Genomic DNA, 56,221 nt, shown 5'->3' on the forward strand with positions numbered 1-56,221 from the left:
GCCTAATTCACTTGACGAAGCGCAGGTTGAAGCTGACAGTCTGTTATAACTTGGAAAACTGCACGATTCTTTCCTTCAGACTTACCTTGATACATCAACTCGTCAGCATCTTGCAAGCTCACGATGTGGGTAAACTCAGGATAGTAAGCACAGCCCAAACTGATACTCAAATGAATTGCTTGTCCGCCCAGTATAACAGGCTGATCGTAAACGGCTTTACAAAGCATATTGGCAAAATTGAGCGCTTCTCGCTCTGACAGAGAAGACGTAACAAGTGCGAACTCTTCTCCTCCAATTCTCGCCAATGTCATTCGGTCATCAGTCATCGACTTAGCGGCTTCTGCGATGGCAACTATTGTTCGGTCTCCAGCAAGGTGGCCATATCGATCATTGATTGATTTAAAATCATCAATATCAAACACCATCACCGTTAAGTTTCGCTTCAAATGATTCAGTAGCGCCAATTGCTCAATCAGGTGTCTACGGTTGTATAGCTTTGTGAGAGAATCCGTCAACGTCATCTCCAGCAATTGCTGATTGGCAATCGTTAATTGCCTTGTCCGAAGAGCAACCATACGTTTGAGAGCAAAAATATGATAAAGCGTTGCGACCGCCATAATGAAAATAGCAATAGGGAAAAGATAAAGTGGATAAACCGTTTTCACCACACTCCAACGGGTGAGGATCCGCTCACGATCCGTATCGATGACTTTTTCAAACGCTCGTGATACCTCTAAAATGGAAGTTGCACTGTGCATTCCTGCTGCAATCCGAAGATCTTTACTATATAAGCTAATTGTCGGGACAAACATACCCGCTCCCGGCGTGGTTGCCATATAAAAGTTAGCAACTTGCAGGTCTGCAACGAAGTACAGCACCTTTTTATCGACGGCGGCTTGTATCATCGAATCATTGTTAATGTATTCTGCGATAGGTGCATTCGGGTAATTCGTCTGAACAAACTCAGACTCGTAACTTCCTTTAACAACGCCAATTGGCAGCGTCATTTCGCCAATTAAAACACTCCTGATATCAACCGAAAGTACATCTTTATTTACGTACAATTTGGTTTGGACAGGCATTATGACTGCGCCAAAGTCCATATACTTCGCTCTTTCGGGCGAGTAGACAAGTCCTCCGTGAAAGTCAGCCTTACCCTCTTTTACGGCTTGTAAAGAAGCATCCCAATCCAAAAGGAGAAACTGAACGTCGATTTGGTTGTTCGCCGCGTACTCTTTCCAAAAGTCGATTAAAATACCTTTAGGTTCACCATCTGGGCTAAGATAAGAGAACGGCTTCCACGCTTTGGAGTTAGCAACAATTAAAGAATGAGACTCTGATTTGTGCGCATGCGCCATCGGACAAATGGACAGCCACAGTAGTAATAAAGAAGCACACGCTTTTTTACATTTGCAACCATAAGTACCATAACTCGTCGATGACATACCTACTTCTCACCAGTCTTTTTAAACCATAATCTCGGCTGTTTGATTAGACTAAAGATATAGTAGAGTTGCATAATACAGGAAGTGACGCTTATTGATATGAATCTAACTTAGTAAGTTTTAGTACTTAATTGGTACTTTCAACGCTTGGTTCGTTGAAGCAGTTGAAGCAGTACATGATAAATTAGGAAAACTTATCTGGTACTAAAAAATTGAATATCATCAGTTTTGCAAACACCTAGTACCAATAAAAAAGCCCTATTCAAAATCCACCTTGGGGAGAACTTTGAATAGGGCTCTTTGCCTCTATGCTTCATTTTACGGCTGAAGCTACCTTTACCTTTTTTCGCTTTAACGACTCGTGTTTGGAACAGCTGACTGGTAACAACCGCTTTTAACGCGTTGTCTTTGATTTCACCTCTGCCGAAGTCGGTCTCATGTTGTGAGCCACTCGGTTGAGGACTGATTTTACGCTTTGCCATAAATCCTCCTTAATGGTCGAACCAGATTGGACAATAATTATATAAATAAGTCAAATTTATAGATTTAGTTGAATTTTATGCTAAAAAACTTCACATCACCGTCATTTATTTGAAATTTAATCAAAAACATGCTGGTTAAATAGTGACTAAATACAAATATTTGTCCATAAAGCACTAATATATGTTGACTCTTCGTGGAATTAACCTAGACTCAAACACGGCTAGAAAGAAAGTTCTTTGTTTTCACATTTCGTTGGATTACTTGTAACCCGTCGTCCTGTGGTACGCAATAGCAATTTATTTTTCCACGCTATAAGCGCCGTTGAGGCGAAAGATTACATTATTTAGATATTTAGGAAATAGACATGTCTAACACAGCTACTGGCACAGTTAAGTGGTTCAACGAAACTAAAGGCTTCGGTTTCATTCAACAAGAAAACGGTCCTGACGTATTTGCTCACTTCTCTGCAATCACTGGTGACGGCTTCCGTACTCTAGTTGAAGGCCAGAAAGTAGAATTTGTTATCTCTCAAGGTCAAAAAGGCCCTCAAGCAGAGCAAATCAAAGTACTTTAATTCTTAAAGAATTTGATACGATAGCCAGCTTTTAAAGCTGGCTATTTTTTTGCCTAAAACTTATTTTGCCAACAAAACGATATAAATCTATGGCTCTTAAACCAACCATTTACAAATTTCGTATAGCCATTTCCGATATGAATAATGACTATTACGATTCTAAAAATCTAACTATCGCCCTTCACCCTTCTGAAAAGCCGCAACGAATGTTGGCTCGCATTCTAGCTTACTGTTTAAATGCTCAAATCAATCTAGAGTTTACAAAAGGACTCTCTACGATTGAAGAGCCTGATTTATGGCATGTTGGCGATGATCAAAGCATTACTCACTGGATTGAAATTGGCGAACCAGAACCAGACAGAATTAAGAAAGCTTCTCGCCTCGCAAAGCATGTAAAAGTTTACACTTATAACACCAAAGCGGCTGTCTGGTGGGACAAAATGTCAGGAAAGTTCTCAATGCTTCCCGTCAACGTAGAGAGCTTTGACTATGACGCTATCGACTTGATTTGTCAGCACCTTGACCGAGGTACTAGCCTTTCTGTTATGATTACTGGCAGCTCAATTTTTGTTGATATCAATGATCAACATATCGAAGTAACGGTGAAGGAACTAAAAAACCATGACGTCTCTTAGTGAACTGAGTCAAGAGATGGGATTTGAAGAAATCCTCTTTGTTAAAGAACATAAAGCAGCAAAGCGACGTTGGTTAAAAGAACAGTCACAACTATTTACAAAAGTTTGTGAGAACAAACCCACAACAGCACCTACTCTTCACCTGCTTGGCCTTTTGACCAAATCACATATTGAAGCAAGTGCTAACTACGAGCAACATGCTCACTCTACCCAGCGTATGCAGCAAGTTCTGACTGACTCCTTGGGTAATGAGCTCGCGGATAAGTTTACTAACCAATCTGCTGAAGACCTAATCTTAGTCACCCACCTTTGGTTATACACGCAAGGCTATTTAAATATGGATTTCAGCTTGGCGCACGATCATGCCGAGCAGACTCAAAATACATTGCAGCATGAGCTTGTCATAAAACGCATGGACGTTGATGCATTCATAACCGAACTCATGCAAAGTTTTTATCAAGGTAAAGAAGCCCGTCCGGCTTCAGCAAGTGGCTTTTGGGGTTGGTTTAAACGCCTATTTTCCGCATAAAATACATGGTTTTATCCATTTCAAACAACTGATAGACTTCACGTTCAGTGCAACAAGCATCATGATTGCATTCTTAAAGGACAATTACCCAATGAACATCAAGGGATCATTATGAAGTTTATCCGTTGGATTTTAGGCAAGGTTATCTTATTGCTGAACGTGGTGTTCTCACCTCGTGGTATTAAGCGCACCGCAGAAGAACAGCAACGTATTGATAAAAAAGCGAAACAATACGCACTTTACCAATTTGAAGCCTGCCCTTTTTGCGTAAAGGTCCGCCGTGCAATGAAGCGTCAATCGGTGAACATTGAGCTACGTGATGCAAAAAATAACCCGACTCATCGAGCTGAACTAGAGCAAGGTGGTGGGCGAGTTAAAGTCCCTTGTCTTCGTATCGAAAAAGATGGCGAGACACAGTGGTTATACGAGTCATCTGACATCGTCGCTTACGTTGAAAAAGAATTTGCCTAAGTTCCCCCTATGAACATTGGCGGATGTAAAAGAGGCACCTAACGGTGCCTCTTTTCTATTTTTTCTAGCTAGATGTTGCCGTGCGAGCTTTCCTTATTCAGTCTTCTTGCTCAACTCCGAACTTAAACTCCACTAAGCAAATAACGGGTATGCAAGAACAACACAACGAAGATTACCGCCCAACGTCTGCGTTATTCATCCACGATCAATGTTAGCTCTACGCGCCGATTGCAAGCTTTACCACTCGCTGTCGCATTGCTGCACTTCGGTACATACTCTCCGAAGCCTCTAGAAAACACTCGTTGACGTGGAATACTCGTCGCCAATAGTTGTTTTTCTACTTCACGAGCTCGCTTTTCAGATAGCGTGTCGTTGAAACTTTCAGCTCCCGTACTATCCGCATGACCATCAATCACGACATCAACATCAGTTCTTCCCGCCAGATAGTGACCAATGTTTCGAATCCAGTCTTGAGATTGAGCAGATAACCTTGCTGAGCCCGTTTGAAAATGCACTTGCTCTTTCAAACGTATCATCAGGTGGCCACCACTGAGCGTCTCGTGAGGAATGTTATGCCTGCTCAGGAACATTTCCAGAGAGGTCACGTTTTGCGACCTTTTTACTGACGCCCTCGCCGTTTGATATGAACGAGAGGAAGAAGCCACATTGGATACGCTCGGGTATCCCCACTCTGGGTGTCTCAGATCAGTGTTTGATTTAGGAGCTGTATCTAAAATGTTCCCACCTGGGACCATATCTTGATCGAGGCTGCTGCACCCGGCCAGAATGCCACAAACAATTAAAAACCAATGCTTCATACCATTACCAACGTAGAAAAACTCTTGTTCATTGTGTCGACAAAACACGCCGAATCTTTAGCGCTTTTGTTCACCGATTGGTTTGTCTATGCAGCGTTCATGCCACTGGAGTCAATGCAAAATCATCTCTCAAATAAAACGCAACACTAAAATACCCTACCCTTGCAGCCCATACGTCAGGCAAAGTCTGTTACCAATGGTCTCACTTTATTGTTATTTAATGGTTTTAGTCACTATCGTTAACCGATAAACTAACGCAAATTTCTCATTTAGAGCACTACTATGTTAAAAACCATATCGAAAGGCTTTGCTGTTGTTGTTGCCGTAATGGCTTTGTCGGCATGCGATAGCGGCAAGAGTCAGCCTCAGCAAGGCAAACAATACGAAGTTTTGCCAGTATCCCTTGAAGAATATGATTTAGCTCCCCTGACTGAAGCATTCTCTTTAACTTGTGGCCACTGCCGCTCAATGGAAGAGTTTGTCCCTCAAATTGAATCATTGACCGATCAAAGCGTTGAAAAAATGCATGTAACGTTCAATGAAAGTGCACAAGTGAGCGCCATCATCTTCTATACTGCCGTAATGCAGCTTGAATCAACACCAGATAAAGCGTTTATGGCAGATCTTTTTACTGCTGTGCAAATGGGTGCCGATGCAACGGCTGAGGAACGCCAAATCGCTGTTGAGAAAGCCTTTGAGTCTCGCAAACTTATCAGCCCTTACCATTTAGATGAAGCACAACAAAAAACGCTGTTTGAGTACATCACTAAGGTAGAAGCGATCACGACTCGCGGCCAAATTAACTCCGTTCCAGCCTTTATCGTAAACGGAAAATATCAAGTGATTACTGGTGGTCATGATAGCGTTGAAGCCATGGCAGAAACCATCAACTTTTTGCTAAAACAACCTAAATAGACAAGGAGATTACGTGTCTAAATTTTTGTTTCCTCTTATTATTTTTATTTTGGCGGGCTTTTTCATTTACCGTACTTGGACAAACCATAAAGTAGCAGATGAAAACTTTGCCAAAGGCCAAGCATTCTTACTAGAAAATGCGAAAAAAGAAGGCGTCATCACAACAGAAAGTGGCCTTCAATACATGGTTCTTGAAAAAGGCGAAGGTGAGGTTCACCCAACGGCAACAAGTAAAGTAAAAGTACACTACCACGGCACCTTGATTGATGGCACGGTATTCGATAGCTCTGTTAATCGTGGTGAGCCGATTTCATTTGGTCTTAACCAAGTCATTAAAGGCTGGCAAGAGGGTCTACAATACATGGTAGAAGGTGAGAAAATCCGCCTTTTCGTACCAAGCACGCTTGGCTATGGTAAGAGTGGCTCTGGCCCAATTCCACCAGCAAGTGTTTTGATCTTTGATGTTGAACTGCTAGAAATTCAATAAATCTAGAAAGCTTTATCTTAAAGCCAAAGTATCAAAACCAAAAACGCCGCGAACCACGCGGCGTTTTCTGTTTTAAGAGAGGTTAAAAACCAATATAGTGATCCGAAAGCAATGCAATGAACAACGCCAAAAGATGATAGATAGAGAATTTAAACGTCTCCATCGCGGTATTTGGCTCTGGTGCATATTTTAGCTTCCATGCATGGTACATAAAGCCAACATTGAGTAGTAGCGAGGCAAAAAGATACACCACGCCGACCATACCAACCAAAACCGGTAGAACACAAACCAAAGTCAATAGCACCGTATACAACAGAATAGAAGTTTTGGTGTACTCAATACCGTGTGTCACTGGCAGCATGGGAATATCTACCTTGCGGTAATCCTCGACACGATGAATAGCGAGCGCCCAAAAATGTGGTGGCGTCCAGATAAAAATGATCATCACGAGCAGCCAAGCATTCGCATGTAATTGCCCTGTTACAGCAGTCCAACCGAGAAGAGGCGGCATCGCACCGGCAATCCCTGCAATGACGATATTTTGGGGCGTAGCACGTTTGAGGTACATTGTGTATACCATCGCATAGCCGAGCAAACTCATCAAAGTCAACCATGCCGTCAGCGGGTTGACCATCGCATATAGAAGTACAAACCCTAAGACACCTAAAACTGTAGCGAAGGCTATCACCGATGATGGTTTAGTCTCACCCGATGGCAATGGTCGTTTGTGTGTACGTGCCATTCTCGCATCAATTCGGCGGTCAATTAGATGATTAAACGCTGCCGCAGACCCTGCCATCAGACCAATCCCCGTTAGGCCAACTACCGCCTGCAACCAGGGGAAATCATCAACCGGGGCTAAGCTCATCCCTACTACTGCCGTCACCAACATTAACGCCACCACTTTAGGTTTCGTTAACTTCAAATAAACGGAACTTAGTCGCTTTCGCCCATTTAACGACAGCGCGATTTCTTTACTCATAGCGAACTCCTTTCGCGGTGTAATTCCAAGCCGTTTTACCCTGCCACAAGTAAAACTGGCTAACACAAACGAGACTCAACATAACAGCGGCACCAAGGTTGTGCGCCACCGCGACATAGATAGGAAGTTGAAATACTACGTTGCTTACACCCAGCATAATTTGGCACACCAGAGTGAATAACAACCACCCTCCGATTCTCTGTGAATGATGAGAATCTTGCCTCATAAGCCCAATACTATAAGCCAATACCACGGTGGCGGTAACAATAGCGCCTATACGATGAGTGACGTGTATAGTCATTCTTGCCGGATACTCCAAGACACCAAATTCATAATTCTCGAATCCAGTTTGCCAGAAAGAAAACGCTTCTTTCCATGAGAGATGGCTCATCCAGTCTCCCTCACAAATCGGCAGTGTGGTACACATCAGCGCAGCATAATTTGACGAAGTCCATCCTCCAAGGAGCACTTGCACCAAAACAACCAGAAAAACCAACAATGAAAAGCCTCTCAGAGAGCTAGAAGATGGAGAGAAATAGAGATTGTTTTGCGCTTTTAATTGGCAGTAAAAAATCGCCTGTAACGCCAATAAAACAAAACCACCGAGCAAGTGAAGCATCACGATGACGGGCATTAATTTAAGAGTAACTGTCCACATTCCCAAAAGTGCCTGCCCAATCACCAGTACGCTTAGCAACATCGGAATGGTTGAATTTACACGCTCAGACCTTACTGATATCGCTGCCATCGCAAAAATGACTAAACCTAACGTTCCTGCAAAATAGCGATGAATCATCTCAAGCCATGCTTTCTCATGCTCTACTGCCCGCTCGGGGAAGTTCAGGTTAGCACGTATGACGTCTTCTTCTTGATGCGGCACAGAAAAGTGCCCATAACAACCAGGCCAATCCGGGCAACCTAACCCTGCATCTGAAAGGCGAGTATATGCCCCTAACATGATCACCACGAGAGTTAGCAGCAAACTGAATCTAACCAACTGAATTAATTTCATATGCACTTCCTCTAACCGACTCGTGACAGTTTTAAGAGCTTGCGTAAGTCCGCCAACATACCTTTATTCAATAGGACTAAGTCCTCATTTGGTTTCGGCGAGTAAGACATCACTAGCTGCCCAAGAGGATCAACGATCAACATTTGCCCAGGTTTCACTTTTGCGGTAACCAATTCATTCATTTGCATCGCTAACATCGATACTTCTATGGGATCTGAATGCTCAGTCTGCCAAACGACTGGCACTACCCGCTCTTGATACTTACCTAAAGCAACATGGCTTTGCTGAAGCAGGTAAAGCTGCTGTTTACACTCTTCAGTGCATTCGTTAGGCAATACATAAGCGAGTTGCCAAGCATGGTCTTTGAGAGGTGACTCTTGACCAAGTTGCTCTAACGTCGTGTATGGTTCGACTAACTCGCCTCTATTGGTCACTCCGCTTTGATACCACCCTTGTGTGAGAATGACTTTTGCAATGACAGCGGGAAACGCGAACGTACAAACCAGCGCAATCAACATTAGTCGTCCTTTGGTTACTTTAGATGTCATGCTTCACCTCCATGTGACGCAACTTTTTTTGCCAACGAACAAAAACAATTAAAGTCAGTAATAAGAAAACACCTGCCATCGAAAACCATTGAATCGAATAGCCAAAATGTTTGGCACTATTGAGTGGCAATGGATTCCAAGGAAAGTCATAGGGCCAACGAGTTAAATTGTCTGGCTGCAAGACTGCGGGCATAAGTTCAATATTCAGTAGCTGATTCAATTGCGCGATGTTTAGGTTTTGCACGCGAATAACATCGCCAACTTCCGGCATTAACTCTGAGCTCAGTGGATTAGTAGATTTTCGGTACAGGCGTCCTGTGATGAAAGTCGAATTATCGAGTTTGGTGACCGTTGGTAACACTGAGCGTTCTGCTCTTCCCTCGACAAAACCAAGCTCCAATAACGCATAGGCACTAGGCTCATCGCTCGTCAATACAATCTGAAATGCTAAATATCCCACACTGCCTTGATGCGTTTGGTTATCTAACAAAATTACGGGAAACGCCTGAGGAACAACATTAACTTCCACTTTTTTCCCGAGGATACTTTCCTCTCGCCAGTCGTTGTCTTCAAGAACGACGCTTAGTGCTTGGTACGCACTATCCGCACGCGCGAGAATGGCTTGTTCCAATGCTTGTTTTTCTTGCCCTCTCTCAAACTGCCAAAAACCCAGTTTGACCAAAAGAGAAAACACAACCACAGTTAAACCAACTGCAACCCAAAACCGTTTCGATAGCCATAATTGTCTTGATAACAACAATGATGAAACCGGAGGTGCCATGTCCACCGTATTTCTATTCAAACTGACGCTTGTCCTTTTGCTGCTTTTCATTATCTTCAACCTCGCAAAAGCGCTTATCGAAATGGTTCGTGAAGACCCAGATAATCCTGAAAAAAGAGACAAACCCATGAGTCATTACTTAGGCCGTCGAGTCATGTTCTCCGCTTTGGTGGTCATCCTTCTGCTTATTGCGCTCAGCTCGGGTTGGCTAGCACCAAACCCTCGCCCTTATTAGTCGAACCAAGAGTTCACACTGCGCCTAAAGTACGTAAACAAACACAAACAGACATAACCAAACCACATCCACGAAATGCCAATACCAGCTGCCCGCTTGAAAGGCAAAATGGTTCTTTGGCGAAAAGTGATCTTTAGCGATTCTGAACAGCAGCACGATCAAGAAGATAGTCCCAAGACAAACGTGTAAACCGTGGAACCCCGTCAACATGAAGAACGTGTTACCGTAAATACCGGACTGCAACGTGAGCCCTATGTCTTGATAAGCATGAACATACTCAACCGCTTGGTAATATAGGAAAAAGCCAGCAAGTACGATGGTTATCTCTAACCAAACAATCAGTGCCGTTCTTTTGTCTTGCTCAAGGCTTATATGCGCCATATGTAGCGTAATAGACGACAATAGCAGCAAGATAGTATTGGTAAGGGGTATGCCCTGCCACGGCATAGCTTGTGTTGTTTCTCCCCCCGGTGTCAGTGTGAGTGGCCACATCGCTTCGAAGGTTGGCCACAGGACTTCGTTGGTCATGAAGTTATTATCTGCCCCACCTAACCAAGGCACAGAAATCATTCTGGCGTAAAACAAGGCACCAAAAAAGGCACCAAAAAACATCACTTCAGAAAAGATAAACCAGCTCATTCCTTGGCGAAAAGAACGAGTAATTTGCGAGCTGTATTTTCCACTCAGTGATTCAGTAATCACATTACTAAACCAACCAGCCAACATGTAAAGCAAGAACAAGAAGCCCACCGCTAGCACAATGCCACCAATGGTTCCCACTGCACCGTCACTTTGTGTCCCCTGGACGGTCATGCCTGCGCCAACAGCAACCAAAAACAGAGCAAATGCACCGATGATCGGCCAGCTACTTTGAGCGGGAACATAATATGTTCCTGGCTTGTTACTCATAATTTCTCTCCTTACTGACCAACCTTGGTCTGTATCTCTCTCCCTGAGTGGCTAAGAGCCTGTAGGAGGGGGAAGTTTATAGAGTGTGTAAGACAGCGTTAACGTGTGTATAGACTCCGGCAAGTCCGGTTCGATATAAAAAATCAACGGCATTTGAGCTTGCTGTTTACCATCCAGAGGCTGCTGGTTAAAGCAAAAACACTCAATCTTATTGAAGTAAGCAGCTCCAGTCCCGGGAGAAACAGAAGGAACGGCTTGCCCCACCAACTTCTGCCCGCTTTCATTAAATGCAAGGTATTCGGTTTGTACGACTTCACCTGGGTGAACATCCATCGAAATCACTTTGGGTCTAAACTCCCAAGGCATATCTGGGCTGACATGCGCCATAAACTCCACGCGAACAGTTCTGCTCATGTCCGGTTGCATACCTGTCGGTTGAATGGCGGCTACTTCACTTGTCTTTCCATTGATTCCCAGTGCGTCGCACATCACGTCATAAAGTGGGACCAGTGCATAGCCGAAGCCAAACATTAACAGGGTCGCCAAAAATAACTTCACTGTGAGCTTCTTGTTTGATGGATTCGGTTTCATGTCACTCACCCCACTTGCTAGTCAATCTTAGGCGGTGTAGTAAACGTATGATGTGGCGCAGGGCTTGGCACTGTCCACTCTAAGCCTTCCGCACGTTCCCATGGTTTTGCAGAAGCCTTCTCCCCGCCACGAATACACTTGATCACCAACCATAAGAAGATCAGTTGTGACAACCCAAATGCAAACCCACCAATTGATACTATTTGATTAACATCAGCAAACTGAATGGCGTAATCCGGTATGCGTCTTGGCATGCCCGCTAAGCCTAGGAAGTGCATTGGGAAAAACAGGACATTGACGGAAATAATTGAGCACCAGAAATGCCATAAACTCAGCTTGTGGTCGTACATATTGCCCGTCCACTTAGGTAGCCAGTAGTATGCCGCTGCCATGATCGAGAATACCGCACCAGATACCAACACATAATGGAAATGGGCAACCACGAAGTAAGTGTCATGATATTGGAAATCCGCCGGCACAATCGCCAACATCAGTCCCGAGAAGCCGCCAATAGTAAACAGCACAATAAAGGCAATGGCAAACAACATTGGCGTTTCAAAGGTCAGAGCTCCACGCCACATGGTGGCAACCCAGTTAAAGACTTTAACCCCCGTTGGTACCGCAATCAGCATAGTGCAATACATGAAGAAGAGCTCAGCAAAAACTGGCATCCCCGTGGTAAACATGTGGTGCGCCCACACAAGGAAAGATAACAATGCAATGCTGCACGTCGCGTAAACCATCGAATGATAACCAAACAGCTTCTTACCACTGAAAGCAGGCAGAATGGCGGAGATGATTCCAAACGACGGTAAAATCATGATGTACACTTCTGGGTGACCAAAGAACCAAAAGATGTGTTGGAACATTACCGGGTCACCACCACCAGCTGCGTCAAAGAAGCTAGTCCCGAAATATTTGTCAGTAAGAACCATGGTCACCGCACCCGCTAGTACCGGCATAACCGCGATCAACAAGAAAGCGGTGATTAGCCAAGTCCAAACAAACATTGGTAACTTGAACCAAGTCATTCCCGGAGCTCGCATATTTACGATCGTCACGATAACGTTGATCGCGCCCATAATGGAACTGATACCCATGATATGAACAGAGAATACAAACAGCGCAGTGCTATCCGGGCCATAAGTCGTGGACAGCGGAGCATAAAACGTCCAACCAAAATCAGGACCGCCGCCAGGTAAAAACAACGAGCTCAACAAAATAAGAAATGCAAAAGGTAAGATCCAAAAGCTCAAGTTGTTCATGCGCGGCAGCGCCATATCTGGAGCGCCGATCATCATCGGGATCATCCAGTTAGCAAGACCAGTAAATGCTGGCATCACCGCACCAAATACCATCACTAAACCGTGTACCGTGGTCATTTGATTAAAAAACTGCGGATCGACTAGCTGTAGCCCTGGCTGGAACAGTTCGGCACGAATGATCATTGCCATCGCACCACCTGTTAGAAACATCGCAAAGCTAAACCAAAGGTAGAGGGTGCCTATGTCTTTATGGCTTGTAGAATACAACCAACGAGTGATGCCCTGGGGTGCATGATGCTCGTGACCATCATCGATCGCAATGGTACTGCTCGCACTGGCTTCTGCTGGCGCAGACTTCACTGCCTTATCTATTGGCTTACTCATATTTCCTCCTTAGCACTGCCTTGTGCCTTAAAGGCATTCACATCGGATGCTTGCACTGTATCGCCAGTATCGTTGCCCCATGCATTTCGTTGATATGTGATAACCGCGCCAATTTCTTTGTCACTTAACTGATTAGAAAAAGCCTGCATTGCGGTGCCCGGGCGACCGTTGACAATAATATCTATGTGCTCTGTAACATCTCCGGTTGCAATAGAACTGCCTTTAATCGCGGGAAATGCACCCGGAATCCCCTCACCATTTGCCTGATGACACACAGCGCAACGCGCCGTGTATATCGATTCGCCTTGCGACATCAATTCGTCCATAGATAAGTCTTGAGAGAGCGCTTCTTGTGCCGCCGCTTTTTGAAGCGCGAGTTCTTCCTTCTTACTCGCTAGCCATTCATCGAACTTTTCTTCTTCCATCGCATGCACCACCACCGGCATAAATCCGTGTGCACGACCACATAGCTCCGCACACTGACCGCGATATACGCCTGGCTCATCAATTCTTGTCCATGCTTCATTGATAAAACCTGGAATGGTGTCTTTCTTGACGGCAAAGTCTGGTACCCACCAAGAGTGAATGACATCATCAGAAGTCATCAAAAAACGCACTTTGCGATTCACAGGCAACACCAAAGGGTTGTCTACTTCCAGTAAGTAATGTGCGCCTTTAGCTTCGATTCCATCAATTTGTTTTTGGCTGGTGGCAAGCAAACTAAAAAACTCAACATCTTCGCCAAAATAGCTGTAATGCCATTTCCATTGCGAGCCTGTGATCTTGACCGTGATATCCGATTGGCTTGTGTCTTCCATTGCGACTAAAGTTTTCGTTGCGGGAATCGCCATAGCGACAAGAATGATGATGGGTATGACCGTCCAAATAATTTCCACTTTTGTACTTTCATGGAAATGTGCGGCAACTGCTCCTTTTGACTTGCGATGACGGAAGATGGAATAGAACATCACACCAAAAACAATCAAAGCAATTACACAGCAGATATAGAAAATCAGCATATGTAATTCATACACTTGCCCACTTATCTCTGTGACCCCTTTTGTCATGTTGTAGTCATTTTCCTTTGACCAACCAAAAGAGGAAAATGTGATTAAAATCACATTCAGTGATAAGGCTAGAGTAGTCGTTAATCTTTTCAAAAGATCTCTCCTCTGCTCAGCCGCTACGCCTACGCGAGCTTCCTTGCGTCCCGATGCAAATATCGAACAACTTTACGAAAAATCACAAAAACTACGATTTCGACACGGTTTGTTATATTTATGTTAAAAGGCTAGTTATAGTTCCAAGGTTCTTCAAGAAATTAAATATGATTAAATTTTGTTCTGATAAGAAAAATTAATTCGGTTTATCGATTGCCCTCTTTGAAATGTAATTGAGAACCATTTACATTGATTTAAAAGAAAACATTGAGATACTTACCAAACGAAGTGTCCAAGAAAGTAGGCTCCACCTACTAAGGAATGACTGATATGACAGCACTAATTACTCAATGGCTAGAACGAGACCCTGATCCTAAGACTCGTGAAGAGCTACAACACCTCGTCGATACGAACAATGAACAAGAACTTACTGATCGCTTTGGCTCACGCCTTGCCTTTGGTACTGCAGGCTTACGTGGCAAAGTGGGCGCAGGTCCAAACCGAATGAACCGCTTGGTGATTCAAGAGACCGCCACTGGTTTAGGGAACTATTTGCTTGAGCAAGTCAAAGATGCCGCGAGTCGTGGTGTCGTTATTGGCTACGACGGTCGTCCCGATTCAAAACAATTCGCGCATGATACCGCATCCGTACTGACGGCCCTTGGTATCAAGGTTTACCTAACGTATGACGTTTCAGCAACCCCAATTGTTGCGTTTGGTGTCCGTACATTGAATGCTGCGGCCGCTGTTGTTGTTACTGCCAGCCACAATCCACCAGAATACAATGGCTTCAAAGTATATTGGGAAAATGGCGCACAGATTATTCCTCCACACGACTCTGGAATCGCAGCGAAAATTGATGACGCAACAACGAAGCCATTACCTTTAATGTCTCTCGATGATGCAAAACAGCACGGTTTGTTAGTTTGGTTGGAAGACGACTACTACCAAACTTACCGTAAGACAATGAATGAAAACGCGCTGCTTACTCCTGACAACAACACCGATATTTCTATCGCTTACACTGCGATGCATGGCGTTGGCGCGAATATGGCGGAAACGCTACTTGCCGACGCAGGCTTCCAAAAAGTGGCAAGTGTTAAGGAACAGCGCGAACCTGATGGAAGCTTCCCAACCGTCAACTTCCCAAACCCTGAAGAAGCCGGTGCAATGGACATGGTGATGGCATTAGGTAAGTCCGTAGATGCCGATATCGCTTGCGCGAACGATCCAGATGCAGACCGTTTTGCCGTGGCAGTTAAACGCCCAGATGGCGAGTATCAGATGTTAACCGGCGACCAAGTGGGTTCACTGTTTGGCGATTACTTGCTGGAACAGCAACCTAACGCTTTGGTTGGCAACACCATCGTATCCTCAAGAATGCTGAGCAGCATCGCTAAGGCACATGGCGCACAATACTATCAAACATTAACTGGCTTTAAATGGCTTACTAACGTTGCCATGGAACAAGAGACAGAAACCAACCCATTCTTGTTTGCTTATGAGGAAGCGCTCGGTTATACCGTGGGTAACAAGGTGTGGGATAAAGATGGTTTATCTGCAATCGTCGCGTTTTCACAGCTAACAGGCAAGCTTAAAGCGCAAGGCAAAACACTGTGGGATAAACTGGAAGAGCTGTACCGCGAGCACGGTTTCTACTTCAACGCACAACGCAGCATCGCTCTCGACCCGAACTCTCCACCAATCGGCGACAAACTCCGAGCCAATCCACCAACAGAGATTGCTGGTAAAAAAGTTGCAGTAACCGAAGATCTTAAAACATCGGTTCGCATGTTTGACGACGGCTCTGAAGAATCCATTGACTTACCAGCAAGTGACGTATTGATTTATCACCTAGAAGATCAATCACGCGTGATTGTTCGTCCTTCTGGTACTGAGCCAAAACTAAAATGTTACTACGAAGTCATCAACCTCTTCCCTGCGGATATGAGCTATGAACAAGCACAGCAAGCAGCAGAAGCGAAGATGAACGAACTTATCGACGCGCACCAGCAAAGTTTGTAAGTCAAAGAGAAACATAGATATTTGATACAACAAGAGGCGCAAATTCGCGCCTCTTTTTTGATTTTCACTAGAACAAGTCAAGCTAACCCGTGCTTTCCCTAGCCTACAATTTCCTTTTGTAGAAAGTACTTGTGGATGCCCTCTGCAGGATAGCCTGAGTACTGCCCCACTTTCTCAAAACCCAATTTGAGATAGAACTCAAGAGCTTGAAAGCTGTAGGTATCCAAATAAACATGGGTAACCCCATGAGGCTTTACTTTTTGTTCTAGCATCGACATTAATTGGCTACCGAGACCAGAGGTTCGACTTTCAGCGTCTACCCACAAAAACTCAACAAACACCGTATTTTTAAACATTTCGCCAGTCAAGCCACCCATGATCTTGCCATTCTCATCTTTTGCGAAACAGCCTACAGCATGCACTTCCCCTTCAGGTAAATGCAGTCGGTTATAAGATCGAATACCTTCACGAACAAAATCAAGGTCTGTTTGATCTGGATTTAAACAAAATTCAAGCTTCATATATCCTATCCTTAGGAAACACCAATATCCTAAAACAAAAAGCCAGCAATTGCTGGCTTTCTGATGGAATATGATAACTTTACAAGGCGAAACTACTCAGCATCCACAACGCCAGAATAACAAACACTAACCCCATTAGTTTATGCTGATACGTGCGGAATTTTTCGTTCTCGAGCAGCCCTTTGCCCAATGTGCCTGCTAACCCAACAAGTAATAAATTGAATGACAAGCCAAGAACGTTCAACAATAACCCTAGCGCTAGCATCTGCTCACCGGAAGATGCCGTGATATTGCTTGAGACAAACTGCGGCAAAAACATTACAAAAAAGACCAAGGCTTTAGGGTTAAGCAAATTACTCATCAAAGCACGCTGATAATAAGTTGATGCCATTTTGTTTTGACCATCAAGCTCTGGAGCCGAAGATGCCTCAGCTCGTAAGCAGTCCCAACCCATTTTTAGCAAGTAAGCGCCACCTAATAGATGAAGGACTTTAAGGGCTATTGGGCTCATGGCAATCAGGGTAGATACGCCCATTGCAGCAAGCAAAGTAAGAATAACACCAGACGTCGCATTGCCTAAGCTAGCAAAAAAACCGACCTTCTTACCGTAACTCATACTAGAGCTCGCTATCAGCAACATATCGGGCCCTGGTAACAGCAACAAAGCCACTACTGCGGTGAGATAAACAGGAAGTACAGATAAATCAATCATGATGAAACCGCTTTTCTACAACAAGGCGGCGAATGTTATACCAACAAAATAACATCATCCAGCCCAAAATAGCCAAGATAAATCAAAAAATAAAAATCATAGTTTGCCCAGTTGAAAAATAGCAATCAATTCGCCTGTTTATCAAAATCGAATAGCAATTTTGTACAAAAATAAGCACGATGGATCCGTTACACTTCTAAAATGATTTTCTTGAGCAGACCGGATAAAGATGAAAGAAAAGAATAAGGAAATCGCTACCTTCAAGATAGCTCAAGAGCTCGGCGGTTTAGAACTTCTCGATGCAAAGTATGAGAAGCAGAATTTTTCACGCCATAGCCACGAAGGTTACACTATTGGTGTCATCGAAAAAGGGGCACAACAATTTTTTAGGACGGGCGGGAACCATATCGCGCCACAGGACAGCATCATCCTTGTTAATGCAGATGAAGTACACAACGGGCATTCAGCCTCGGAAGGCGGCTGGGAATACAAAGCAATGTACCCCGTACCTCAGCAGTTTCAAACTTTAGGACAAGAGCTTGGCTCACCAAATGTAGCTCTGCCCTATTTCCCTCAACCTGTGGTTTACGATCCTGAGCTGGCTAGTCAGTTACGACTGGTATTTGAAACACTAGAAAAATCAGACAACCGTTTATTGAGAGAAACTTTGGTTTACGGCACGTTGATCAAGCTAGCCAGTAAACACAGCACTCATCGGGCACCACTGAAAGAATCAACCAGAGCTCAGCGACAAGTGCAGCTCGTCAGAGAATTTTTGGAAGACTTTCCACAAACGGACGTCTCACTAGAAGAACTCGCGAAACTGTCTGGATTAAGCCCTTTTCATCTGCTGAGAGAGTTTCAAAAGCAATTTGGCTTTCCGCCTCATGCCTATCAAATTCAGCAACGTTTACGTATGGCGAAGAAGCTACTAAAAATGGGACAAAAAATTTCAGACGTGGCACAAGAATGTGGCTTCCATGATCAGAGCCATCTGCATCGACACTTTAAAAAAGCCATGGGCGTCACTCCCGGCCAATACGTCCGTCACAGCTAAAGCAGCAATATTGTACAAGGCGTTATGCGACTACCGAGCTATCTTGGTAATCTGATTTAGGAATAAATAAGAAGAAACTATGGACCACACTTTGCCGTTACAAAAAGAATCAAAAGCCACGCTATTTTGGCAAGGTACACTTGCGATGATGCCTTTGAGTATCGCAGTGCTCCCTTGGGGCTTACTCGCAGGCTCATTCGCAATTGATACTGGGCTTCACCCTTTGGAAGGACAAGCACTATCCGCCATTTTGTTCGCAGGTTCTGCACAGCTCGTCGCGATGGGAATGATTAAAACGGGAGCAGGTCTAGTGACCATGTTACTGACAACGTTTTTTATCACCTCTCGACACTTCCTATACAGTGTATCGATGCGCAGTAAAATTGCACCGCTCCCTCTAAAATGGCGATTATCACTCGGCTTCTTACTTACTGACGAGCTGTTTGCGATTGTAGGCCACCATTCCGATAAACAATTTAATCGCTGGTATGCACTTGGGGCTGGTCTGAGTTTTTACCTGTTTTGGAATGTCGCGACATTGACGGGCATTATTGCGGGAAGTCTAATCCCTGAACTGAACGAAATGGGTTTGGAATTTGCTGTGGCCGCAACTTTTATCGCGATAGTAGTACCCACCATTAAAAATGCAGCGGTGCTCGCGAGTGTTATTGTGGCTTTGGTGAGCTCAGTTGCCCTAACCTATTATCAAATTGAGGGAAGTTTGATGATTTCAAGCATTTTAGCCATGCTTACTGGTTACTTTGTGGAACAAGTAAAGGAGAAACGCTAATGATCATGTTGGCTATTTTACTGATGACGGTACTTGTTTTCACCAGCCGCTACTTGTTTTTAGAACCCAAGCTACCATTGCGATTAGGGACGCGCACTCAAAAAGTACTCAATTACGCTAGCCCCGCAGTACTGACTGCGATCTGGGCACCTATCGTTTTCATTCCAGATGGGGAGCTCAGCGTCAATGTGCAAAACCCATTTTTACTGGCTGCCATACTGGCTGCTTTAATCGCGTATTTTACTAAAAATGTTCTTTTAACGACGGTTATCAGTATGGTGGTATTTCTCGTTCTACGAATTTGGCTTTAATCCGCCAACCACTCAATCTCCAACAAGGTGACATCGCCACACTTTAATCGACCAAGGAAGATGTCACCTTCATGTACCTCACCAACGCCCTTTGGTGTACCGGTCATCACTACATCGCCATCTTGAAGTGTTGTGTAACTGGTTAATTCATCCAGGATAGTTAGCGGCGGATAGAGCATTTGGTTAACGTGACCTTTTTGTACACGAACACAGTTGATTAAGAGCTCAAGGTTAAGATCATTGATATCAATGTTATCCAAAGAGACAAACCGACTAAACACAGCAGAGCCATCAAATGCCTTAGCTCGCTCCCACGGCAACCCCTGATTTTTAAGCGAGGATTGCAAACCACGCTTGGTCAGATCCAATCCCAAACCAACCGCTGAATAACGTCCATCCTTGATCAAAAAGCAGATTTCAGCCTCATAATGAAGGGGCTCTTGATGGAATGAACGCAGAGTTGTTGATACGGAAGTTGCGGGTTTATTAAATACCACCATTTGCTCAGGCATTGCATTATTAAGCTCATGAATATGTTCAACGTAATTTCGTCCAACACAAAGCACTTTACCCACTTCTACTTTCTTTTCTTCAACTTGAATAACACTCATCATTCTTCCCTGCAAAACAAAAATCCCATCATAATCTAACCTATTGACTTAACGACACTAAATAGCAACCTCTAGTGTAAAAAATAAGACATTCACCCCGTTTTGAGTTTTGTATCATCTAATTGAAACAGCAAAGTATTTGTAAAACAAATAGACAAAAAAGCCAGCACGAGGCTGGCTTTAGATCAATGAGCTGAATAATAGTTCTCGCTAAATCCTATTATAGGTAGTAACGAGCACCTAACGCCCATTTGTCATCAGTTTCACGACCATTGTCGTCATTTAGGTCAAACTGGTAACCCGCGTAACCAACAAATTTAGGCGTGAAGTTGTATTCTGCTTGTAGTGCCATTTCTTCACGAGCAGTTTCTGTTTTAGAGCTCTTAAACTCTTTACCTTCCACCATCTCATAGTTAACACTCAAGTTTAGGCTGTTTGCTAGAGCGTATGCGATGATCGCTTCGTACGCATCACTTTCTTCTAAACGGTCGCCTTTTGCACTGAAGTTCATGTTTTCGTTTGAACCATAAACCGCAGCAAGGAATAGGCCTTGGCCGTACGCACCGTAAGATGCTGATACAACGTGTGATTCCGCCGTGTGCTTACCTGCATATGCAGGGTGCTGGAAATCGCCGCCATTGTAAGAGTAACCGATTTTAGCGCCCATGATTGAGTAAGAAAGCGCAGCTTGCACACGGTCATCGTATTTAGCACCGCCAGTTATAACTCCAGCATCGTTGCGCGTGTAATCATCGTTTGCACCCTGCCAACCAAGACCAAAGTTGATCACACCCGCTTCACCCAGCTCGATGGCATTACGGTAAGAAAGCATTTTATCCGCACGGCCAGTGCCAAGGTTTCCATGATCGTCATAGATGAAGTCGTTGGCAAACGCGATTGGCATATCTGCAATACCTGCGACATCGTAGTAAGGTGACCATTGCGTACCACCTACTGCACGACCATAAACCTCATGTGTTATACCTAAGTAACCTAGACGAGTTTTAAACGACTCTTCACCACCGTCTAAGTAGTTTAGCGCCCATTCACCACGTGCGTCTGCGGTGAAGCCATTACCCAAATCCTGTGTCGCAGAGATATTGATACGAGGAGAGTTAGTACCCACATCCGTGTCACCTTGCTCTGATCCATTTAAATTAACAGAAACGTGGCCGCCCATGGAAAATGTTGTGCCATCGTTATTATATAGTTCCACTGCAACTGCTTGAGTACCGAAGGTTGCTGCCGCGATTGCCGCTGCTAATAATTTTTTATTCATTTCTAAATCCATTACTTATTAGTTGGTTAGTCAGTTTTAGACCCGGCTTTGGTTCACTTTCGTAAAAACGAAATGATGAACAAAGAGAGGAATACAAAGGCTATCCGAGGCATCGTTTCCACCAGATTACTTTTACCTTTGTGTAACAACTGCCGACACTTTATTTGATTAGTTCCTGACAACCGAGTGAAAAGATCTCAGACAAAACCTAAAAAGCAATCGTTTACTTAGTCTTTAAGAAATCGAGAAATAAAAACCTTACAATAAGAAATGCTTTAGAGAGAGTTAGCTCACAAATAGCTGATGATTCGCTATTTTTAGGCCAAACTTCCCTGCCAAATTGAAATGTTTACTTACATTTAGGGTCAAGAAGCAATTCAGGAACTTTTTGAAAAAAACACAGACTTTAACGGAGAGGAAAAAACCTCAAAAAAGATAAACCTTTCTTTTTATAAGTGGTATGAGAAGGGGAACTTATTCTTTCCAGCAATAAAAGTGCAATCAAATCATAACTTAACAGAAATCTATCTTTCATTTTCAGCCTTTACCTTAGCGTCATCAACACATCGGGCAAGAAAGCCCATCGATTACAACTAGGGTAATAAGAAAATGAAAAAGGCAGCACTAACTACTGCAATTCTTACAGCATTGGTATCAGCACCATCATTCGCAGCAACTGTATACAAAAACGACGGTACTGAATTAAAAGTTGGCGGCCGCGTTGAGTTTCGTGGTGACTTCATCGGTTCAGACGGTGCTGAAGTTGAAGGTTCTATGGAAGATAAAAGCCGTGCTCGTCTTAACCTAAAAGGTAAAACAGACATCGGCAACGGCCTTTCTGCTTTCGGTGTTTACGAAGCCGAACAAAAAACGGGCAAGAGTGAATTCAAAAACCGCTACATGTATGCAGGCGTCGACTCTGATATCGGTGCTTTCTCTGTAGGTCGTCAAGACATGGCTGCAGTCATCATCTCTGACATGACGGATATCACTGAATTCTCTGGTGTTCAGCAAGTTATTGATTCGTCTTCTGATAAGCAAGACAGCGTTTTCGCATACCGTGGTGCGTTTGATGCACTACAACTTCAAGCAACCTACCAAGCAAACTCTAGCGATAACGAAGATAAATACGGCATCTCTGGAATGTACTCACTACCAATGGGCCTCGACTTTGGTCTTGCATACTCTGGTGGCGATGTAGATAAAGATAACTCTGAAGATCAAATTCTAGGTGGTATCGCTTACTCGATGGACAACCTTTACCTAGCAGGTACTTATTCTCAAGGTTCCCTGACTGACTCTGAAGACTTTACGGCTTACGAGCTAGTCGCAAGCTACAAAGTAGCAAGCAAAGTGACACTTGCAGCTCTATACACAGCTCAAGAGAATGATCCAGACAACGGTTCAAAGTACGACACCGTTGAAGGTATCGAGCTTGTTGGTTACTACAAACTAAACAGCAACTTCCGTACTTACCTGTCTTACTACATCAACCAACTTGATGAAGCAAAAGATGCAACAACAGGTCTAGTAACAGAAGGCGAAGATACACTGCGCCTAGGCGTACGTTACGATTTCTAATTCACTCTTGTCCTAAGAGCGAGTCCACTTGGCCAGCACCTTTGCTGGCCATTTTTTATTTAACCCAACACAACTCGATAAGTTTTCACACTATCGAAGCATCGCTCAGCAATGAAAAACGAGCGTAACGACGCCTACTTCTGCCCTCTTTTAATGCGATTGATCACTAAGTTAGTGCATTTCATCTAATCGACAACATAGAAAAACCAAAAAACCATTTAAAATCAAATATATAAAAGTTGGCACGTGTTCTGCAATATTATTTATGCAAATGCATGGCAGCGTTTGTGCTTCTCGTTCTTTGTACCTGTTATAACAGGCACGTCCTTTGAATTGGTAATGTCGCCTCCCTCTGGGAGGCATTTTTTTATTGGCGCGAAAAACAATAGGACGTATGATCCCGCCACCTCTATCAAACTGGAATTTTTCAATTGAATCATCATCCTGTTCAAGGTGCGTCCTGGATGCTAACAGCTGGCTTGGCATTCGCCATAGTGAACAGCTTCGCCCAAATTGCTAGCATCAACTTTGGTGTCTCCTCCACCACATTTGCGTTATTCCAATATGCAATCGCCTTATTTGTTATTCTGCCCTACCTACGTACACTTGGGATTAGACGTTCTTTAAGAACCCAACACTTTGGCTGGCATGCATTCCGCATTTTTCTCTCTGTTATCGGGATTCAACTTTGGTTATGGGCTCTCGCTTACCCAGTTCCAATTTGGCAAGGTATTGCACTTCTCATGACCTCCCCGTTATTTGCCACAGTTGGTTCTGGCTTGTTACTCAAAGAGAAAGTAGGTACTGCACGCTGGTTAGCGACATTGACGGGGTTTGTTGGTGCCATGATCATTCTTGAGCCTTGGGCAGACTCATTTACATGGGCGACCCTGCTCCCTGTTGGCGCCGCATTTTTCTGGGCAGCGTATTCATTAATGGTAAAAAAAATGTCGGTAAACGATCCGCCATCAACCATGGTTGTCTATTTATTGCTGCTGATAACACCATTTAATATCTTGTTAGCGATACCGACGTTTACTATGCCAGATACGTGGACGATATGGGGTGTGCTTTTAGCCGCAGGTGCACTTACAGCACTCGCTCAATGGGCTATCGTTAAAGCATATGCAGTAGCAGACGCCTCATTTGTGCAACCATTTGATCACGCCAAACTGCCTTTGAATGTTGTTGCTGGTTGGTTGGTGTTTGGTTGGGTGCCACCTGGTCGTTTATGGTTAGGTGCTGCGATTATTATTGCATCTATTGCGTTTATTACGCATTGGGAAGCGAAAAAGACAAAGTTAGTTGAAAGAAAAATCTAATTTAAAAGTTCTATATTTTCAGGAAAGGAAATGAGGAACCCATATGAGTCAACCAATCAAAATTACACTGTATCGCTGGGCTGGTAGTTGGGGCCCATTCAAAGTCAATATTCCTTGTGGTGAATGTACATTAACCAAAGATATTTTAAAGGATACTTTTGAAAACGAACTAGCCGATGTGCCCGTTGAACTTGAAGTAAAAGATTGGTTATCGCACTGGTGGGAACCATTAAAAGCTGGTGCTTGGCATGCACCCATTCTTCTTGTCGAAGGGAAAGTTATCAGCCAAGGAGAAGCATTGAATCGGGGTGTGCTTGTACAGTCTGTTATTGCTGAGTGGGTAAAACGCGATGAGCTAAAAGGCAACATTGTTTATGGTAAAGCAACTTGCCCTTACTGTGTCAAAGCCAAACAATTACTTGACGAGGCTGGCGTTCAGTATGAGTACCATGATGTAGTTAAAGACAGCGCCGCCTTATACCGCATGATTCCTGAAGTAAAAGCCATCATTGGCGAAAAAACACCGGTGACAGTGCCGCAAATCTGGTTAGATGGAAAATATATTGGAGGCGCTGACGATTTAGAAAAGTGGTTATCAGCAAAGGGGCTAGATAAAGTGCCTAACAATGTTGTGGAGATACCAAGCCAATCCGCGTAATTCTAGATTTAAATGTCATCAGTCTTTGAGTAGCGTTTTGCCAATGTTGTGCAATATGTTGGCTACTTACTAACAACAAAACAGAGAAAAGCAAAAAGCCCTGATTTTTCAATCAGGGCTTTTTAAATTATTTCGCCAGTTTTTTAATAACACGAGCAAAAACAGAAGCTTTTTTCTTCTTCGCTTTACCGTAAAGCGCTTTGTGCATCGCGTCTTTTGCAATCATCTGGCCAATATAAGCACCACCAAGTTCGTTACCCATGACCTTCTCCTGAATGTATTGACTTAACTATGTTGTAATTTTACACCACAATTAGATAAAAACAAGACTCCAGTCACATTTGTTTTGTAATTAACTTTCAGTTTGATTTTCGTGGATTTCTTGAAATGAGCGTCTATCGCTTAGGTTGTTGGTATGTTTTACCCGCTGCGACGTACGTATCTTTCTGTTTGATTTCAAAGAATGTTTCAAAGAACCACGCAGCAAACTTGATCAAGTGATCGCCTTCATTCATGACGTGCTCTACGTATTCTTGCTCTTCTCCGGACTCATCTTCTTGAGTGGTAATATGGTAAATACGTTTCTCACCATCAACTTCTGCAAGGCCAAACTGACCCGTTAGGGATTGCGCCGCTTGTGCAACTTCTTCTTCCTCACACGCCTTCAAGATTTCAAGTGCCTTTGGCATGCTTTCTTGCTGAGTAATTTCTTTTACCAGTGTTTCAAATTCGTTTTGTTGCATTCTTTCACCTAACGATTAGAGATCGGATAGCCATTGGGCAGAAATGTATTCCAAGCTTGAGAGAAGTATCAAGGTTCGCCCTCTTCCTTTCAAACCAAGTCATTCAGTATACACAACAAGCCAGACTTAATTTAGCTGCGCATTTTAGAAAGCCGACCTTCTGGTTGCAAGTATATTCAGATGGAAGTTTCTGCTTGAACCGTCCCTTCTGGCACTTTACGAAATTGGCTTAGTACAAGAACAAAGCAAGAAAGTAACGCAATAAACAAATAAAACACCCCAAGCTGCTGCTGATTCGTAACCCATGAGTCTACTAAGTACCCACCAAACAAACCTGCTAAACACATTTGAATAGAACCAGATAGCGCAGAAACCGCGCCTGCCTGTTGCTTATGTGGTGAAAGTAGCAAACTGATCGATACCGGGAATGACATTCCTTGAGCAAAACTTAAACACGTGAATGCCACTAGTAATGAAAATACACTGAAGGGGGTAACCAACAACATGAAGCCAGCAATAGCAACAATCGCGAAACTCATCAGCAAGATTTGCTGAGCTTTGTAACGAGCGTTGATCAAATTCAGCACTAAGCTACCCGTCAGCAAACCAACTGATGGTATGATCATTAAAGAGCCGTAATCTGCCGCCGTTAATCCTAACTCTTGTTGCATTAAAAATGGATACAAGGAGAGCGTAACCAGAGCCGATAAATAACTAAGCCAGTTGTAGCTCGCACTACCAATCACTTGTGTATTCGTTAACAGACGCAAATAGTTCGCGCTTACTTCGCCTACTTTAAATTTTCTCTTCGGATAAGGCAGCGTTTCTGGCAGCACCAATAAACCAAGTGTAAAAATTGCCATTAAGTAAATCAGCACAAACACGAAGACAGCATGCCAACTCAGGTGAAAAGCAATCCAGCCACCAAACAGCGGAGCAATAATTGGCATCACTGAAGCAGTGACTGAAATATAAGATAGCGCTTTGGTTAATTGCATACCGTCATAACTATCACGCAGTACTGACCGACCAAGTACCGAAGCGCTGCCCGCTCCTAGGCCTTGCAGTAACCGTCCCGCTTCAAGGGCAACAATGTTGTCCGAAAACGCGATGCAAATAACCGTACCAACTAGATATACACTTTGCCCCAGAATAAACACCGGCCGACGACCAATCGCATCAGACAATGGGCCGTAAAAAAGCTGAGAGATACCGAAGCCAACGAGAAACAGCGTGACGAGATTCTGAATCGAATGTTGCGGCAAATTCAAGTCATGGCCAATCAATGGCAAAGAAGGAAGATAAATACTAACGCCAACTTGGCCTGTGGCAATGATCATCATCGCTAATAACAATGGTGTTTTACGCAAACGTTCCTCCTACTTTGTGACAGATTGATGGCAAACAGTGTATATTTGATACTCAAAGATGATAATCAGCTAAGTTGGAAAGGAATTAATTCCCAAGGAGATACAATGGACTGGATTCAAAGCGTGAAGAGTTATATTCGTGTGGTCGAAGAAGGTAGCTTTAATGCAGCAGCGCGGAAACTCAATACCACCAGCTCAGCTATCAGTAAGCGAGTTCAATGGCTAGAAGATAAAATTGGCGTTCAACTACTCAAACGTACGACCCGCTCAATTAGCCAAACTGAAGCTGGTGCGCTGTTTTATCAACGAGCAAAAAGTCAGCTTGATTCATGGCAATCGGTATTAGATGAAACTCGCTCAGTCAACCAATCACCAGCAGGGCTATTAAAAATTGGGGCAACGCTGGCCGTTGGTTCTAAATTTCTAGTTCATTATCTTGATGATTTTCTTGAGAAATATCCAGACATCACACTTCAATTAACAACAACGCTACCAGGCCAATTGCCAGAGCTAAGCTTAGACCTGTTTATTAGCCGGGAATTAGAGCAACTGAACTCTCTAAGTTTCAAAGCCACAGCGCTTTTCGAACATAAAGCACAGTTTTACGCCGCGCCTAGTTACCTAAAAAAATATGGAACACCGCAATGCGTTGAGGATCTGACAGAGCATAATGTCCTGATTTGGGGCGAAAAGCCCTCACGAGAAATCAAAACAAATCGAGGTAAGCGTATCAGCTTGTCCGGTAACTTTGCCACGACCAACCCAGAAGCGCTGTTTCATGGTGCCAAAAGAGGCATGGGTATTTTGATGACGAACAACGTCATGATCAAAGATGATCTCAAATCCGGCGCGTTAGTCCCTATCCTGCCCGATATCACAGCGGATAAAGCCATTGTATATGCCTACTATCCAAAGCTGGATTATCAGCATACCCGGACTAAGCTATTCCTCGATTATCTCAAATCACGATTAGAAGAGGAGAAGCGCACCTAGCTTAGCGTTTTTATGCTTGAATCTTTAAAAGGTTCAAGCATAAAAACATGAAAATAATGATTTGTTCGTTCACAAAATTTGAAAAATCTGCCTTAGTAACCGATAGTTTATTTGATGCATATCAAATAATAATTCGTCGTGTCTTACACGATATGTTAATAACAACGCTAGGTGAAATGCTCAATGGGTCAGGTACAAATCAGTTTCCACAAAATTGATGAGATATTGAAGCTAAACGGCACGGCTCAGCTAAACCGAGTCACGCTAGATATTCATCAACACTTGCAGAGCCATTGCACTTGCGTTGTAGAAGTTGCGCATCTTCAGCATTCGGCTCATACCATTTCCTTCGCCAGCAATGGAAAAATTACAGACAACCTAAGCTACCACCTTTCAGGCACCCCCTGTGAAAAAGTGGCGAAAGACATTGGCGAACATATTTTCTATCAAGACCAGGTATACAAGCGTTTTCCTGAAGATAAGATGTTTCAAGAAGATGGCATTCAAGCTTACATTGGCCTGCCATTGAAGACACAAAATGGCGAAGTTCTGGGAATTTTACTGTCTACCTTTACCCGAAGCATCCACGCGAAAGAAGCGCAAGATATCCTCGACTGCCACCGATTTTATGCCAATGTCATTATTCATAGCTTACGTGAAAAGTGGGTCAGTGAACGTTCAGATAAGCTTCTTAATCAGCTTAGCTATGAGGTATCGCATGATAACCTAACTGGACTGCTCAACCGTAGCTGTTTAGCTGATACCTTGGAGACATTAACGCAGCAGGCGACTCGCCCATTCAGTTTGGCGTATCTTGATATCGATAATTTCAAATCGATCAATGATATCAACGGAAACTATATCGGCGACCAAATCATTAAGTTCACAGCTAACGCCATTCAACAGAGCTTGTCGTCGCCAAACAATGCGTTCCGTGTTGCAGGAGATGAATTCGCCTTCATCACGTACGACGAAGATCCTGTCGCCGTGTGTCAGGAAGTACTCGACAAAATTGAAAGCGGCTACAGCGACAAATCTAACCGGATTTCTTTCACCGTTAGTATTGGTATTGCACGTGCCCCAGTACATATGTTGAACAGCGATGAGCTGATTTTGAATGCCAGTCTCGCTCTCAAAGATTGTAAAAAACACCGCGATACACGGATTCAGCATTACGACACACACCTTAGTGCTTTATACCACCGTAGGACGCAGCTTATTGAGGCAATGCGAATCCAGCTAAGTACTGATATACAAGACAGCGATGAGTTGTATGTAGTGGTTCAACCGATCGTCGATATCACGAGCGACCGCTGGAATTACTTTGAAATTTTGACTCGTTGGAATAGCAATATCTATGGAAATATCTCTCCAGCGGAGTTCATTGAAGCTGCCGAACAATCAGGCCTGATTATCGAGTTAGGTGAACGGATTATTGAACTCGCGTGTATCGCAAAGCAAGAACTCGAAGCGAACCTAGGCTATAAAGTCAAACTCTCCATCAATTGCTCAGCGTATGAGCTGGTTGATTCCAACCGTTATATTAATCACTTAACCAACATGGTTGAAAAGTATCAGCACGAAGCAAAAGACTTTGTTATAGAGCTCACCGAGACCGTCTTACTCTCACAAAGTGGCCGTGAACAGATGGTACTTAACTCGTTGCGATACTTGGGTTTTAAAGTCGCACTGGATGATTTTGGTACGGGATACTCAAGCTTGAACTATATACACAATTATCCGATTGATAGCATCAAAATCGATGCTACCTTTGTGCAGAACATGCTCTCAAATACAACCTCTGAACAAGTAGTGTTTTTGATAGCGCAATTGGCAGAGCTGCTTGATGTGGATTTGATTGCCGAAGGCGTAGAAGACGATAGAGCACTACAAAAGTTAATTGAAATGGGCTGCCACTACATCCAAGGTTATTTTTACTCTCGTCCACACAGTGTTGAAGAGATCGTACACCTGATAAATGAACGTGAAGTGCGGAGTGCCTAACGTACTGAACAGACTGCTGTCATAGAATTCAAATCTAGTTAATGCACAAAGTAAAAGAGACCAAGCTATGCTTAGTCTCTTTTTGTTTTTTAAGCGAAGTACTTTATTACAGCACTGCTTTCTCTTTATCGCGTAATAGTCTATCCATTTCATCTCTGTTCGCGACAAAAGTAGCCATCTCTTTCTTAGGAACAGAACTCGCCATTGGGATATTTGCTCGCATAGCGTTAACTGGACGGCCGTATTCAATCAACTCATAGTGAAGGTGTGGCCCAGTCACTCGACCTGTTTTACCAGAAAGACCGATACGCTGGCCTCGAGAAACCTTTTGCCCTTTCTTCACCAAAATCTTACTTAGGTGTAAGTAACGGGTTTTGTATTTGCTGCCGTGCTCAACAACCACGTAGTTACCCGCATAAGGGTGTTTACGAGTCATGATCACTGTACCATCACCAGTAGAAACGACTGGTGTACCGGTTGGTACAGCAAAGTCAGTGCCGTTGTGCGGCGCAACACGCCCCGTTACTGGATGTAAACGATTAGGATTAAAGCCAGAACTGATACGCCAACGGCTACTTACAGGGTAACGCTGGAATGCGCGCTGTAAGCTTTCACCATTGGCATTGTAGAATTGACCATCAGTATGAAGGTAAGCGGTGATCTCGCGGCCGCGATTATAAATCTTAATCGCCTCAATTTCGTTCTTACCTGTTGGTACACCATTGATGCTTTGTGAGCGACGAACAACTTCAAATCGATCACCTGCACGAAGATCACGTCCAAAGTTAAGTTGTTCTTTGAGTAAGCTTACGACTTGACTCACTTCCGCCGACGTTAAACCTAAACGACTCGCAGAAGAAGAAAAACTGCCTTGAATAACGCCAACTAAAGGTTCTTGGCTCCACACGCCAGGAATGGAAATATCAGTAAAGTCATAGCTACCATCACTATTCAGCTTGTAGACCACTTTATCTGCAATAGAAAATTGCAGTTCCATTTTCGCTAACTCGCCTGTCGCATCATCACGCCAGAAACGGAGCGTATTGCCCGGCTTAAGTGTATCAAGTGCCAAGTAGTTCAAATCCGTTTCCATTACTTTCATTAACGAGCTGTAACCGAAACCGAGCTGACTAAAAATAGTGCTTAGGTTGTCACCTGCTTGGATTTGATATTCGAAGTTCGGGGGAGTGACAACTTCGGCAGTTGTCGCATCAAGAATTTTTTCAACGACCTGAGATTCAGGTAGGTTCAATGCGATGGTTTTGGTTAAAGATGACTCTTTGAGAGAGTGAGAAACACCAATCGCAACTAAAACTGGCAAGGAGTATAACAGCAGCGCTCTACGACTTGTCAGATTCGGCAACCGTCTTGTAATTTCATTTGTAGACACGGGAATTACTATCTCCTTTCAAACAAGGCTCATAGCTTATGCATTCCCGAATAAGAAATCACTAGGAAATTTCGAGATCTAGCGCAGAAAATACTGAATTTTTACAGAACTCAAAAAAAATTCATCACTGTTGCATATGTAAGTTATTCCCTACACGCTGTAATGTGGATGAATTGAATTGATTTGGCGTGTCTGCCATTGCTTGATCATCACCGTGCGCTAAATATGAAAGCGTGATAGTTGTATCACTTTTCCATTCGAGCTGAGTAAATTTCACGCGGTCACCAACAAAAATACTGTCTAAAAGGACAACTCGGCTCGGCACGGGGTCAAACTTGAACAAGCCAACATAGTTAAACGAACCGCTACCTTGTGTCGTTACAATCATCGGTGCAACAACCCATGAAACACCTTCAATCTCACGCTGGCTAATCGACGCAGTTGGAACAAGTACCTGACCTTTTGTCGTACCTGAATCATAGTCACCGATCAAATAGCCGTTTTCTTTATCCCACTCATCAAGAAAAGTGACCGCACCCTGCTCGGGTACTTGGATCGTCCAAGGGTTACGTGCAGTGATCCCAAGCGTCTCTTGCACAATAACGTTAGTTTCTACTTCTGTTTGAGGAAACTTAGCCATGATCTCGTCATCAGACAAACTAAAACGATAAACACCTGCGATCACAACCACAACCAATAAAACGATTGGAATAAGTAGAATAAGTGGTATCGGCAGGATTTTTTTGTGAGTCATGAAGACTTCCTTGTTTCAAGGTATAAACGAAAAGCGAGTATACCATTGTATACCCAAATGATTTCACCTCTTCAAGTGTTTCAAAATTAAACTAAACTGATTGTATCCAAATAGTTTCAAGTCCAGAGCTCATAACGAGCTAGTGACACAAGCTCTGTGCTCTAGGTCTATTGGTGTATTGGGACAAATAGGTAATCACGATGACAAAAACCATTCATACATGCGAGTGCGCCTGCGGTTTAGTTGAGATCCGTTGTAAGGGAGAGCCCACCCACACGTCTGTCTGCCATTGCTTCGAATGCCAAAAACGAACTGGCAGTGTTTTTGGGGTACAAGCTCGCTTTGAAAAAGAGCACGTCACTTTAAACGGTGAAGTCACTAGCTATACCCGAATTGGCGATGATGGCAGTGAGGTTCAGTATGACTTTTGTCCATCCTGCGGCACGACAATGAGGTTGTTCGTTTCTGCATACCCAGAAATCATGATCATTCCCGTCGGTCTATTTACCGATAAAGAGTTCCACCAACCTACGGTTTCAGTCTATGAACAAATGAAACACGGATGGGTGAGTTTCGAATGCACAACGGAACACATCTGCTAGCGAGCAATCCGCGTTCACGTATTTACTTTGGCTCGGACAAACGCCCTATAAGTGAGATTTTTTTGAGAATGATCAATCGAGTTTTACTGTAAAGGGTTTCGTAACTCGGTGTGAGCGTTATAATCGGCTCCTAATATTTGGTGGGGGTTTATTGTGATTTCCAGACTTCCTCGTTGGGTGGAATATGGCGCGTTTCTACTAGCTCTTCTCGCGGGCTGCGTCAACGCCGTTGGTCTTCTCGGCTTTCAACACCAAGCGATAACTCATCTTTCGGGAACCGTAACTCAGCTAGGGAACAGCTTGCTAACAGGTGTGGATAGCTCCATTCACCTGCTCTTCATCGTATTTAGCTTTTTGATTGGCGCTGCCTTTAGCGGCTTTTTTATTGAAAGCAGTGCGTTAAAACTAGGGCGAAGATATGGTGTTGCACTGTGCATAGAAGGGAGCTTGCTCTTACTCAGCTTGGGCTTTTTGGTGCAAGGGGATTTGTACGGCCAATATCTAGCATCAGCAGCATGTGGATTACAAAACGCAATGATCACCACGTTTAGCGGCGCAGTAGTCAGAACCACACATATGACCGGAATCATCACCGATCTAGGGATTATGATTGGAGAGAGCTTGAGAGGTCGTCAATTTGACCGACGTAAAGCAAAATTATTCCTATTCATTTTCTTTGGCTTTTTGTTTGGCGGCGTCGCGGGAGCGGCTCTATTTACGGTATATGGTTTATATACGCTGGTTTTCCCAGCAATATTGGCTTTTTCTACAGCTCTGATTTACTGGAGTTACCTATACATACTTAGCCGTCAACAAAAAGCATAAAATTTCGATCCGATTGAAGCGACATACTTCAATCGGATTTAGCTCAACAGGTTCACACTACCACGGTACAAGAAACGCTGAACGGCATTTTGACACTGCTAAAAACCTTAGAATAGATAAGGCTAACTGAATTTCTGGCTAAGAAGTTAGTCAGATCAAAATCACATTTGTTTACCATTTTATTATTCCAGTCACAATGCGCCCCATAATTCACTGCGCAATTCGCCTCTCGTGCTACAATTTTCTAACACAAGCAACATATTCGCATACACTTAGACGTTATTTGACCAATTACCCGACAAATCGGCTGAATAACTAGATGTATTTAATGAATAGTATTGCAATGGATGCAGTTTGCGGGTACCCTCCGCAAAACTGTGATTAAATACGGATGTTTAGTGAATATTTATGTCATGGAAATGGCAAGTATTGACTAGTAGTAACACGAGACAACTATGCATAACACCACTAATGCTACTGAAGCTCCTAAGGGCAACTTTTGGATGTTTTTCATCCCTTCCCTAATTGGTCTTCTACTCTTTATGGCTCCGATCTCTTACGATGGCGGCCTAACCATTCCCGTTGCAGTGATGGCAAAAGTCATCCCAGCGGTGTTAGGCGATACCTTGATTGCTATCGTCACCAGTATCATCGCTTTCATGGCCGTTGCTTCTGTTCTTTGCAAAATTTTTAAGCCAGCTGCAATTTTACGTAATGGTTTTTTAAACGGTCTCTTCAACCCATCTCCACTTTGGCTCGTTGTTCGTTTAATCGGCGGCGCTGCCGTGTTAATGACGTTTTTCCAAGTGGGTCCAAAAGCAATTTGGGAAGAGAACACTGGCGGGCTTGTTCTTACTGGTCTCCTACCTACTCTGTTTGCCGTTTTCATTTTCGCGGGTTTACTGCTTCCGCTTCTTTTGAACTTCGGTCTTCTGGAGCTATTTGGTGCGTTACTCAGTAAAATAATGCGTCCGGTATTCAACCTACCTGGCCGCAGTGCAATTGACTGTATGGCATCTTGGTTAGGCGACGGAAGTGTTGGTATCTTGCTAACCAGCAAGCAATACGAAAATAAGTTCTATACTCAGCGTGAAGCGGCTGTTGTCGGGACCACTTTCTCAGCAGTATCGATCACGTTTAGCTTAGTTGTTATCGCTCAGGTAAAACTAGAGCACTTATTTTTGCCTTTCTACGGCGCTATCTGTCTAGCTGGTATCGTAGCTGCGATTGTCATTCCTCGCCTGCCTCCGCTTAGTCTGAAGAAAGATCGCTACATTGACGGCAGCAACCCTGATAAAGACGCAGATGCAGTGCCAGAAGGCCACACCACATTCTCTTGGGGTATGGATCTAGCTCTTAAGCGTGCTGGTCAAGTCACATCGGTTCAGTCTGTATTTAAAGAAGGCGTACACAACGCAGTCGACATGGTATTTGGCGTATTACCTGTAGTGATGGGTCTTGGTACCGTTGCATTGGTGATTGCAGAATACACACCTGTATTTGCAATTCTGGGTCAACCGTTTATCCCATACCTAGAGCTACTGCAAGTCCCTGAAGCTGTTGCAGCATCACAGACAATCGTTGTTGGCTTTGCGGATATGTTTATTCCAGCAATTTTAGCGGCCTCAATCGATAACGAAATGACACGTTTTGTTATTGCAGCAATGTCAGTAACTCAGCTTATCTACATGTCGGAAGTAGGTGCCCTACTGTTAGGCAGCAAAATTCCAGTAAACATTGTAGAGCTCTTCGTAATTTTCATTTTACGTACGTTAATCACGTTACCTGTGATTGCTGGCGTTGCTCATCTTATTTTCTAAAATCGAGACGTCAATTAACAAAGGCTCCGCATCGTCGGGGCCTTTTTTATACCTAAAACTCCGTCCACATTAGGCTTTTAGTAAAAAGCTCATAATTTACAAAGACAAAACTTCAACAAAACACCTTTCAGCACCAACAAAATTTTCATCACCTCACCTGTAAAGCCAGTTAATGCCACTGTTTGTTAAGCAATTCTTTTCATTATGACGATTTCATTAATTGAGCTCGCAAACATGATCACACTCACAAGTTTTAACGTAAATTGTCGGTTTGTTTAAATTTAGTTAAAAAAGACGACAAATGAGTTCATGTTTTTGACAAAGATGTCGATAAAAATATAACCAAACACAATAGGTTTCTCTTTACGCCCAATTCGCTCGGTTTAAAAGAGGCGAAAGCAAAGTGGAACCAACCGGGAGAATCAGAGGAAAGCTCATGAAATTCAGACATAAGGTTGTCACAGCCTCTTCATTTTTGCTGCTAATTACCGTGTCGTTATTGTCGACACAACAAGTTATGACCATCCGCTCCCAAACTCAGGAGCAAATCGACTCAAGTGTAAACGAGATATTGACCAGTGTTGGTAACACTGTGCAATCAGAAATGAATGCAAAGAAGGATCTCGCTCGCTCCATTACTGAAGTGATTGAGCTTGATCCCAGTTCACATAGCTATGTTCAAAACATACTTGAAAGACCCACGCCAAAAAGCAGCTTCCTTGCCATCGGTTTTGGTTATGAAAGTAATGGCTTTGTGATTGAAAATGACGACGGCTGGGATGCGGGTCCAGACTACGACCCACGTCAGCGTCCTTGGTTTATTGCAGCTAAGAGCAAAGGCGATTTGGTCGTAACCGATCCGTACGTCGATGCGTCTTCGAAAAACGTTATCATCTCTGTTGGTACGCCAGTAAAAGAAAATGGCCAGTTTTTAGCCGGTATGTTTTATGACCTCGAATTAACTACCCTTTCTGATCTGGTCAACCAAGTGAATCTGTTTGATGCTGGTTACTTATTTCTGATCACCGCTGATGGCACAACCATTGCTCACCCTCAAAGTAAGTATAACGGCGAGAAAGTCGGTAGCTACCTCCCGCAAATCGAACTTACGCAATCAGCACAACATGTTGAGATTGATGGCAACCGCTACATGGTTAACCTGACTCACATTCCTGGCGAGAACTGGTACGTAGGTTCGGTGATCGATGAAGCTGTTGCCTATTCTGCCGTAGGAGAGCTTCGTAACAACGCTATTATTTATTCAATCATTGCCGTGATTGCATCTATTATCGCCCTAACTCTGTTGATTCGCACTCTCATGCGTCCTTTGGACACGCTAAACAATGCGATTAAAGATGTAGCATCAGGGAAAGGCGACCTTACACAACGCCTCGAAACAGATACTGACCAAGAGTTTTCTGAGCTTGCCACAAACTTCAATACGTTCATGGAGAACTTACAACAGCAAATCATTGAGTCGAAACGTATTTCTGATCAAATTTTAAACGGAACTCAAATCACCGCTGAGGGCGCAAAAGACTCGGCAGGCGCAATTCACACTCAGCTGCAAGAGCTAGAACAACTTGCTACCGCGATGCATGAGATGTCTGTCACCGCGACAGAGGTTGCTAATAATGCGCAAGGTGCGGCAAGTGCAGCTAAAGAAGCCGACCAAGCAACGGTTGAGGGGTCTTCTATCGTTGGTGAATCGACACAAACGATAAACATGCTTTCCGATAGCATTGACCTTGCAGTCGAAGAAGTACAAGTGTTGGAATCTGCTACCGCCAATATCGAAACGATTCTAAAAGTCATCAACGATATTGCGGACCAAACAAACTTACTCGCGTTGAATGCCGCAATCGAGGCTGCACGTGCGGGAGAATCTGGCCGAGGCTTCGCCGTTGTTGCAGATGAAGTACGTACACTGGCACAACGTACTCAAGAGTCGACAACAGAGATTCGTACTATGATTGAGCAACTACAATCTGGCGCTTCATCTGTGGCAAATGCCATGCATCAAAGCAAAGGTAGTGCTATAGAGGCCGTTGAAAAAGCGGGTTTAGCAAATAGTGCGTTACAACGCATTCGTGACGCGATTCAGCGTATTTCCGATATGAACTTGCAAATTGCCTCAGCAGCGGAAGAGCAAAGCCTTGTCGCTGAAGAGATCAACAACAATACGGTGAATATTAAAGACCTATCGACTCAAGTCGCCGAATCGGCAAATCGAACCAACGACGCGATGCAGGCGCAACAAGAAGATGTACATAAACAAGATCAAATCTTAAATAGATTTACTGTCTAACACTCATCTAAGCAAAAACAGCGAGCACCGGCTCGCTGTTTTTGTTTTTAACCCTCAACCCTAGTATTGGTCGATGTTACATGTGCCATGTTGTTGCTATTAAGCTCAACATTACAAGAACGCCGACTATGTGCCCTTTCAAGTTTAATTGAACTCGACATGGATATAGCGATCATTAGAACGGCGATAATAACGGTCGTCCACTTTTAGATAAGTGAAATCTCCAATCTTTATGTAGGTACTATTCCGAGGAATTCGGTCATGGTAATAGTAACTGCGCCTTGGTCGTCTGGTCTCCACATAAATAACGTCACGATGTTTGTGTTTATGCTTGTGCTTGCGCTTGTGTTTATGATGGTGGTGATGAGCATGATGGTGATCGTACCGATGTCTATGCTTATGCTTCGGGTCAGCCACCGCTTCTGTACTCAACACACCTAAAGACAACATAACGCCAACCATGGCAAAAGATAATTGCTTTGACACAACAGAGCCTCTTATTCATATCAACATCGATATAATAGAAGGGTGAATCACTGTACATGTCAGCCTTTCGCTAAGGAGTTTTACTAAAAAGTCAGCGCTAACCGTGATTATCAGAGAAACGTCAAACATCACAAATGCTGATGACTTCGAGTGGCCTGGGTTCGGCTATGAATACAAAAAAGCCGCCCGTTTGACTACGAGCGGCTCAGTTTTTAAATAAGCTAGCGTGATTTTATACTGCTTGGGCAAACAGCAAGAAACAGCCGAATAGGAAGATCATGCTCATTCCCATTGCGCCGCCACCAGCTTCATAAATATTGTCATCTTCTACCGGCACTCGGCGCACTTTCATGGTCATTGATAATGGAACAAAGACCGCGAGAAACACAAGAATAATCCCCGCGTAGCTGAGAATAGCTAGGAAGTGTTCTGGCGCAAATACAGCACCTAATAGTGGTAGCACAAAAGTAGTAACAAAAATCACTGGCTTACTTGCTTTCAGTAGGTCTGCATTTTGATCGTATAGCGCCATCGCAACACCTAAGAACGACGTTAGTAGTGCCAAACCAGTAAACATGGATAGGATGAACTCTAAGCCCTCGTATTGCTGACCTAGTACCGAGATCAACTCTGTTACGTTGGAGTATTGAACAAGCTCATGAGGTGGTAGGTTGCCGACAACCGCTAACAACCATAATAGGTAACAAACAAGCGGAATAGTTGAGCCCACGATAATCATATTACGCAGCTGTGTTTTACTCGCTTCTTTGTTGTAAGTTACAAGCGATGGGATCACGACCATAAAACCGAAACTGGTGAAAAGCACCGAACTGGTTTTGATAAGTGCCATTTTATCGTCGCTCACAACCTCATCAAGTCCTTCAAACGAGACGCTTGGTGCAAGCGCAAAAAGTGTCAGGATCAGCGCTACGATCATGCCTAGGAACAAACCGCGATTAAGCTTATCTACTACCCCTGTACCTGCCGAAACAATGATACCAACTAAAAGAGTAAAACCGACTTGGCTTGCGATCGTGGATGTTGGAAGCCCAATTGAGGCTGTTACTTTTTGTACCAGATCACCCGCACCAATGATGTAAGCCATTAATAGACAAACTAACAGGGCGTAAAGCAAGCTGTTGGTTACCAACTGGCCTCCTTTACCAAGCGTTTCGCGAGCAATTGCATTCATGCTCACACCACCACCGACTTTGCAACTGGCTTCAAGAAGGAGCAGCGCAGCATAAGTCGTTCCAGCCCAGATGAACAACATAAGAAGAGTGCCCCAAAGGAGGCCAAATTGAGCAAGCACCATTGGTATAGCAAGCATACCAGCGCCAAGAGCAGTACCTGCAACGATCAGGGAGCTGCCGACAAGTTTTAGGTTCACGGTTAATACCTCTAAATTCAATCCGTTAATTTCTCGCCAGTTGTGCTTTATCTAAAGCACACAACAAAACGCTCCGACTTAGTCAAAATTTGGTTACAAGAGCACTATGTTACAAGAGCCCTGTATGGCTAAGAAAACATGCAACAAAAGGTGGTTAATCATTTGCACATGAACACTTGAGAGTCATTTTTGGCGATGTCATCGCTGATGAAATGTGCGCAACTTTGGGTTCGAAGCAAAATTGTTCATCTTAATTCATCAACCCCATTCGTTATGAATGGATTTGGTTCGAAAAGATTGTAAGGCATAAGCAGGACGATTGAAAAGCAAAAGGTCAATCTTATAGCGATATATTTTAACAACTCTTATCTTTTACCTAAGATGTGTTGTTTTTTTCGTCACTAATTAGTCTTTTATCGCTTAAAGAAAAGGAAGAACGTGCTCAATGGCTCAATTTGGCTGGGTGTACAGATTAATTTACAGGTTAAGTGAAGGTGTTAGATTCCAAGGACGTAGCCTAGATCGGACAATATCGCTATTATTCGCTGCGTACCGACACTGTTCGGTTCACATACCTCTAAACACTGATTTACGGTTCGAAAATATAGGTAAATGAGTGTCCGAATGCTGGGTGTGGTTCCCCAGCATTTGCATCCTTTCTTTTAGATGGCATCAATTGATCGAAATTCCATAAATCTTGTATCGCCCGACTTTACGGCTGTGTTAATACGCTTTATCTAGCGCGCCAATGATATAAGTTAACACTGGAATACCCATATCGGCGACCTGCTTCTCAGTCTCACTCATATTTTCATGCGCCATCCGCAACTCTACTTCACTTATCGATTCTTTGTGAAGGTAAAGCTCTTTGTAGTTCATCAATCGCTGTTGTGACTGTTGAATCAGTGTCACAACATTCTCTTTAGTCTCACGATGTTGCTGATCAATTTCACTAAATAAATGATCTAAAATGCGTTGCATTTTGCGAATAGAAGCTTTCGTTTCTATTGATTTGTATGATTGATACTTTTCCATTGAGTTAATAACTGACTAAAATATTTACGTTTTTATAAGACAGTTATTTTTATACTGATTGCAAAGCAGGTAAATATGTGGTGGTTAAACTGGTCCACTTCTTGCTCCGTTTAGGTCAAAACTGTCCTTTCAGGAGAGCACATGCAGGTAGACCCTATAATTCAAGCACTGATCGCAAGACGAAAATCGAATGGCCTCTCCCGTGAGCAAATGGCAAACATCGCTGGAATGAGCGTAAAAACATATCAAAGGATCGAGCGCGGAGAGTCCGATCTTAAACTCTCACAATATCGTGCCATATTGCGTTCGCTTCATTTGACTGACCTAGATATTGCCTTAGATGTACGTGATGTTCAGCATGTCACAGCAAATGACTTAACGGCCGTGGCGCGATTGCTCTCACCGGAAGCTCAGTCCCTGCTCGTTCGCCTGTTATCGTTAATCCTTGAACAAAAGAACAAGAAAGGTGATTAACCACATTACTCATACTCAAACGATGAATGCCCTGTTGAGCGTTGAAACATGAATCGTTTAGACAAAAATAAAACTCGTCAAATGACGAGTTTTATTCTTTATATCAGTCCGTTACTCTAGGCTTTTTAATTCCGATGTATCAACGCCTTTTATTGCATCTTTCGCCACTTTATCAGGATCAAAGACATCACGTTCTTCATACGAATTATCAATCATGCCTTGTCCTATCGCGGTCGCCTGCTTTTGTAACTTGTTACCCTCTACCTCACCAGCATCCCAGCCTTGTCGATAATCGGAGTCGGTTTGATACCTTGTTTCGTCCTTAATATAGTGTTCAAAATCATTCCCTGCCTCTTGCATACCACTATGCCGACCGTCATGAAAGCCTTGAATATAAGCTTCATCATAACCGCTCTCTTTTAACGCGCTGTCACTCGTACCACAGCCTGAGAGGAGAACAAAAAATAGCGAAACGAATACCTTATGAAACATATTTAGGCCTCAAAGCTTTCAAATAAATTAATCATAGTTCGCGATTTCAACTTCTGCTTACTTCAGGCTATTAGATAGCATTGTGACTCGACGAAGCCTGTGAACTTGAGTCCCTACAGTGAGTACAAAGCTGGACAAAGCATCACACCTACTGATAAACATTATACTCAACGCGCGTTTAATACTTCCATCGCAAGTGCTTCATCATCTTGCTCAGCCAAACCACTGATACCAATTGCACCGACGATTTTCCCCTCTTGTTCTATAGGCACACCACCCATAAAGCCTGTGATCTTCGGGTCAGTCCAATAACTCAACTGCTTACCCGTCTCACGAGCCCAAGCACCCAGATTGCCGCTAGGCTGACGGTCTCTAGCCGAGGTGTAAGCTTTGTTCTGTGCCAACAAACCTGCTTGCACACTCACATCATCCATTCGGGCAAAACCGAGCAATTCTCCATGTGTATCAACCACGGCAACCGCAATGTTTTGCTTGCGAGCAGTCGCAATTTCCAATGCCGTTTGAATTAGAGTTTGAACTTGTACGTATTTCATTTTTCTCTCCTAAGGGATCTCATGACCAAGGGTTTTCTCGAACAATCCATACCAATGGCTGCGTGATAGCGTGACGTTCTCTACTTGAGCACAAGCGCGAATACGCTGTGGGTTTGCAGTCCCAATAACAGGCTGAATTTGGTTTGGATGACGCGTCAAGAAGGCTAAAACAATCGCCTCTGACGGCACGCCATATTCAGCTGCCAGCGCCATCACCATCTCCGACGTCTGTCTGGTGTTGTGATCATCAGAATGTAAGCCACGCTCTGAGAATCTTCCTTGCGCCATACTGCTCCACGCTTGCAGTTGGATATTGTGCTTACGGGCATGTTCCAGTATTCCTGCAACGTAGTCAGATGCAGACGAAGGAAGCCCCATGCCTTGCTTGATGAAGTCAGACTTAGCCAGACTCATTTCCAACTGGTTCGCCACAACAATTTCGCCCGTTGCTTGTTGAAGAAGATCAATTTGAGCACTGTTCATGTTAGAAACACCGAAGTGGTTAACTTTGCCAGCTTGTTTCAGTGCTTGGAGCGCTGTGCCCAGTTCTTCAAATTCAACCAGAGGATCAGGACGATGCAGCATCAAAACATCAAGGTTTTCCACGCCAAGGCGCTCAAGAATGCCCTCAACAGAAGCCGTCACCCATTTGGCAGAGAAGTCATACTGCTTAACACCTTGCTCATCTCCTAGACGGATGCCGCACTTGGATTGCAGATAAATTCGCTCTCGTAAGGTTGAGTCATTGGCTAAGATGCACCCAAACACTTCTTCTGCCTTACCGAATTTGTAGATATCCGCATGATCAAAGAGATTGATGCCAACCTCTAATGCAGCCTCGACAGCGGCATAAGCTTGGTTTTCATCTTGGGCGGTTAATGGGTTGCGATTCCACTCCCCTCCAAGTCCCATACAGCCGAAGACCAAGCGGCTAACGTTAGGTAAGGTTTTGGCGAGCGGTAGTGTTGGATTGTTCATCGTTATTCTCACTTTTCCGATTTCTGCATCTTCAATTTCTTAAGTTAACTCGAACCATCTTACCGTTCGTAAAAATTAGTTTAATACCGTAAAATCGAATTCATTATCCTCACTACCGAACAATTAAAGCGAGCAATCAAGATGGCAGATTATAAGAGAATCGAAAAACTGATGCTGTTTGCCGAAGTGGCTCAAACACTCAATTTTTCTAGAGCAGCGGAGCAACTTGGCATTTCTAAAAGTTACCTGTCGGAACAAATCAAACGATTGGAATCGGAACTCGCCACGCCTTTGATTGTTCGAACCACACGCAGCGTGAGATTGACGGCAGAAGGTGAATCGATCTTTGCACAAGCGGAAGATCTCAAACGCCGCGTAATGGAAATGGAAAAGAGTTTAAGTCAGCAATCTGAGCAAGTAGACGGTCTGATTCGTCTTACTGCTCCCAAGATGTTTGCCGAAGCGGTGCTGCATGATTTGTGTGTGGCGTTTCGCGCTTTACATCCAAACGTAGAGTTCGAGATTCTTTCTAGCTATCAAGCGTTTAATCTGACAGAAACCAGCGTTGATTTTGCGTTTCGAGCGACAAGAACGCCGCCCGAGAATATGATTGCGCATCACCTTTTGGACTACCACCACTGGCTGGTTGCCTCTCCTCAGTATCTGCAAGAAGAAGGTACGCCAGAGACGTTAGCAGATTTAAAACAGCATCAATGCTTAACCACATTGCATCAAAAAGAGTGGCCGTTAAAAACGGGAACAGTTCAAACCCAAGGTTGGCTTTCAAGCAATGAAAACCGCTTACTCAAAGAATCAGCCCTGTCTGGTAATGGCATTGCTCGGTTAGCAAGTTACTTTGTCGAACAAGACGTTGAACATGGTCGTCTAATGCAGGTTTTATCGGAAGAAACCGACCACCAGCACAACGCGGTTTACTTGGTGTATCCGCAGCTCATCTATCAATCGGCGAAAACCAGAGCCTTCATTGAATTTGTGAAGCAGCACTTTGCTCAATAACTAAAGCAGTTAATCCGCCGACCACACCGAGCGAATATCTGGCCAACCCCAGTTAGTAAGAGCGACGTCTTCTAAAACGCCTTGGAAACGCAAAGTTTGTGTATGGTGGAACATGGGTGCAATCCAGTATTCGCTGATCAACGTCGATGCAATTGGCTCCAATGCATTAAGGTAGTCCTCAAGTGGAACGAAAGATCTGACTCTCTGTAGTTGTTCATCTAACCATTGTGCGTTCTTCTCTCCCAAAGTGTGGAATAGCACAGCGTTGCTGAAGAAGTTCGTGAACGCTGAGGCATGACGATTATCATCTAGGTTTATGTTCGTTACGACCATTGTCTCATTTAGCTCACCGTTCTTAGCCTTCTCGTTCAGCTCACGGTAGGAATACATAACAATTTCTACTTTACTGCCAACACTCACCAAACGATTAGAAATAGCCCGCGCACAGCGACGCAACGCGGTATAGTTATATCCTGCTATCGTAATGTGTTTAGGTAACTTAAGCGGCTCACTGAACGGACGGAGCACTGGCTTCCAACCTGGTAGCAGGTTATGAGCGGGTATACTCCCAAATACAATATTCTCGCGGCGCATCACTTCGGCCAAGAGCTCAGGTTGAATTAGCTCACTAATATAACGGCGCTGCGCTAAAGAGAGTTTGTGCTTAGCGTGCTGATTAAATAAGGCGAATAAGCAACCATCTTCTATTCGACTACGCTTGCTCGCCGATGAGTTTTCTCGGTTTTGCGTCGACATATAGTGTCCACACAAATCCTCCTCGGGCGAAGTATCCCTTTGCAACGTATTTGCTGCCAATGACGGGTTCTCCATTTGCTCGTCATCAACAATCCAGATAGTCACCAAATCCGTTAGAACTCTACATGCATAGTAACCATTAAATGCTTGCAGTTTTAAACGACTTTCATTGTGCTCGACAACAGAGAATGGGCCACTTCCGACCACCAGCTTGTTATTCGCTACGTTAACTTGGCTTACTGGTTGAATGCCGTATTTCACACCAGAAATAAGTCCAGCAAAGCCCAAGTCAGCTCGATTAAGCTTAAAAACAACCTTCAATGGCGTTGGCGCAGTAATGTTAGCAACATGTGCCAACTCTTTTTCGTAATACTGTAGTGAACTCAACTTTGCAAACAAGCTAACCACTGTTTCTGCATCAATGGAATTACCATTATGAAAAGTCAGACCTGGACGAAGGTAGAAAGTCCATTCGTAGGTGTCTTCGTCATAACGCCAGTGATGTGCGAGTTCTGGTTGCACTTTCCCATTGTGATCACTCGAAACTAAGCAACAATAGATTTGCCTTAATAAGAAACGTTCGCTGCTACGCTGAAGTTGATGTGGAACGACGCGCTCAAACATTCGCTTATAGGTTAATTGAATATTGAGCTGTCCTTCTTGAACAGAAGCACCAGACGTTGTTTTTAACAAACGGCCAAATGCCATTTCGTCTTCATCTAATATCGCCAGTGCTTTTTCATACTTGCCTAACTTGATACGTTCAAGAGCCAAGCTCTCTTTTAAAACGTCTAACTCCATATTCAGAATAAGAGTCGATCGTTGGTTCCGCCCAGCTTTCGGGTGCCAGCTCAACCACGCCTTCTGCTGCATCTGCGTTAGCAAGCTACGAGCATGCCGAGAAGAAGTGAACATGATGTCGGCAATGTCCTGTAACGTGGTTTTTGTTTCATCACCAACGCTAAACGAGAGTAATCGTTGGTAATAGCGAAACAAATTGAGATCAGACACTGAATCAACCTTAGATCTGTGAAGTTTGTGGATAGGAATAGTTTACTTAAGTTGGCGGTAATAAAATAAGAAAACTTCCTAATTATCTGTTCCCCTTTTCCACAATTAACCTCCAAATTCGGCTTTAAAGCCCCATATATTTAGGTTATTAGGAAAAAAGCCAACAAAAGCACTCTCTTTTTTATATCCCCTTTTATACACATAATTTACTCGTCAGCTAAAGGAGGAAGAAATGAAGAAGCCAATGATGGCGTACTTTTTTCAGCAACGCCTAGCTCAATCGAGTAATAAAATAGAAGTGATGACTCTGGTTTATCTTAACGATATGTTCCAGTGGTCATAGCCTAACCTCAAGCAGAACTTAGCTCCTGATACTACACCCCCACTTCGTTGTATCTTAAGTTCTGCTTTTTCATCTTTTGCACTCTACTACCTTATTGCAGGTTACTAAAAGTTAACTAGTTGAAACACCGCAAAACAGAGTCTACATTGAAGTCTCATCCCCCAATCGCTTTGTTGAGAAAGGGGCATTCATGGATATACACCACCAATTCGGGAGTCAATATGGCAACTTCAGTGAAACTTAAAGCGGGCGACAGCTTCCCTCATCTTCAAGCCACTTTGCTAGATGGTTCAAGCGTAACGTTGGGTCAGCCGCAAGGTGATGCGACTTGGCAAGCAGTATTCGTTTATCGTGGTAAACACTGCCCTCTTTGTACTAAGTACCTCAACGAGCTTGAGAGTTACAAACAGGCTTTCGCTGATGCTGGCGTCGATATTCTTGCCGTTTCTGGCGACTCAAAAGCACAGCTAGAGGGGCATCTAGAGAAACTCGAAATCAGCTTCTCTATCGCTTACGGCCTGACCGAAGAACAAATGAAAACGCTAGGCTTGTATGTATCTATTCCTCGATCTGAACAGGAAACCGATCATAATTTCGCAGAACCAGGTCTGTTTGTGGTGAATGAACACGGCGACTTACACGTGGTGGATATTTCAAACAACCCGTTTGTTCGCCCTGAGCTTGGCGCGCTATCACGCGGATTGGCATGGATTCGCGATCCAAACAATAACTACCCTATCCGTGGCACATTGGATTACTAATATCTTCTACACCCAAGTAAACTTTCTATCCTTAAATAAGCTAGGATTCTTGCCTTAGTGAGAATAACTTGGAATGCATATCAGATCCGTGAGATCTGATATGTATCAACAAGTTGGAAATAGAGTCCTTGTTCATTATACAACGTCTTGATGAAAAACAAGATCAGTGAAGTCCAGGCTCCCCTCAAACGACGTTAAGTATTTACTTCTAAGTCACTTTCACGATAAATACATGAAATTAAGACTAAAAACTTAGACTTAACGGATACATAAATCATAACGGTACCTACACAAGTAGTTGGCTAGCGATTATTATCCTATTGCAACTCACAATTGTGCAATTCTAATAATTCATACCATAAATGAAAACATAGATACCGTAAGATACAAAATAAAAGCAAACGATTAAATTATCAATAAAACACCGTTCAATTAAAAATAAAAATTTTCACTTTATATAAATATAATTAATCGTTATTTGCAATCACACATCTTAATTGAGAAATACAGTATGAATAAAATCTCTTTGCTTTATATGGCCGTTTGTATCGGATTAGTTGGATGCGGTTCAGGAGGAAGCGACAACGATCCAGCAAAAGATATACATCCCACCATTTCAAATCCGGAACAAGTCAACGCAATGACGGTGGACAAAGGTCATTTCTATTGTTCTGTAAACCAACAAAAACTGGAACACGGAGGGACATCTGCAACCTTGTCCTACCTGATTGAAAAGAAAAGAAATTCTACGGTTGTCGACGATTATGAATGTACCGAATACGGTTTAAAGAAAGGTGAGTCAATTATCGTCACTAAAAGTGCAATTGAAAACTTTTCATACTCAAAACATTATAAAAGCACGAAGAAGAATGACATTAATGGGTTTAAAATCATCTACCCTACAGGGCTTACGACTCCGATTAATAAAGATTATGAAAAAATTACGATCACGTATAATACGGAGAGACCTGACGTTAACATTAAGATAATTCAATATTTTGACGAAAAGTCTAAATTATATACCATCAAAAAATATGAAAGCCACGTTAACGACAACTCACCAATAGGTTTAGTTGAGAAAGAGGAATTCGATAAATATTCCGATTTTGAAAAGAAACTGGAATTAAATAGTGCTTTTTTAAATTCAACTGAAGTGAGTGATTTATTCTACAACTTACTAAGTATGATAAAATAATAACTAGAAATCAAAAACTTAAAAAGTACGATTATGCTCAAGTAGCCTCGATATGCCTGACTCGAAAGAGTACGTTGTTTTACGAAACAAATTACGATTTGAATGAAGCACATCTAAGTTACTTGGGTATAAACGGCGATGTATTGTTAATCAGCTTTCAAAAGAGAGTAACGTTTGCGATTAACTACTTTGGTCTTAACGAAGCTCAATTTGATGCTTTTCAGACCAAATTCGCAAATCATCAAGAATCTTAAGTGCGGTACGGCCGAACTCTGTTAGTTCATAGCTTACGGCAATTGGGCGGTCGCTGATCACTTTGCGCACCACCATACCTTCCGCTTCTAGCTCTTTCAGGCGTTGGTCGATCATCTTTTTACTTGCACCGCCTAGCATGCGTGCTAAGTCATTGAAACGAACTGGGCCGTCTTTCAAATGATAAATCAGAGAACCTTTCCATTTACCACCAATTAGACGCATCCCTTTCTCGATAGCACATGGCTCCGCACATACGTTCACCACTGACTTACGACCTTTGCTATCTACACTGATTCTGCTTTCCACAATACACCTCAAGATACGCACCTAATCTAGGTAACGAAAAGTAAGCTAGATACATTTAGTGCTTTAGAGTAATAAAAACGTCACCTCGCCGCAAACAAATAAAAATGGACCGCATGTAGCAGTCCATCTCAATTCATCATTCAGTTCGCACTATCTTTCTAAAAGGATTAGAAGTTTTCGTTAATGTGAGCTTCGAAACGAACAAAATCGTTTTCGATATCTGCGTTCTTCATCACGTCGTAACAAGCGAATGTAGGCAGTGCTGACATACCAAAGAAGCGGAAGTTAGCGTGCATGTGGAACATCAAATCATCCACGCCTTTACCTTGGAATAGGTATTCGCTCTCATCATCAAACGATTCTTCTGGCGCGTTGAATGTCAGTGAAAGCATGTATTTGCTGTTGGTTTGAGTACCGCCTGTACCATAGTTTTTCTTTGGTTCTTCTGCGCTACGGCCATCAAATGCACACAGTGCGCCGCCCATACCCGCAGTAAACACGTCGTCCATGTATTTTTTGAATGACCAAGGCACAGACATCCAGTTGATTGGGCTTTGGATGATCACGCGATCAGCCCATTCAAAGTGTGCGAGTTGCTCATCTACGTTGATCTCATCTTGCATTGTCACAACGCGAACCTCATGGCCTTTTGCTTGCAGAAGCGTCTGTGCTTTGTCGACAAGAGAAGCATTTAGACGACCTTCTGAATATGGTGATGGTTCGTGTGCATTGATGATCAGTACGTTGCTCATGGGATTACCTTTAAATAAGTTCACAAGATGACGCAGTAACCATTGTGCGTCGGATGTGGTTTATTATGGTAACCTAGAAATATAGTGCAATTAGTTAACTTTTAGTAACCTGCTTAATTTTTAATTATATCACTGTTTTTAAAAGATATATTTTTTCAACTTTTTATTCATCGTTATTTCACGATTAATTTTTTCATCGATTTGTTGCATCTTCCACAGAGCAGGCGTACACTTTATCGCAATTCGACGATTAACTATTAAGGCCAGCGAATGAGTGATAAGTGCAAGGACACGTGCGAAGTCGTTTTTCAGACAACGCAACAACAGCTCGAGAAAGAACAAACTCTAGCAGCGCAAGCAAAAGCTTTGTCGCATCCAGCACGTTTGCGCATTCTGCATATCCTGCACACGCTCGATACCATGGGCGGTTGTTTGAACAGTGATTTGGTTTCTGAACTGGGTCTTGCGCAATCTACTGTTTCCGAGCACTTGCGTATTCTCAAGCAAGCAGGCTTTATCAGCGCCGAGCCAAACCCACCTAAGGTGTGTTACCGCATTCAACGCGACGCGTTTGATCAGTTCAATCTAGGCTTTTCCAAGTTATTTGATTGATTCCCTTTGCACGCTGGTCAGGCGTGCAGAGATAAACTATACCTTCAACTATCGCTTTTCGACGATAAACGAATAAGAGAACACTATGACTACTCAAGTTTTAAATAGTGCCAGCGACAAAATGAGCTTCTTGGACCGTTACCTAACGGTGTGGATTTTTGTCGCAATGGCAATCGGTGTAGGTATTGGCGCAGCGTTCCCTCAAGTTGCTGAGTGGAATGAGTCAATGTCAGTCGGCAGCACGAACGTACCGCTCGCGATTGGTTTGATTTTGATGATGTACCCGCCACTAGCAAAGGTGAACTACAACCTGCTAGGTACAGTGACGAAAGATAAAAAAGCGATCACGCTGTCTTTAGTCATGAACTGGATTGTCGGCCCTATTTTAATGTTCATCCTTGCATTGACTTTCCTAGGTGATCATCCGGGTTACATGGTTGGTATCATTCTGATCGGTCTTGCTCGTTGTATTGCCATGGTATTGGTATGGAACGATATCGGTGGCGGTAACAAAGAATACGGTGCAGCTCTAGTTGCATTAAACAGCGCTTTCCAAATCGTGACTTACAGTGTGATGGCATGGTTATTCATCACTGTGTTGCCACCAGTCTTTGGTTACGAAGGTTTCGTGGTTGATATCTCGATGATGGACATCGCGGAAAGCGTTCTGATTTACCTTGGTATCCCATTCCTAGCGGGCTTCCTGAGCCGCAAATGGCTGGTCGCTGCGAAAGGTGAACAATGGTACAACGACGTGTTCATCCCACGCATTTCACCAATTACGCTTATCGCCCTGCTTGCGACCATCGTGCTGATGTTCAGCTTGAAAGGTGAAATGATTCTTGAGCTGCCAATGGATGTATTCCGTGTAGCAATTCCACTGGCTATCTACTTTGTGTTGATGTTCTTTGTCAGCTTCTTCGTTGGTAAGAAAATGGGCATTGACTACGACAAAAACGCGTCAATTGCTTTCACGGCAACAGGCAACAACTTTGAATTGGCAATTGCGGTTTCTATCGCGGTGTTTGGCCTAAACTCAGACCAAGCTTTTGCTGGTGTCATTGGCCCGCTGATCGAAGTGCCGGTATTGATTGCTTTGGTGAATGTAGCATTGCGAATGAAAGCCAAATATTATGGCTAACCTAAAAAGCACAAAAAATACAAAAGCGGTAAAACATTAACTCACTACCGTTTTAATATACTCGCTGGGCGTTAGGCCGAACTTACTTTTAAAGCGTTGGCTAAAACGCCCCTCTGACTGATAACCACACAACTGTGCGAGCATAGCAACGTTATACGAGCCATTTTGCATCAAGTAAAGTGCGTGATTTAAGCGCACTTCCGCCAATACTTCACGATACTGGGTACCTTCTTGTTTCAGTTTTCGTATCAATGTTGCTCGGCTCATAGCAAAGTGCCCCGCGACCATATCTAATGGATGCTCCTCCCCTGGAGAGCGCGATAAGTAACGACTAAGTTTCTGACTAAAAGAGATATGTGAACTCGAGAACAACCGATGCAATAACCCTCTCTCAGCTAGCTGCTGATATAGGCCCATAATCCAATAGCGTTGTGTCGCTTCACTTAAGCTTTCCCGCTCAAACGAAAACAAAGCATTTAACGTCGCTTGCAATGCTTTATCTGTCTCAACAACGGGTACATAGTTTCCTAATGCGTTACTCATGCTTAGCTCCAACATTTCATCGCTAGGCACACAGTGAAAACTGAACATTCGAGAAAGAAATCGCCCTTGTAGAGGAAGATTTTCAAAATTTAGGGATGCATTTGCTTCACAAAGCATGATATTTGGATGATGGATGTCGAGTACTTCATCTTTCCAGAAAAGATGTTTACTCCCCTTAACAATCTGAATAAGGCTTGGGGAGTGAATCCTGACATTACGAAGCTTCTGCTGCTGCTCCGCACGAAACAGCGTAACCTGATATTGGTGACCCATTCTCTCCCCTTATATTCAATTATCGCGTGTAAGTCGTGGTTAATGTCGCTTTACCCAAAGCAACACTATTCAAAGTAAACCCTACAATGGCTGGTGGCGTGTTTTCATCCAAATTCAGTTCTTCAGTTGGCAATGCCCACACCGTAAACTGGTAACGATGCATCCCATCATTCTTTGGAGGACACGCGCCGCCGAACCCCGTTGTGCCGTAGTCAATACGAGATTCTTTGCCGCCTAACTTGTTCATATCAATGCCTCGAGGCAGTTCGCTAACGGTGGATGGAATATTAAACGCTATCCAATGCCAAAAACCACTGCCTGTTGGCGCGTCGGGGTCATACACGGTGATCGCAAAACTTTTTGTGCCCTTTGGAGCTTCTTTCCACATCAATTGTGGTGATTGATTCCCGCCATCACATCCCCAACCAGAGTATTCAAATGTCTTCGCCATCGGGTGGCCTTCTTGAATATCTCTACTCACGAGTTCAAATGCATGGGCAGAACCGACCGCAAAAACACTCAATGCCAAAACTGATTTGTAGATCGCTTTCATGTTTTTCTTCCTTTCAATGAATTCAACACTAGTGTAAGTACCCAGCAGTCCGAATCCTTGTCAGTAAGTATCAAAAAACACAAAATAATCTATAATTTTGACACTTTAAGATTCTAACACAAATTTCTTACTCTCTTAATTGCACTTGGTTTATGCTAATTAATCGCTCACGGAACAAGGAAGGAAAATGGAATTGGATATCTACGTGGTGGACGCCTTCACCGATACGCAATTCAAAGGCAACTCAGCAGCGGTCGTACCGTTAGAGGAATGGCTAGCCCCAGAATTGATGCAAAATATCGCGACAGAAAACAACTTGTCGGAAACGGCTTTTCTAAAATCCATTGGCGCAAACCGATATGAGATTCGTTGGTTCTCTCCGATTACTGAAATCGATTTCTGTGGACACGCAACACTGGCCTCTTCGTTAGTTCTGTTTGATGAGTTTGGCATTAATGGCACGATTGAATTTCATACTCTGGAAGTAGGAACCCTCACCGTAGAGAAGAATGCGCAAGGTAAGATCGAGATGACGTTCCCTGCTCGTCCTCCAAAAGCCGTTTCTGATATTCCCTCGGCATTGATTGAAGGCCTAAGTTGCGATGTGGAACGCGTACTGCTTAGCCCTCAAGCGTATTTCGTGGTGGTCGGCAACCAGCAGGAGGTACTTGAGGTTCAATACCGTTCAGAGCACCTCAAGACACTCGCTCCTTACGATGTGGTCGTTACCGCGAAAGGTGATCAACAAGACTTTGTATCGCGTTACTTTTGGCCTGCAAATGGTGGTGACGAAGACCCCGTAACTGGCTCGATTCACGCTGGGTTAGCACCGTTCTGGGCAGAAGCGTTAGGCAAAGCATCACTGGTCGCTTACCAAGCTTCTCAGCGCGGAGGTATTTTGCACTGTGAAGTTACTGGCGAACAAGTAAGAGTATCTGGCGACGGCGTGCTCTACATGAAAGGCCAGATTTTTGTTTAAATGATATTCATGTAATCAACTTAAAAGAGCCAAGTAAAGCACGGCTTCAGCAGGATAAAGCCAGTTTCAATAATTAATCAATTGATGAATATTGAAGGAATTAACTTCCTAGCCGGACAAAACTGACTCACGTTACACTGAATGCAGTCCCACACTCTTCTATAGCTTGATACGAATTCGAGCTCACCTTCTTAGAGGAAGCGTCGCATGATGAAGCGAATCATTCTTGGCACCCTAGCCCTGACTCTTTTAGCTGCCTGTTCCAAAGATGACGGACAGCAAGCCCTTGGCACACTGGAACGTGACCGCGTAACCTTTACTGCAACCTCTAGCGAGATAATTCGTGCCCTACCCATCAAGGAAGGCAGCCAAGTCACCGAAGGAGAAGTGCTGGTTCAGCTCGATACAAAGAACCAAGAAGCCGTTTTAGCTCACGCCGTAGCCGAACAAGCCAAGGCTGACGCCTATCTTTTGAAATTGACCAATGGTGAGCGACCAGAAGACATTGCCGCAGCGCAAGCACGCGTTGCCAGAGCGGAAGCTCAATTGGTTGAAGCGCAAAAGAACTACCAACGTAAGGCGGAGTTAGTTCGTAAAAAACTCATCAGCCAATCAGAAAAAGACACCGCTTTAGCAGCCAGAGATTCTGCCCGTGCAGAGCTAGACTCCTCACAAGAAGAGTTCAGCAAACTGACCGCTGGCTCTCGTCCTGAAGATATTGAACAAGCAAAAGCCGCACTCATGGCAGCAAAAGCCGATGTGGCACTACAAGAACAGAAACTGGCAGAACTCACCATCACCGCCACGCGAGATGGCTTGTTAGATAACCTACCGTTTAACCTTGGCGAACGCGTTCCTGTGAATGGTGTAGTTGCTGTAATACAAGCCAGCCGCGTCCCATACGCTCGCGTTTACGTTCCTGCCAACTACCGAGTCGATTTTGTGCCGGGTAAAACGGTTAACGTGCATGTAGATGGCGTTGAGCAACCATATAGCGGCACCGTTCGTTGGGTTGCGACTGAGCCTTCATTTACGCCTTATTTCGCGCTTACCGAGGAAGAACGCTCGCGTTTGATGTACCTTGCAGAAGTCGACCTACAAGACTCAGCACAATCCTTGCCTTCGGGCATTCCAGCGCAAGTGGATTTGGTGGAGTAAGCCAATGACCGAATACGCGATTCAAGCTGAAAATGTAGTGAAGAAGTTTGGTGACTTCACCGCCATCAACAACATCACGCTCAATGTACCCAAAGGCAGTATTTATGGTTTTCTTGGTCCCAACGGCTGCGGTAAATCAACAACCATTCGTGTGCTGACTGGCTTGCTTAGCCCAAGTGAGGGCAACGTGGATGTGCTTGGGCTAGAGATCCCAAAACAATCTGAGCTTCTGCGCCTCAAGATTGGCTACATGACACAAAAGTTCTCCCTCTATGATGACCTGACAGTTCAAGAGAATCTTGAGTTTATTGGACAAATCTTTGGTATGGAAACCAAGGCTCTGAAAGCTCGCATCGAAGAACAACTATCCACCTACGGTCTCGACCAGCTGCGTAAACAGCGCGTCGGCGGAATGAGTGGCGGCCAGAAACAACGCTTGTCTCTCGCCGCAGCCACTATGCACAAACCAGAACTGTTGTTTCTCGATGAGCCCACATCTGCGGTTGACCCAGAGAACCGACGCGATTTCTGGGAGCAGTTGTTTGATCTCTCTGACCAAGGCACGACGATTTTGGTCACAACGCACTACATGGACGAAGCAGAGCGCTGTCATCGTCTGGCGATTATGGAAGCTGGGGAAATCCGCGCCGATGGTGAGCCAGAAGAACTCATGGCCCAAATGGGCGTTAACATCGTTGAAGTCAAAGCGGATAACTTACGCGAGCTAAAAGAGAAAGTCATTCGACGCGAAGAAGTCCGTTCTGCCGCACAGCTCGGCATTCGCTTACGCATTTTGATCCACCAGCACATCGAACAACCGATCGAATGGTTAACCCAAACCTTTCCTGAGCTTGATGGCTGCGAGATGAACATTGCTCGTCCTAGCTTGGAAGATGTGTTTGTCAGCGTTACGGGAGAAGGTCGCCAATGATGAAATCTATTGCCCGCATGAAAGCGGTGATGATCAAAGAGATCCGTCAGCTTTCACGTGACCGCATTACCTTTGGCATGGTCGTAATGATCCCCCTGATTCAACTTCTGCTATTTGGCTTTGCCATTAATACGGATATTCGCAACATTCCCGTTGGCGTCGTCGATCAAAGTGGCAGCACTGCCGGGCGCGTGATCACTGAGTCCGTCAAAGTCACACAAGTGGTCGATGTGGTCGAAACCTTCGCTACCGCTTCTGAAGCCGAGCAAGCCATTCAAGACGGTTTGGTGCGAGCGGCTTTAATTCTACCTAGCGACCTAACCCAA

General features: G+C 43.8%; 61 protein-coding genes (1 of these 61 running past the window's edge). 30 read left to right on the forward strand and 31 right to left on the reverse strand.

Annotated features, from left to right (window positions below; all coding sequences use genetic code 11):
• Positions 1-2 precede the first annotated feature (2 nt).
• Positions 3-1,445, reverse strand: a complete 1,443-nt coding sequence (locus MTF70_RS03625) for a sensor domain-containing diguanylate cyclase (RefSeq protein WP_054865868.1) — start codon at positions 1,443-1,445, stop codon at positions 3-5.
• Between the two features lie 194 nt (positions 1,446-1,639).
• The gene (locus MTF70_RS03630; RefSeq protein ID WP_017821594.1) at positions 1,640-1,927 is read right to left on the reverse strand and encodes a ribosome alternative rescue factor ArfA; all 288 of its coding nucleotides are present in this window, start codon (positions 1,925-1,927) and stop codon (positions 1,640-1,642) included.
• A 365-nt stretch (positions 1,928-2,292) separates the two neighbouring features.
• On the opposite strand from MTF70_RS03630, the gene MTF70_RS03635 reads away from it, so the two are divergent.
• The 4 genes from MTF70_RS03635 to MTF70_RS03650 all read left to right on the forward strand — a co-directional run bounded on the left by MTF70_RS03635 (position 2,293) and on the right by MTF70_RS03650 (position 4,137).
• The gene (locus MTF70_RS03635) at positions 2,293-2,502 is read left to right on the forward strand and encodes a cold-shock protein (RefSeq protein ID WP_005375625.1); all 210 of its coding nucleotides are present in this window, start codon (positions 2,293-2,295) and stop codon (positions 2,500-2,502) included.
• 89 nt (positions 2,503-2,591) lie between these two features.
• Entirely contained in the window at positions 2,592-3,137 is a 546-nt protein-coding gene (locus MTF70_RS03640; protein WP_054865867.1) for a YaeQ family protein, read from the forward strand.
• On the forward strand, positions 3,124-3,666 hold the full coding sequence (locus MTF70_RS03645; protein ID WP_205461322.1) for a hypothetical protein: 543 nt from the start codon (positions 3,124-3,126) through the stop codon (positions 3,664-3,666). Before MTF70_RS03640 ends, MTF70_RS03645 begins: the two co-directional genes overlap by 14 nt.
• Positions 3,667-3,777: 111 nt before the next feature.
• The gene (locus MTF70_RS03650; RefSeq protein WP_053350481.1) at positions 3,778-4,137 is read left to right on the forward strand and encodes a glutaredoxin; all 360 of its coding nucleotides are present in this window, start codon (positions 3,778-3,780) and stop codon (positions 4,135-4,137) included.
• A 191-nt stretch (positions 4,138-4,328) separates the two neighbouring features.
• Here the strand turns inward: MTF70_RS03650 and MTF70_RS03655 are convergent, their stop codons facing one another.
• A complete protein-coding gene (locus MTF70_RS03655; RefSeq protein WP_205461320.1) occupies positions 4,329-4,955 on the reverse strand; it encodes an OmpA family protein in 627 nt (208 codons plus the stop codon).
• Positions 4,956-5,237: 282 nt separating this feature from the next.
• Here MTF70_RS03655 and MTF70_RS03660 point away from each other — a divergent pair, with 282 nt between their 5' ends.
• The gene (locus MTF70_RS03660; protein WP_205461318.1) at positions 5,238-5,870 is read left to right on the forward strand and encodes a thiol:disulfide interchange protein DsbA/DsbL; all 633 of its coding nucleotides are present in this window, start codon (positions 5,238-5,240) and stop codon (positions 5,868-5,870) included.
• Positions 5,871-5,883: 13 nt separating this feature from the next.
• Positions 5,884-6,357, forward strand: coding sequence for an FKBP-type peptidyl-prolyl cis-trans isomerase (locus MTF70_RS03665; RefSeq protein ID WP_005375638.1), 474 nt, complete (start codon positions 5,884-5,886; stop codon positions 6,355-6,357).
• A gap of 82 nt (positions 6,358-6,439) precedes the next feature.
• Here MTF70_RS03665 and cyoE read toward each other — a convergent pair whose 3' ends face one another.
• The 4 genes from cyoE to MTF70_RS03685 are packed head-to-tail and all read right to left on the reverse strand — an operon-like array spanning position 6,440 to position 9,680.
• Positions 6,440-7,339 carry a heme o synthase gene (cyoE, locus tag MTF70_RS03670; RefSeq protein WP_005375639.1) on the reverse strand — a complete coding sequence of 300 codons (900 nt, stop codon included), beginning with the start codon at positions 7,337-7,339 and terminating at the stop codon, positions 6,440-6,442.
• Entirely contained in the window at positions 7,332-8,351 is a 1,020-nt protein-coding gene (locus tag MTF70_RS03675; protein WP_017635865.1) for a COX15/CtaA family protein, read from the reverse strand. The genes cyoE and MTF70_RS03675 overlap by 8 nt, the downstream gene beginning before the upstream one ends.
• Before the next feature lie 11 nt (positions 8,352-8,362).
• Positions 8,363-8,899, reverse strand: coding sequence for a cytochrome oxidase biogenesis cluster protein (locus MTF70_RS03680; RefSeq protein ID WP_085569293.1), 537 nt, complete (start codon positions 8,897-8,899; stop codon positions 8,363-8,365).
• On the reverse strand, positions 8,889-9,680 hold the full coding sequence (locus MTF70_RS03685; protein WP_085569294.1) for an SURF1 family protein: 792 nt from the start codon (positions 9,678-9,680) through the stop codon (positions 8,889-8,891). Before MTF70_RS03685 ends, MTF70_RS03680 begins: the two co-directional genes overlap by 11 nt.
• Here MTF70_RS03685 and MTF70_RS03690 point away from each other — a divergent pair.
• Complete coding sequence (locus MTF70_RS03690; RefSeq protein WP_005391169.1) at positions 9,679-9,915, forward strand: DUF2909 family protein; 237 nt, start codon at positions 9,679-9,681, stop codon at positions 9,913-9,915. The two genes, MTF70_RS03685 and MTF70_RS03690, sit on opposite strands and share 2 nt — an antisense overlap.
• A 24-nt stretch (positions 9,916-9,939) precedes the next feature.
• On the opposite strand, the gene MTF70_RS03695 is transcribed toward MTF70_RS03690, so the two are convergent.
• The 4 genes from MTF70_RS03695 to coxB are packed head-to-tail and all read right to left on the reverse strand — an operon-like array spanning position 9,940 to position 14,224.
• Positions 9,940-10,824 (reverse strand): cytochrome c oxidase subunit 3, encoded by an 885-nt coding sequence (locus MTF70_RS03695; protein ID WP_005385214.1) that lies wholly within the window; start codon positions 10,822-10,824, stop codon positions 9,940-9,942.
• 51 nt (positions 10,825-10,875) lie between these two features.
• Positions 10,876-11,415, reverse strand: coding sequence for a cytochrome c oxidase assembly protein (locus MTF70_RS03700; RefSeq protein ID WP_205461316.1), 540 nt, complete (start codon positions 11,413-11,415; stop codon positions 10,876-10,878).
• 17 nt (positions 11,416-11,432) lie between these two features.
• Positions 11,433-13,064, reverse strand: coding sequence for a cytochrome c oxidase subunit I (gene ctaD, locus MTF70_RS03705; RefSeq protein WP_138939613.1), 1,632 nt, complete (start codon positions 13,062-13,064; stop codon positions 11,433-11,435).
• Positions 13,061-14,224, reverse strand: coding sequence for a cytochrome c oxidase subunit II (coxB, locus tag MTF70_RS03710; protein ID WP_138939614.1), 1,164 nt, complete (start codon positions 14,222-14,224; stop codon positions 13,061-13,063). Before coxB ends, ctaD begins: the two co-directional genes overlap by 4 nt.
• Positions 14,225-14,554: 330 nt before the next feature.
• Between coxB and MTF70_RS03715 the strand changes: the two genes are divergently transcribed.
• A complete protein-coding gene (locus tag MTF70_RS03715) occupies positions 14,555-16,249 on the forward strand; it encodes a phospho-sugar mutase (RefSeq protein WP_205461314.1) in 1,695 nt (564 codons plus the stop codon).
• 98 nt (positions 16,250-16,347) lie between these two features.
• Here the strand turns inward: MTF70_RS03715 and MTF70_RS03720 are convergent, their stop codons facing one another.
• Positions 16,348-16,770: a GNAT family N-acetyltransferase gene (locus tag MTF70_RS03720; protein WP_005375519.1), complete on the reverse strand. Its 423-nt coding sequence runs from the start codon at positions 16,768-16,770 to the stop codon at positions 16,348-16,350.
• Between the two features lie 79 nt (positions 16,771-16,849).
• Positions 16,850-17,482: a LysE family translocator gene (locus tag MTF70_RS03725; RefSeq protein WP_115386735.1), complete on the reverse strand. Its 633-nt coding sequence runs from the start codon at positions 17,480-17,482 to the stop codon at positions 16,850-16,852.
• Between the two features lie 229 nt (positions 17,483-17,711).
• Here MTF70_RS03725 and MTF70_RS03730 point away from each other — a divergent pair, with 229 nt between their 5' ends.
• From MTF70_RS03730 to MTF70_RS03740, 3 genes are all read left to right on the forward strand, one after another.
• Positions 17,712-18,539 carry an AraC family transcriptional regulator gene (locus tag MTF70_RS03730; protein ID WP_005385198.1) on the forward strand — a complete coding sequence of 276 codons (828 nt, stop codon included), beginning with the start codon at positions 17,712-17,714 and terminating at the stop codon, positions 18,537-18,539.
• Between the two features lie 79 nt (positions 18,540-18,618).
• Complete coding sequence (locus MTF70_RS03735; protein ID WP_005375526.1) at positions 18,619-19,329, forward strand: AzlC family ABC transporter permease; 711 nt, start codon at positions 18,619-18,621, stop codon at positions 19,327-19,329.
• Positions 19,329-19,640 carry an AzlD domain-containing protein gene (locus tag MTF70_RS03740; RefSeq protein WP_005375528.1) on the forward strand — a complete coding sequence of 104 codons (312 nt, stop codon included), beginning with the start codon at positions 19,329-19,331 and terminating at the stop codon, positions 19,638-19,640. Before MTF70_RS03735 ends, MTF70_RS03740 begins: the two co-directional genes overlap by 1 nt.
• Here MTF70_RS03740 and MTF70_RS03745 read toward each other — a convergent pair.
• Together MTF70_RS03745 and MTF70_RS03750 are read right to left on the reverse strand one after the other, a co-directional pair.
• On the reverse strand, positions 19,637-20,251 hold the full coding sequence (locus MTF70_RS03745) for a fumarylacetoacetate hydrolase family protein (protein ID WP_017635857.1): 615 nt from the start codon (positions 20,249-20,251) through the stop codon (positions 19,637-19,639). The genes MTF70_RS03740 and MTF70_RS03745 overlap by 4 nt on opposite strands.
• Before the next feature lie 220 nt (positions 20,252-20,471).
• The gene (locus tag MTF70_RS03750) at positions 20,472-21,530 is read right to left on the reverse strand and encodes a porin (RefSeq protein WP_042521502.1); all 1,059 of its coding nucleotides are present in this window, start codon (positions 21,528-21,530) and stop codon (positions 20,472-20,474) included.
• A gap of 609 nt (positions 21,531-22,139) precedes the next feature.
• Here MTF70_RS03750 and MTF70_RS03755 point away from each other — a divergent pair.
• The 3 genes from MTF70_RS03755 to MTF70_RS03765 all read left to right on the forward strand — a co-directional run bounded on the left by MTF70_RS03755 (position 22,140) and on the right by MTF70_RS03765 (position 25,091).
• Positions 22,140-23,111 carry a porin gene (locus MTF70_RS03755; RefSeq protein ID WP_005375535.1) on the forward strand — a complete coding sequence of 324 codons (972 nt, stop codon included), beginning with the start codon at positions 22,140-22,142 and terminating at the stop codon, positions 23,109-23,111.
• A 464-nt stretch (positions 23,112-23,575) separates the two neighbouring features.
• Positions 23,576-24,433 carry a DMT family transporter gene (locus tag MTF70_RS03760; RefSeq protein ID WP_005375542.1) on the forward strand — a complete coding sequence of 286 codons (858 nt, stop codon included), beginning with the start codon at positions 23,576-23,578 and terminating at the stop codon, positions 24,431-24,433.
• Positions 24,434-24,476: 43 nt separating this feature from the next.
• Positions 24,477-25,091 carry a glutaredoxin gene (locus tag MTF70_RS03765; protein ID WP_005385185.1) on the forward strand — a complete coding sequence of 205 codons (615 nt, stop codon included), beginning with the start codon at positions 24,477-24,479 and terminating at the stop codon, positions 25,089-25,091.
• A gap of 127 nt (positions 25,092-25,218) precedes the next feature.
• Here MTF70_RS03765 and MTF70_RS24340 read toward each other — a convergent pair whose 3' ends face one another.
• The 3 genes from MTF70_RS24340 to MTF70_RS03775 form a co-directional block, all read right to left on the reverse strand.
• Complete coding sequence (locus MTF70_RS24340) at positions 25,219-25,353, reverse strand: hypothetical protein (RefSeq protein WP_017635854.1); 135 nt, start codon at positions 25,351-25,353, stop codon at positions 25,219-25,221.
• A gap of 133 nt (positions 25,354-25,486) precedes the next feature.
• Complete coding sequence (locus tag MTF70_RS03770; protein WP_005375501.1) at positions 25,487-25,834, reverse strand: hypothetical protein; 348 nt, start codon at positions 25,832-25,834, stop codon at positions 25,487-25,489.
• Between the two features lie 176 nt (positions 25,835-26,010).
• On the reverse strand, positions 26,011-27,204 hold the full coding sequence (locus MTF70_RS03775; protein WP_031780949.1) for a multidrug effflux MFS transporter: 1,194 nt from the start codon (positions 27,202-27,204) through the stop codon (positions 26,011-26,013).
• 105 nt (positions 27,205-27,309) lie between these two features.
• Here MTF70_RS03775 and MTF70_RS03780 point away from each other — a divergent pair, with 105 nt between their 5' ends.
• A complete protein-coding gene (locus MTF70_RS03780; protein WP_005385181.1) occupies positions 27,310-28,197 on the forward strand; it encodes a LysR family transcriptional regulator in 888 nt (295 codons plus the stop codon).
• A gap of 183 nt (positions 28,198-28,380) precedes the next feature.
• A complete protein-coding gene (locus MTF70_RS03785; protein WP_205461312.1) occupies positions 28,381-30,201 on the forward strand; it encodes a GGDEF domain-containing phosphodiesterase in 1,821 nt (606 codons plus the stop codon).
• Positions 30,202-30,307: 106 nt separating this feature from the next.
• On the opposite strand, the gene MTF70_RS03790 is transcribed toward MTF70_RS03785, so the two are convergent.
• Both MTF70_RS03790 and MTF70_RS03795 read right to left on the reverse strand, forming a co-directional pair.
• Positions 30,308-31,591, reverse strand: a complete 1,284-nt coding sequence (locus MTF70_RS03790) for a peptidoglycan DD-metalloendopeptidase family protein (protein ID WP_205461309.1) — start codon at positions 31,589-31,591, stop codon at positions 30,308-30,310.
• A gap of 124 nt (positions 31,592-31,715) precedes the next feature.
• Positions 31,716-32,345 carry a hypothetical protein gene (locus tag MTF70_RS03795; protein ID WP_054865857.1) on the reverse strand — a complete coding sequence of 210 codons (630 nt, stop codon included), beginning with the start codon at positions 32,343-32,345 and terminating at the stop codon, positions 31,716-31,718.
• A 200-nt stretch (positions 32,346-32,545) separates the two neighbouring features.
• Between MTF70_RS03795 and MTF70_RS03800 the strand changes: the two genes are divergently transcribed.
• The 4 genes from MTF70_RS03800 to MTF70_RS03815 all read left to right on the forward strand — a co-directional run bounded on the left by MTF70_RS03800 (position 32,546) and on the right by MTF70_RS03815 (position 37,900).
• A complete protein-coding gene (locus tag MTF70_RS03800) occupies positions 32,546-32,947 on the forward strand; it encodes a GFA family protein (protein ID WP_017635849.1) in 402 nt (133 codons plus the stop codon).
• Between the two features lie 153 nt (positions 32,948-33,100).
• Positions 33,101-33,772 carry a YoaK family protein gene (locus MTF70_RS03805; RefSeq protein ID WP_005375484.1) on the forward strand — a complete coding sequence of 224 codons (672 nt, stop codon included), beginning with the start codon at positions 33,101-33,103 and terminating at the stop codon, positions 33,770-33,772.
• A gap of 455 nt (positions 33,773-34,227) precedes the next feature.
• Complete coding sequence (locus MTF70_RS03810; RefSeq protein WP_005385171.1) at positions 34,228-35,592, forward strand: YjiH family protein; 1,365 nt, start codon at positions 34,228-34,230, stop codon at positions 35,590-35,592.
• A 436-nt stretch (positions 35,593-36,028) separates the two neighbouring features.
• Positions 36,029-37,900 (forward strand): methyl-accepting chemotaxis protein, encoded by a 1,872-nt coding sequence (locus MTF70_RS03815; RefSeq protein WP_025768473.1) that lies wholly within the window; start codon positions 36,029-36,031, stop codon positions 37,898-37,900.
• Positions 37,901-38,044: 144 nt separating this feature from the next.
• On the opposite strand, the gene MTF70_RS03820 is transcribed toward MTF70_RS03815, so the two are convergent.
• The 3 genes from MTF70_RS03820 to MTF70_RS03830 form a co-directional block, all read right to left on the reverse strand.
• Positions 38,045-38,386, reverse strand: coding sequence for a hypothetical protein (locus MTF70_RS03820; protein ID WP_213871208.1), 342 nt, complete (start codon positions 38,384-38,386; stop codon positions 38,045-38,047).
• Positions 38,387-38,618: 232 nt separating this feature from the next.
• Complete coding sequence (locus MTF70_RS03825; RefSeq protein WP_005385167.1) at positions 38,619-39,776, reverse strand: aromatic amino acid transport family protein; 1,158 nt, start codon at positions 39,774-39,776, stop codon at positions 38,619-38,621.
• 723 nt (positions 39,777-40,499) lie between these two features.
• Positions 40,500-40,811: a hypothetical protein gene (locus MTF70_RS03830; protein ID WP_005375472.1), complete on the reverse strand. Its 312-nt coding sequence runs from the start codon at positions 40,809-40,811 to the stop codon at positions 40,500-40,502.
• Between the two features lie 141 nt (positions 40,812-40,952).
• Between MTF70_RS03830 and MTF70_RS03835 the strand changes: the two genes are divergently transcribed.
• Positions 40,953-41,285, forward strand: a complete 333-nt coding sequence (locus tag MTF70_RS03835; protein WP_005375470.1) for a helix-turn-helix transcriptional regulator — start codon at positions 40,953-40,955, stop codon at positions 41,283-41,285.
• A gap of 111 nt (positions 41,286-41,396) precedes the next feature.
• On the opposite strand, the gene MTF70_RS03840 is transcribed toward MTF70_RS03835, so the two are convergent.
• The 3 genes from MTF70_RS03840 to MTF70_RS03850 all read right to left on the reverse strand — a co-directional run bounded on the left by MTF70_RS03840 (position 41,397) and on the right by MTF70_RS03850 (position 43,309).
• A complete protein-coding gene (locus tag MTF70_RS03840) occupies positions 41,397-41,777 on the reverse strand; it encodes a hypothetical protein (RefSeq protein WP_005375467.1) in 381 nt (126 codons plus the stop codon).
• A 167-nt stretch (positions 41,778-41,944) separates the two neighbouring features.
• Positions 41,945-42,331, reverse strand: coding sequence for a heme-binding protein (locus tag MTF70_RS03845; RefSeq protein WP_042521512.1), 387 nt, complete (start codon positions 42,329-42,331; stop codon positions 41,945-41,947).
• Positions 42,332-42,340: 9 nt separating this feature from the next.
• Positions 42,341-43,309 carry an aldo/keto reductase gene (locus tag MTF70_RS03850; protein ID WP_205461306.1) on the reverse strand — a complete coding sequence of 323 codons (969 nt, stop codon included), beginning with the start codon at positions 43,307-43,309 and terminating at the stop codon, positions 42,341-42,343.
• 141 nt (positions 43,310-43,450) lie between these two features.
• On the opposite strand from MTF70_RS03850, the gene MTF70_RS03855 reads away from it, so the two are divergent.
• Positions 43,451-44,326 carry a LysR family transcriptional regulator gene (locus tag MTF70_RS03855; protein WP_138939623.1) on the forward strand — a complete coding sequence of 292 codons (876 nt, stop codon included), beginning with the start codon at positions 43,451-43,453 and terminating at the stop codon, positions 44,324-44,326.
• Between the two features lie 9 nt (positions 44,327-44,335).
• On the opposite strand, the gene MTF70_RS03860 is transcribed toward MTF70_RS03855, so the two are convergent.
• Positions 44,336-46,093, reverse strand: a complete 1,758-nt coding sequence (locus MTF70_RS03860; protein WP_154203956.1) for an SgrR family transcriptional regulator — start codon at positions 46,091-46,093, stop codon at positions 44,336-44,338.
• Positions 46,094-46,657: 564 nt separating this feature from the next.
• On the opposite strand from MTF70_RS03860, the gene MTF70_RS03865 reads away from it, so the two are divergent.
• Complete coding sequence (locus MTF70_RS03865) at positions 46,658-47,197, forward strand: redoxin domain-containing protein (protein ID WP_104980833.1); 540 nt, start codon at positions 46,658-46,660, stop codon at positions 47,195-47,197.
• A 511-nt stretch (positions 47,198-47,708) separates the two neighbouring features.
• Positions 47,709-48,392 carry a hypothetical protein gene (locus tag MTF70_RS03870; RefSeq protein WP_054865852.1) on the forward strand — a complete coding sequence of 228 codons (684 nt, stop codon included), beginning with the start codon at positions 47,709-47,711 and terminating at the stop codon, positions 48,390-48,392.
• Between the two features lie 195 nt (positions 48,393-48,587).
• Here the strand turns inward: MTF70_RS03870 and MTF70_RS03875 are convergent, their stop codons facing one another.
• Together MTF70_RS03875 and MTF70_RS03880 are read right to left on the reverse strand one after the other, a co-directional pair.
• The gene (locus MTF70_RS03875) at positions 48,588-48,953 is read right to left on the reverse strand and encodes a helix-turn-helix domain-containing protein (RefSeq protein WP_054865851.1); all 366 of its coding nucleotides are present in this window, start codon (positions 48,951-48,953) and stop codon (positions 48,588-48,590) included.
• A gap of 167 nt (positions 48,954-49,120) precedes the next feature.
• Entirely contained in the window at positions 49,121-49,705 is a 585-nt protein-coding gene (locus MTF70_RS03880; protein ID WP_017635228.1) for an NAD(P)H-dependent oxidoreductase, read from the reverse strand.
• A 270-nt stretch (positions 49,706-49,975) separates the two neighbouring features.
• On the opposite strand from MTF70_RS03880, the gene MTF70_RS03885 reads away from it, so the two are divergent.
• Together MTF70_RS03885 and arsB are read left to right on the forward strand one after the other, a co-directional pair.
• Positions 49,976-50,317, forward strand: a complete 342-nt coding sequence (locus tag MTF70_RS03885) for a winged helix-turn-helix domain-containing protein (protein WP_005375451.1) — start codon at positions 49,976-49,978, stop codon at positions 50,315-50,317.
• An 85-nt stretch (positions 50,318-50,402) separates the two neighbouring features.
• Entirely contained in the window at positions 50,403-51,458 is a 1,056-nt protein-coding gene (arsB, locus tag MTF70_RS03890) for an ACR3 family arsenite efflux transporter (protein WP_005385145.1), read from the forward strand.
• Between the two features lie 36 nt (positions 51,459-51,494).
• Here the strand turns inward: arsB and MTF70_RS03895 are convergent, their stop codons facing one another.
• Together MTF70_RS03895 and MTF70_RS03900 are read right to left on the reverse strand one after the other, a co-directional pair.
• On the reverse strand, positions 51,495-52,274 hold the full coding sequence (locus MTF70_RS03895; RefSeq protein WP_005385142.1) for an AraC family transcriptional regulator: 780 nt from the start codon (positions 52,272-52,274) through the stop codon (positions 51,495-51,497).
• Between the two features lie 19 nt (positions 52,275-52,293).
• Positions 52,294-52,827, reverse strand: a complete 534-nt coding sequence (locus MTF70_RS03900) for a YbhB/YbcL family Raf kinase inhibitor-like protein (RefSeq protein WP_005375444.1) — start codon at positions 52,825-52,827, stop codon at positions 52,294-52,296.
• 187 nt (positions 52,828-53,014) lie between these two features.
• Here MTF70_RS03900 and MTF70_RS03905 point away from each other — a divergent pair, with 187 nt between their 5' ends.
• The 4 genes from MTF70_RS03905 to MTF70_RS03920 all read left to right on the forward strand — a co-directional run.
• On the forward strand, positions 53,015-53,806 hold the full coding sequence (locus MTF70_RS03905) for a PhzF family phenazine biosynthesis protein (RefSeq protein WP_054865850.1): 792 nt from the start codon (positions 53,015-53,017) through the stop codon (positions 53,804-53,806).
• 210 nt (positions 53,807-54,016) lie between these two features.
• Positions 54,017-54,964, forward strand: a complete 948-nt coding sequence (locus MTF70_RS03910; RefSeq protein WP_154204424.1) for an HlyD family efflux transporter periplasmic adaptor subunit — start codon at positions 54,017-54,019, stop codon at positions 54,962-54,964.
• A 4-nt stretch (positions 54,965-54,968) separates the two neighbouring features.
• Positions 54,969-55,895 (forward strand): ABC transporter ATP-binding protein, encoded by a 927-nt coding sequence (locus MTF70_RS03915; RefSeq protein WP_054822160.1) that lies wholly within the window; start codon positions 54,969-54,971, stop codon positions 55,893-55,895.
• Positions 55,895-56,221 carry the 5' end (the start) of an ABC transporter permease gene (locus MTF70_RS03920; RefSeq protein ID WP_031778897.1) on the forward strand. It continues 771 nt past the right edge of the window, so 327 of the gene's 1,098 nt are visible here — the first part of the coding sequence; the start codon lies at positions 55,895-55,897; its stop codon lies off the right edge, out of view. The genes MTF70_RS03915 and MTF70_RS03920 overlap by 1 nt, the downstream gene beginning before the upstream one ends.

This window comes from Vibrio sp. 2CM40D, assembly GCF_023161825.1.
Lineage (GTDB): Bacteria > Pseudomonadota > Gammaproteobacteria > Enterobacterales > Vibrionaceae > Vibrio > Vibrio alginolyticus.

Excerpts from the sequence above, each read along its gene's own strand:
- MTF70_RS03675 (WP_017635865.1), bottom strand. The coding sequence starts at position 8,351 with ATGAAATTAATTCAGTTGGTTAGATTCAGTTTGCTGCTAACTCTCGTG.
- MTF70_RS03865 (WP_104980833.1), top strand. The coding sequence starts at position 46,658 with ATGGCAACTTCAGTGAAACTTAAAGCGGGCGACAGCTTCCCTCATCTT.
- MTF70_RS03765 (WP_005385185.1), top strand. The coding sequence starts at position 24,477 with ATGAGTCAACCAATCAAAATTACACTGTATCGCTGGGCTGGTAGTTGG.
- MTF70_RS03815 (WP_025768473.1), top strand. The coding sequence starts at position 36,029 with ATGAAATTCAGACATAAGGTTGTCACAGCCTCTTCATTTTTGCTGCTA.
- MTF70_RS03840 (WP_005375467.1), bottom strand. The coding sequence starts at position 41,777 with ATGTTTCATAAGGTATTCGTTTCGCTATTTTTTGTTCTCCTCTCAGGC.
- MTF70_RS03700 (WP_205461316.1), bottom strand. The coding sequence starts at position 11,415 with ATGAAACCGAATCCATCAAACAAGAAGCTCACAGTGAAGTTATTTTTG.
- MTF70_RS03905 (WP_054865850.1), top strand. The coding sequence starts at position 53,015 with ATGGAATTGGATATCTACGTGGTGGACGCCTTCACCGATACGCAATTC.
- MTF70_RS03850 (WP_205461306.1), bottom strand. The coding sequence starts at position 43,309 with ATGAACAATCCAACACTACCGCTCGCCAAAACCTTACCTAACGTTAGC.
- MTF70_RS03755 (WP_005375535.1), top strand. The coding sequence starts at position 22,140 with ATGAAAAAGGCAGCACTAACTACTGCAATTCTTACAGCATTGGTATCA.
- MTF70_RS03915 (WP_054822160.1), top strand. The coding sequence starts at position 54,969 with ATGACCGAATACGCGATTCAAGCTGAAAATGTAGTGAAGAAGTTTGGT.
- MTF70_RS03895 (WP_005385142.1), bottom strand. The coding sequence starts at position 52,274 with ATGGGTCACCAATATCAGGTTACGCTGTTTCGTGCGGAGCAGCAGCAG.
- MTF70_RS03800 (WP_017635849.1), top strand. The coding sequence starts at position 32,546 with ATGACAAAAACCATTCATACATGCGAGTGCGCCTGCGGTTTAGTTGAG.
- MTF70_RS03830 (WP_005375472.1), bottom strand. The coding sequence starts at position 40,811 with ATGGAAAAGTATCAATCATACAAATCAATAGAAACGAAAGCTTCTATT.
- MTF70_RS03725 (WP_115386735.1), bottom strand. The coding sequence starts at position 17,482 with ATGATTGATTTATCTGTACTTCCTGTTTATCTCACCGCAGTAGTGGCT.
- MTF70_RS03750 (WP_042521502.1), bottom strand. The coding sequence starts at position 21,530 with ATGAATAAAAAATTATTAGCAGCGGCAATCGCGGCAGCAACCTTCGGT.
- MTF70_RS03735 (WP_005375526.1), top strand. The coding sequence starts at position 18,619 with ATGGACCACACTTTGCCGTTACAAAAAGAATCAAAAGCCACGCTATTT.
- MTF70_RS03655 (WP_205461320.1), bottom strand. The coding sequence starts at position 4,955 with ATGAAGCATTGGTTTTTAATTGTTTGTGGCATTCTGGCCGGGTGCAGC.
- MTF70_RS03795 (WP_054865857.1), bottom strand. The coding sequence starts at position 32,345 with ATGACTCACAAAAAAATCCTGCCGATACCACTTATTCTACTTATTCCA.
- MTF70_RS03900 (WP_005375444.1), bottom strand. The coding sequence starts at position 52,827 with ATGAAAGCGATCTACAAATCAGTTTTGGCATTGAGTGTTTTTGCGGTC.
- MTF70_RS03845 (WP_042521512.1), bottom strand. The coding sequence starts at position 42,331 with ATGAAATACGTACAAGTTCAAACTCTAATTCAAACGGCATTGGAAATT.
- MTF70_RS03625 (WP_054865868.1), bottom strand. The coding sequence starts at position 1,445 with ATGTCATCGACGAGTTATGGTACTTATGGTTGCAAATGTAAAAAAGCG.
- ctaD (WP_138939613.1), bottom strand. The coding sequence starts at position 13,064 with ATGAGTAAGCCAATAGATAAGGCAGTGAAGTCTGCGCCAGCAGAAGCC.
- MTF70_RS03680 (WP_085569293.1), bottom strand. The coding sequence starts at position 8,899 with ATGACATCTAAAGTAACCAAAGGACGACTAATGTTGATTGCGCTGGTT.
- MTF70_RS03745 (WP_017635857.1), bottom strand. The coding sequence starts at position 20,251 with ATGAGTGTTATTCAAGTTGAAGAAAAGAAAGTAGAAGTGGGTAAAGTG.
- MTF70_RS03770 (WP_005375501.1), bottom strand. The coding sequence starts at position 25,834 with ATGCAACAAAACGAATTTGAAACACTGGTAAAAGAAATTACTCAGCAA.
- MTF70_RS03740 (WP_005375528.1), top strand. The coding sequence starts at position 19,329 with ATGATCATGTTGGCTATTTTACTGATGACGGTACTTGTTTTCACCAGC.
- MTF70_RS03760 (WP_005375542.1), top strand. The coding sequence starts at position 23,576 with ATGCTAACAGCTGGCTTGGCATTCGCCATAGTGAACAGCTTCGCCCAA.
- MTF70_RS03855 (WP_138939623.1), top strand. The coding sequence starts at position 43,451 with ATGGCAGATTATAAGAGAATCGAAAAACTGATGCTGTTTGCCGAAGTG.
- cyoE (WP_005375639.1), bottom strand. The coding sequence starts at position 7,339 with ATGAGTAAAGAAATCGCGCTGTCGTTAAATGGGCGAAAGCGACTAAGT.
- MTF70_RS03645 (WP_205461322.1), top strand. The coding sequence starts at position 3,124 with ATGACGTCTCTTAGTGAACTGAGTCAAGAGATGGGATTTGAAGAAATC.
- MTF70_RS03715 (WP_205461314.1), top strand. The coding sequence starts at position 14,555 with ATGACAGCACTAATTACTCAATGGCTAGAACGAGACCCTGATCCTAAG.
- MTF70_RS03720 (WP_005375519.1), bottom strand. The coding sequence starts at position 16,770 with ATGAAGCTTGAATTTTGTTTAAATCCAGATCAAACAGACCTTGATTTT.
- MTF70_RS03870 (WP_054865852.1), top strand. The coding sequence starts at position 47,709 with ATGAATAAAATCTCTTTGCTTTATATGGCCGTTTGTATCGGATTAGTT.
- MTF70_RS03640 (WP_054865867.1), top strand. The coding sequence starts at position 2,592 with ATGGCTCTTAAACCAACCATTTACAAATTTCGTATAGCCATTTCCGAT.
- MTF70_RS24340 (WP_017635854.1), bottom strand. The coding sequence starts at position 25,353 with ATGGGTAACGAACTTGGTGGTGCTTATATTGGCCAGATGATTGCAAAA.
- MTF70_RS03785 (WP_205461312.1), top strand. The coding sequence starts at position 28,381 with ATGGGTCAGGTACAAATCAGTTTCCACAAAATTGATGAGATATTGAAG.
- MTF70_RS03780 (WP_005385181.1), top strand. The coding sequence starts at position 27,310 with ATGGACTGGATTCAAAGCGTGAAGAGTTATATTCGTGTGGTCGAAGAA.
- MTF70_RS03695 (WP_005385214.1), bottom strand. The coding sequence starts at position 10,824 with ATGAGTAACAAGCCAGGAACATATTATGTTCCCGCTCAAAGTAGCTGG.
- MTF70_RS03650 (WP_053350481.1), top strand. The coding sequence starts at position 3,778 with ATGAAGTTTATCCGTTGGATTTTAGGCAAGGTTATCTTATTGCTGAAC.
- MTF70_RS03635 (WP_005375625.1), top strand. The coding sequence starts at position 2,293 with ATGTCTAACACAGCTACTGGCACAGTTAAGTGGTTCAACGAAACTAAA.
- arsB (WP_005385145.1), top strand. The coding sequence starts at position 50,403 with ATGACTACTCAAGTTTTAAATAGTGCCAGCGACAAAATGAGCTTCTTG.
- MTF70_RS03880 (WP_017635228.1), bottom strand. The coding sequence starts at position 49,705 with ATGAGCAACGTACTGATCATCAATGCACACGAACCATCACCATATTCA.
- MTF70_RS03910 (WP_154204424.1), top strand. The coding sequence starts at position 54,017 with ATGAAGCGAATCATTCTTGGCACCCTAGCCCTGACTCTTTTAGCTGCC.
- MTF70_RS03660 (WP_205461318.1), top strand. The coding sequence starts at position 5,238 with ATGTTAAAAACCATATCGAAAGGCTTTGCTGTTGTTGTTGCCGTAATG.
- MTF70_RS03690 (WP_005391169.1), top strand. The coding sequence starts at position 9,679 with ATGTCCACCGTATTTCTATTCAAACTGACGCTTGTCCTTTTGCTGCTT.
- MTF70_RS03885 (WP_005375451.1), top strand. The coding sequence starts at position 49,976 with ATGAGTGATAAGTGCAAGGACACGTGCGAAGTCGTTTTTCAGACAACG.
- MTF70_RS03810 (WP_005385171.1), top strand. The coding sequence starts at position 34,228 with ATGCATAACACCACTAATGCTACTGAAGCTCCTAAGGGCAACTTTTGG.
- MTF70_RS03685 (WP_085569294.1), bottom strand. The coding sequence starts at position 9,680 with ATGGCACCTCCGGTTTCATCATTGTTGTTATCAAGACAATTATGGCTA.
- MTF70_RS03730 (WP_005385198.1), top strand. The coding sequence starts at position 17,712 with ATGAAAGAAAAGAATAAGGAAATCGCTACCTTCAAGATAGCTCAAGAG.
- MTF70_RS03835 (WP_005375470.1), top strand. The coding sequence starts at position 40,953 with ATGCAGGTAGACCCTATAATTCAAGCACTGATCGCAAGACGAAAATCG.
- MTF70_RS03630 (WP_017821594.1), bottom strand. The coding sequence starts at position 1,927 with ATGGCAAAGCGTAAAATCAGTCCTCAACCGAGTGGCTCACAACATGAG.